Source organism: Pseudomonas baetica, assembly GCF_019733355.1.
Classification (GTDB): domain Bacteria; phylum Pseudomonadota; class Gammaproteobacteria; order Pseudomonadales; family Pseudomonadaceae; genus Aquipseudomonas; species Aquipseudomonas baetica_A.
The window spans coordinates 171,873-224,152 of the sequence record NZ_JAIHLQ010000002.1 but is presented as its reverse complement, the minus strand read 5'-3'; the positions used below and the strand labels follow the sequence as shown (position 1 = coordinate 224,152).

At 57.2% G+C, this 52,280-nt stretch carries 69 protein-coding genes and 1 pseudogene (2 of these 70 cut by a window edge); 24 read left to right on the top strand and 46 right to left on the bottom strand.

Annotated features, from left to right (window positions below; genetic code table 11):
- From K5E40_RS02790 to K5E40_RS02775, 4 genes are all read right to left on the bottom strand, one after another.
- Positions 1-3,082: the 5' portion of a host specificity protein J gene (locus tag K5E40_RS02790; RefSeq protein WP_221729502.1), read on the bottom strand. Its footprint begins 485 nt before the window's first position; the window shows 3,082 of its 3,567 coding nt (coding positions 1-3,082); the start codon lies at positions 3,080-3,082; its stop codon lies off the left edge, out of view.
- A gap of 420 nt (positions 3,083-3,502) precedes the next feature.
- Positions 3,503-4,069 (bottom strand): tail assembly protein, encoded by a 567-nt coding sequence (locus K5E40_RS02785; RefSeq protein ID WP_221729583.1) that lies wholly within the window; start codon positions 4,067-4,069, stop codon positions 3,503-3,505.
- An 89-nt stretch (positions 4,070-4,158) separates the two neighbouring features.
- Complete coding sequence (locus K5E40_RS02780) at positions 4,159-4,503, bottom strand: hypothetical protein (RefSeq protein ID WP_221729501.1); 345 nt, start codon at positions 4,501-4,503, stop codon at positions 4,159-4,161.
- An 11-nt stretch (positions 4,504-4,514) separates the two neighbouring features.
- Positions 4,515-4,799, bottom strand: a complete 285-nt coding sequence (locus tag K5E40_RS02775) for an outer membrane protein assembly factor BamE (protein WP_260455487.1) — start codon at positions 4,797-4,799, stop codon at positions 4,515-4,517.
- A 134-nt stretch (positions 4,800-4,933) separates the two neighbouring features.
- Here K5E40_RS02775 and K5E40_RS02770 point away from each other — a divergent pair, with 134 nt between their 5' ends.
- Together K5E40_RS02770 and K5E40_RS02765 are read left to right on the top strand one after the other, a co-directional pair.
- Positions 4,934-5,218: a hypothetical protein gene (locus K5E40_RS02770; RefSeq protein WP_221729499.1), complete on the top strand. Its 285-nt coding sequence runs from the start codon at positions 4,934-4,936 to the stop codon at positions 5,216-5,218.
- Between the two features lie 83 nt (positions 5,219-5,301).
- Entirely contained in the window at positions 5,302-5,886 is a 585-nt protein-coding gene (locus K5E40_RS02765) for a hypothetical protein (RefSeq protein WP_221729498.1), read from the top strand.
- A gap of 152 nt (positions 5,887-6,038) precedes the next feature.
- Here K5E40_RS02765 and K5E40_RS02760 read toward each other — a convergent pair whose 3' ends face one another.
- The 19 genes from K5E40_RS02760 to K5E40_RS02670 form a co-directional block, all read right to left on the bottom strand.
- Positions 6,039-6,803, bottom strand: coding sequence for a C40 family peptidase (locus tag K5E40_RS02760; protein WP_221729497.1), 765 nt, complete (start codon positions 6,801-6,803; stop codon positions 6,039-6,041).
- Position 6,804: 1 nt separating this feature from the next.
- Entirely contained in the window at positions 6,805-7,554 is a 750-nt protein-coding gene (locus K5E40_RS02755) for a phage minor tail protein L (RefSeq protein WP_221729496.1), read from the bottom strand.
- Positions 7,555-7,563: 9 nt separating this feature from the next.
- Entirely contained in the window at positions 7,564-7,902 is a 339-nt protein-coding gene (locus K5E40_RS02750; protein WP_221729495.1) for a phage tail protein, read from the bottom strand.
- Positions 7,902-11,360 (bottom strand): phage tail tape measure protein, encoded by a 3,459-nt coding sequence (locus tag K5E40_RS02745; protein WP_221729494.1) that lies wholly within the window; start codon positions 11,358-11,360, stop codon positions 7,902-7,904. Before K5E40_RS02745 ends, K5E40_RS02750 begins: the two co-directional genes overlap by 1 nt.
- Before the next feature lie 10 nt (positions 11,361-11,370).
- Positions 11,371-11,664 carry a DUF1799 domain-containing protein gene (locus tag K5E40_RS02740; protein WP_221729493.1) on the bottom strand — a complete coding sequence of 98 codons (294 nt, stop codon included), beginning with the start codon at positions 11,662-11,664 and terminating at the stop codon, positions 11,371-11,373.
- Positions 11,665-11,681: 17 nt separating this feature from the next.
- Positions 11,682-12,071: a phage tail assembly chaperone gene (locus tag K5E40_RS02735; protein ID WP_221729492.1), complete on the bottom strand. Its 390-nt coding sequence runs from the start codon at positions 12,069-12,071 to the stop codon at positions 11,682-11,684.
- Positions 12,072-12,074: 3 nt separating this feature from the next.
- Positions 12,075-12,731: a phage tail protein gene (locus tag K5E40_RS02730; RefSeq protein ID WP_221729491.1), complete on the bottom strand. Its 657-nt coding sequence runs from the start codon at positions 12,729-12,731 to the stop codon at positions 12,075-12,077.
- Between the two features lie 70 nt (positions 12,732-12,801).
- Positions 12,802-13,218 carry a phage tail terminator-like protein gene (locus tag K5E40_RS02725; protein WP_221729490.1) on the bottom strand — a complete coding sequence of 139 codons (417 nt, stop codon included), beginning with the start codon at positions 13,216-13,218 and terminating at the stop codon, positions 12,802-12,804.
- Positions 13,215-13,811 carry a hypothetical protein gene (locus K5E40_RS02720; RefSeq protein ID WP_221729489.1) on the bottom strand — a complete coding sequence of 199 codons (597 nt, stop codon included), beginning with the start codon at positions 13,809-13,811 and terminating at the stop codon, positions 13,215-13,217. Before K5E40_RS02720 ends, K5E40_RS02725 begins: the two co-directional genes overlap by 4 nt.
- Positions 13,808-14,176, bottom strand: coding sequence for a hypothetical protein (locus tag K5E40_RS02715; RefSeq protein ID WP_221729488.1), 369 nt, complete (start codon positions 14,174-14,176; stop codon positions 13,808-13,810). Before K5E40_RS02715 ends, K5E40_RS02720 begins: the two co-directional genes overlap by 4 nt.
- Positions 14,177-14,192: 16 nt before the next feature.
- A complete protein-coding gene (locus tag K5E40_RS02710; RefSeq protein ID WP_221729487.1) occupies positions 14,193-14,696 on the bottom strand; it encodes a DnaT-like ssDNA-binding protein in 504 nt (167 codons plus the stop codon).
- 57 nt (positions 14,697-14,753) lie between these two features.
- The gene (locus K5E40_RS02705) at positions 14,754-15,344 is read right to left on the bottom strand and encodes a hypothetical protein (protein ID WP_221729486.1); all 591 of its coding nucleotides are present in this window, start codon (positions 15,342-15,344) and stop codon (positions 14,754-14,756) included.
- 45 nt (positions 15,345-15,389) lie between these two features.
- A complete protein-coding gene (locus K5E40_RS02700; protein ID WP_221729485.1) occupies positions 15,390-16,352 on the bottom strand; it encodes a major capsid protein in 963 nt (320 codons plus the stop codon).
- A gap of 12 nt (positions 16,353-16,364) precedes the next feature.
- Positions 16,365-17,093 (bottom strand): hypothetical protein, encoded by a 729-nt coding sequence (locus tag K5E40_RS02695; protein ID WP_221729484.1) that lies wholly within the window; start codon positions 17,091-17,093, stop codon positions 16,365-16,367.
- An 82-nt stretch (positions 17,094-17,175) separates the two neighbouring features.
- The gene (locus K5E40_RS02690; RefSeq protein WP_221729483.1) at positions 17,176-18,261 is read right to left on the bottom strand and encodes a minor capsid protein; all 1,086 of its coding nucleotides are present in this window, start codon (positions 18,259-18,261) and stop codon (positions 17,176-17,178) included.
- Positions 18,236-19,651, bottom strand: coding sequence for a DUF4055 domain-containing protein (locus tag K5E40_RS02685; protein WP_221729482.1), 1,416 nt, complete (start codon positions 19,649-19,651; stop codon positions 18,236-18,238). Before K5E40_RS02685 ends, K5E40_RS02690 begins: the two co-directional genes overlap by 26 nt.
- Positions 19,648-20,949 (bottom strand): terminase large subunit domain-containing protein, encoded by a 1,302-nt coding sequence (locus K5E40_RS02680; RefSeq protein WP_221729481.1) that lies wholly within the window; start codon positions 20,947-20,949, stop codon positions 19,648-19,650. Before K5E40_RS02680 ends, K5E40_RS02685 begins: the two co-directional genes overlap by 4 nt.
- Positions 20,936-21,397: a DUF2280 domain-containing protein gene (locus K5E40_RS02675; RefSeq protein ID WP_122706967.1), complete on the bottom strand. Its 462-nt coding sequence runs from the start codon at positions 21,395-21,397 to the stop codon at positions 20,936-20,938. The genes K5E40_RS02680 and K5E40_RS02675 overlap by 14 nt, the downstream gene beginning before the upstream one ends.
- A gap of 31 nt (positions 21,398-21,428) precedes the next feature.
- Positions 21,429-22,052 (bottom strand): putative metallopeptidase, encoded by a 624-nt coding sequence (locus tag K5E40_RS02670; protein WP_221729480.1) that lies wholly within the window; start codon positions 22,050-22,052, stop codon positions 21,429-21,431.
- A gap of 73 nt (positions 22,053-22,125) precedes the next feature.
- On the opposite strand from K5E40_RS02670, the gene K5E40_RS02665 reads away from it, so the two are divergent.
- Positions 22,126-22,473, top strand: a complete 348-nt coding sequence (locus tag K5E40_RS02665) for a hypothetical protein (RefSeq protein WP_221729479.1) — start codon at positions 22,126-22,128, stop codon at positions 22,471-22,473.
- A 12-nt stretch (positions 22,474-22,485) separates the two neighbouring features.
- On the opposite strand, the gene K5E40_RS02660 is transcribed toward K5E40_RS02665, so the two are convergent.
- From K5E40_RS02660 to K5E40_RS02580, 17 genes and pseudogenes are all read right to left on the bottom strand, one after another.
- A complete protein-coding gene (locus K5E40_RS02660) occupies positions 22,486-22,734 on the bottom strand; it encodes a hypothetical protein (protein ID WP_221729478.1) in 249 nt (82 codons plus the stop codon).
- Positions 22,731-22,919, bottom strand: a complete 189-nt coding sequence (locus K5E40_RS02655; protein ID WP_221729477.1) for a hypothetical protein — start codon at positions 22,917-22,919, stop codon at positions 22,731-22,733. Before K5E40_RS02655 ends, K5E40_RS02660 begins: the two co-directional genes overlap by 4 nt.
- A pseudogene (locus K5E40_RS02650) lies at positions 22,916-23,107 on the bottom strand (hypothetical protein). Before K5E40_RS02650 ends, K5E40_RS02655 begins: the two are co-directional and overlap by 4 nt.
- On the bottom strand, positions 23,107-23,337 hold the full coding sequence (locus K5E40_RS02645; RefSeq protein WP_004573849.1) for a hypothetical protein: 231 nt from the start codon (positions 23,335-23,337) through the stop codon (positions 23,107-23,109). The pseudogene K5E40_RS02650 and the gene K5E40_RS02645 overlap by 1 nt, the downstream one beginning before the upstream one ends.
- Positions 23,338-23,396: 59 nt before the next feature.
- Positions 23,397-23,729 (bottom strand): phage holin, lambda family, encoded by a 333-nt coding sequence (locus K5E40_RS02640; RefSeq protein ID WP_085731213.1) that lies wholly within the window; start codon positions 23,727-23,729, stop codon positions 23,397-23,399.
- Positions 23,730-23,784: 55 nt separating this feature from the next.
- The gene (locus tag K5E40_RS02635; protein ID WP_221729476.1) at positions 23,785-24,708 is read right to left on the bottom strand and encodes a DUF1983 domain-containing protein; all 924 of its coding nucleotides are present in this window, start codon (positions 24,706-24,708) and stop codon (positions 23,785-23,787) included.
- Positions 24,709-25,026: 318 nt separating this feature from the next.
- Complete coding sequence (locus tag K5E40_RS02630; RefSeq protein WP_150729362.1) at positions 25,027-25,302, bottom strand: hypothetical protein; 276 nt, start codon at positions 25,300-25,302, stop codon at positions 25,027-25,029.
- A gap of 548 nt (positions 25,303-25,850) precedes the next feature.
- Positions 25,851-26,522 (bottom strand): hypothetical protein, encoded by a 672-nt coding sequence (locus K5E40_RS02625; protein WP_221729475.1) that lies wholly within the window; start codon positions 26,520-26,522, stop codon positions 25,851-25,853.
- Positions 26,519-27,172 carry a recombination protein NinG gene (locus K5E40_RS02620; protein WP_221729474.1) on the bottom strand — a complete coding sequence of 218 codons (654 nt, stop codon included), beginning with the start codon at positions 27,170-27,172 and terminating at the stop codon, positions 26,519-26,521. Before K5E40_RS02620 ends, K5E40_RS02625 begins: the two co-directional genes overlap by 4 nt.
- Entirely contained in the window at positions 27,172-27,570 is a 399-nt protein-coding gene (locus tag K5E40_RS02615) for a recombination protein NinB (protein ID WP_221729473.1), read from the bottom strand. Before K5E40_RS02615 ends, K5E40_RS02620 begins: the two co-directional genes overlap by 1 nt.
- A complete protein-coding gene (locus K5E40_RS02610) occupies positions 27,567-28,076 on the bottom strand; it encodes a hypothetical protein (protein ID WP_221729472.1) in 510 nt (169 codons plus the stop codon). The genes K5E40_RS02615 and K5E40_RS02610 overlap by 4 nt, the downstream gene beginning before the upstream one ends.
- Positions 28,073-28,480, bottom strand: coding sequence for a hypothetical protein (locus tag K5E40_RS02605; protein ID WP_221729471.1), 408 nt, complete (start codon positions 28,478-28,480; stop codon positions 28,073-28,075). Before K5E40_RS02605 ends, K5E40_RS02610 begins: the two co-directional genes overlap by 4 nt.
- Positions 28,467-29,273, bottom strand: a complete 807-nt coding sequence (locus tag K5E40_RS02600; protein WP_221729470.1) for a hypothetical protein — start codon at positions 29,271-29,273, stop codon at positions 28,467-28,469. The genes K5E40_RS02605 and K5E40_RS02600 overlap by 14 nt, the downstream gene beginning before the upstream one ends.
- Complete coding sequence (locus K5E40_RS02595) at positions 29,260-30,243, bottom strand: phage replication protein (protein ID WP_221729469.1); 984 nt, start codon at positions 30,241-30,243, stop codon at positions 29,260-29,262. Before K5E40_RS02595 ends, K5E40_RS02600 begins: the two co-directional genes overlap by 14 nt.
- Before the next feature lies 1 nt (position 30,244).
- A complete protein-coding gene (locus K5E40_RS02590; RefSeq protein WP_221729468.1) occupies positions 30,245-31,099 on the bottom strand; it encodes a BRO family protein in 855 nt (284 codons plus the stop codon).
- 64 nt (positions 31,100-31,163) lie between these two features.
- Positions 31,164-31,766, bottom strand: a complete 603-nt coding sequence (locus K5E40_RS02585) for a hypothetical protein (protein ID WP_221729467.1) — start codon at positions 31,764-31,766, stop codon at positions 31,164-31,166.
- Positions 31,767-31,820: 54 nt separating this feature from the next.
- The gene (locus K5E40_RS02580; RefSeq protein ID WP_098963812.1) at positions 31,821-32,036 is read right to left on the bottom strand and encodes a YdaS family helix-turn-helix protein; all 216 of its coding nucleotides are present in this window, start codon (positions 32,034-32,036) and stop codon (positions 31,821-31,823) included.
- An 87-nt stretch (positions 32,037-32,123) separates the two neighbouring features.
- Between K5E40_RS02580 and K5E40_RS02575 the strand changes: the two genes are divergently transcribed.
- The 4 genes from K5E40_RS02575 (at position 32,124) to K5E40_RS02560 (ending at position 35,824) form a co-directional block, all read left to right on the top strand.
- Positions 32,124-32,855 (top strand): helix-turn-helix transcriptional regulator, encoded by a 732-nt coding sequence (locus K5E40_RS02575; protein WP_221729466.1) that lies wholly within the window; start codon positions 32,124-32,126, stop codon positions 32,853-32,855.
- Between the two features lie 311 nt (positions 32,856-33,166).
- Positions 33,167-33,436: a hypothetical protein gene (locus K5E40_RS02570; protein WP_221729465.1), complete on the top strand. Its 270-nt coding sequence runs from the start codon at positions 33,167-33,169 to the stop codon at positions 33,434-33,436.
- A 531-nt stretch (positions 33,437-33,967) separates the two neighbouring features.
- A complete protein-coding gene (locus K5E40_RS02565; RefSeq protein ID WP_409339122.1) occupies positions 33,968-35,473 on the top strand; it encodes a methyl-accepting chemotaxis protein in 1,506 nt (501 codons plus the stop codon).
- A 72-nt stretch (positions 35,474-35,545) separates the two neighbouring features.
- On the top strand, positions 35,546-35,824 hold the full coding sequence (locus K5E40_RS02560) for a hypothetical protein (protein WP_221729464.1): 279 nt from the start codon (positions 35,546-35,548) through the stop codon (positions 35,822-35,824).
- A 96-nt stretch (positions 35,825-35,920) separates the two neighbouring features.
- On the opposite strand, the gene K5E40_RS02555 is transcribed toward K5E40_RS02560, so the two are convergent.
- Positions 35,921-36,526 (bottom strand): hypothetical protein, encoded by a 606-nt coding sequence (locus K5E40_RS02555; RefSeq protein ID WP_221729463.1) that lies wholly within the window; start codon positions 36,524-36,526, stop codon positions 35,921-35,923.
- 664 nt (positions 36,527-37,190) lie between these two features.
- On the opposite strand from K5E40_RS02555, the gene K5E40_RS02550 reads away from it, so the two are divergent.
- The 8 genes from K5E40_RS02550 to K5E40_RS02515 all read left to right on the top strand — a co-directional run bounded on the left by K5E40_RS02550 (position 37,191) and on the right by K5E40_RS02515 (position 42,403).
- A complete protein-coding gene (locus K5E40_RS02550) occupies positions 37,191-37,391 on the top strand; it encodes a hypothetical protein (protein ID WP_221729462.1) in 201 nt (66 codons plus the stop codon).
- A gap of 528 nt (positions 37,392-37,919) precedes the next feature.
- Positions 37,920-38,324 carry a hypothetical protein gene (locus K5E40_RS02545; RefSeq protein ID WP_221729461.1) on the top strand — a complete coding sequence of 135 codons (405 nt, stop codon included), beginning with the start codon at positions 37,920-37,922 and terminating at the stop codon, positions 38,322-38,324.
- Positions 38,321-38,512, top strand: coding sequence for a hypothetical protein (locus K5E40_RS02540; RefSeq protein ID WP_221729460.1), 192 nt, complete (start codon positions 38,321-38,323; stop codon positions 38,510-38,512). Before K5E40_RS02545 ends, K5E40_RS02540 begins: the two co-directional genes overlap by 4 nt.
- On the top strand, positions 38,509-38,703 hold the full coding sequence (locus tag K5E40_RS02535; protein ID WP_221729459.1) for a hypothetical protein: 195 nt from the start codon (positions 38,509-38,511) through the stop codon (positions 38,701-38,703). Before K5E40_RS02540 ends, K5E40_RS02535 begins: the two co-directional genes overlap by 4 nt.
- Positions 38,704-38,859: 156 nt before the next feature.
- Entirely contained in the window at positions 38,860-39,741 is an 882-nt protein-coding gene (gene recT, locus K5E40_RS02530) for a recombinase RecT (RefSeq protein WP_221729458.1), read from the top strand.
- A gap of 2 nt (positions 39,742-39,743) precedes the next feature.
- Positions 39,744-41,357 (top strand): YqaJ viral recombinase family protein, encoded by a 1,614-nt coding sequence (locus K5E40_RS02525; RefSeq protein WP_221729457.1) that lies wholly within the window; start codon positions 39,744-39,746, stop codon positions 41,355-41,357.
- Between the two features lie 75 nt (positions 41,358-41,432).
- Positions 41,433-41,744: a hypothetical protein gene (locus tag K5E40_RS02520; protein ID WP_221729456.1), complete on the top strand. Its 312-nt coding sequence runs from the start codon at positions 41,433-41,435 to the stop codon at positions 41,742-41,744.
- Positions 41,745-41,878: 134 nt separating this feature from the next.
- Positions 41,879-42,403, top strand: a complete 525-nt coding sequence (locus K5E40_RS02515; RefSeq protein WP_311775935.1) for a hypothetical protein — start codon at positions 41,879-41,881, stop codon at positions 42,401-42,403.
- Between the two features lie 55 nt (positions 42,404-42,458).
- Here K5E40_RS02515 and K5E40_RS02510 read toward each other — a convergent pair whose 3' ends face one another.
- Both K5E40_RS02510 and K5E40_RS02505 read right to left on the bottom strand, forming a co-directional pair.
- Positions 42,459-42,647, bottom strand: a complete 189-nt coding sequence (locus K5E40_RS02510; protein WP_221729455.1) for a hypothetical protein — start codon at positions 42,645-42,647, stop codon at positions 42,459-42,461.
- A 299-nt stretch (positions 42,648-42,946) separates the two neighbouring features.
- Positions 42,947-44,407, bottom strand: a complete 1,461-nt coding sequence (locus K5E40_RS02505) for a hypothetical protein (protein ID WP_221729454.1) — start codon at positions 44,405-44,407, stop codon at positions 42,947-42,949.
- Positions 44,408-44,484: 77 nt separating this feature from the next.
- Here K5E40_RS02505 and K5E40_RS02500 point away from each other — a divergent pair, with 77 nt between their 5' ends.
- Positions 44,485-45,129 carry a hypothetical protein gene (locus K5E40_RS02500; RefSeq protein WP_221729453.1) on the top strand — a complete coding sequence of 215 codons (645 nt, stop codon included), beginning with the start codon at positions 44,485-44,487 and terminating at the stop codon, positions 45,127-45,129.
- Position 45,130: 1 nt separating this feature from the next.
- Here K5E40_RS02500 and K5E40_RS02495 read toward each other — a convergent pair whose 3' ends face one another.
- Together K5E40_RS02495 and K5E40_RS02490 are read right to left on the bottom strand one after the other, a co-directional pair.
- Complete coding sequence (locus tag K5E40_RS02495) at positions 45,131-45,376, bottom strand: hypothetical protein (RefSeq protein WP_221729452.1); 246 nt, start codon at positions 45,374-45,376, stop codon at positions 45,131-45,133.
- A gap of 85 nt (positions 45,377-45,461) precedes the next feature.
- On the bottom strand, positions 45,462-45,704 hold the full coding sequence (locus tag K5E40_RS02490; RefSeq protein WP_221729451.1) for a hypothetical protein: 243 nt from the start codon (positions 45,702-45,704) through the stop codon (positions 45,462-45,464).
- 188 nt (positions 45,705-45,892) lie between these two features.
- Between K5E40_RS02490 and K5E40_RS02485 the strand changes: the two genes are divergently transcribed.
- From K5E40_RS02485 to K5E40_RS02455, 7 genes are read left to right on the top strand one after another with little or no spacing between them, the layout of a single operon-like run.
- On the top strand, positions 45,893-46,495 hold the full coding sequence (locus tag K5E40_RS02485) for a hypothetical protein (protein ID WP_221729450.1): 603 nt from the start codon (positions 45,893-45,895) through the stop codon (positions 46,493-46,495).
- The gene (locus tag K5E40_RS02480; RefSeq protein WP_221729449.1) at positions 46,492-47,244 is read left to right on the top strand and encodes a hypothetical protein; all 753 of its coding nucleotides are present in this window, start codon (positions 46,492-46,494) and stop codon (positions 47,242-47,244) included. The genes K5E40_RS02485 and K5E40_RS02480 overlap by 4 nt, the downstream gene beginning before the upstream one ends.
- 43 nt (positions 47,245-47,287) lie before the next feature.
- Positions 47,288-47,539 carry a hypothetical protein gene (locus K5E40_RS02475; RefSeq protein ID WP_260455485.1) on the top strand — a complete coding sequence of 84 codons (252 nt, stop codon included), beginning with the start codon at positions 47,288-47,290 and terminating at the stop codon, positions 47,537-47,539.
- Positions 47,536-48,261 carry a hypothetical protein gene (locus K5E40_RS02470; RefSeq protein WP_221729448.1) on the top strand — a complete coding sequence of 242 codons (726 nt, stop codon included), beginning with the start codon at positions 47,536-47,538 and terminating at the stop codon, positions 48,259-48,261. Before K5E40_RS02475 ends, K5E40_RS02470 begins: the two co-directional genes overlap by 4 nt.
- Positions 48,262-48,312: 51 nt before the next feature.
- A complete protein-coding gene (locus tag K5E40_RS02465; protein ID WP_221729447.1) occupies positions 48,313-48,810 on the top strand; it encodes a hypothetical protein in 498 nt (165 codons plus the stop codon).
- 44 nt (positions 48,811-48,854) lie between these two features.
- Entirely contained in the window at positions 48,855-49,067 is a 213-nt protein-coding gene (locus tag K5E40_RS02460; RefSeq protein WP_034152736.1) for a hypothetical protein, read from the top strand.
- A complete protein-coding gene (locus K5E40_RS02455) occupies positions 49,067-50,182 on the top strand; it encodes a tyrosine-type recombinase/integrase (RefSeq protein ID WP_221729580.1) in 1,116 nt (371 codons plus the stop codon). Before K5E40_RS02460 ends, K5E40_RS02455 begins: the two co-directional genes overlap by 1 nt.
- Here the strand turns inward: K5E40_RS02455 and K5E40_RS02450 are convergent, their stop codons facing one another.
- Complete coding sequence (locus K5E40_RS02450) at positions 50,183-50,680, bottom strand: hypothetical protein (RefSeq protein WP_221729446.1); 498 nt, start codon at positions 50,678-50,680, stop codon at positions 50,183-50,185.
- A 339-nt stretch (positions 50,681-51,019) separates the two neighbouring features.
- On the opposite strand from K5E40_RS02450, the gene K5E40_RS02445 reads away from it, so the two are divergent.
- On the top strand, positions 51,020-52,280 hold the 5' portion of the coding sequence (locus tag K5E40_RS02445; protein ID WP_032902046.1) for a site-specific integrase. The gene runs 194 nt beyond the window's last position; only the first 1,261 of its 1,455 coding nucleotides appear in the window; the start codon lies at positions 51,020-51,022; its stop codon lies beyond the right edge, outside the window.

The following is a 52,280-nucleotide window of genomic DNA, read 5'->3' as shown; positions in this document are numbered from 1 at the left end:
TGTTGTCTCCGACCGTTGCGGTCAGTTGAGTGATTTTGGTGGCCGTAGCCTCTTCGTTCGTGGCGACCGTCTGTTCCAGCTCGGTCAGGTTTGCAGTGTTCTCACCAACGTCAGCATCAAGCGTTGTTACCCGCTGAGTCAGTGCACTGTTCTGCGTTGCCCGGACCTTCACCTCTTCGGCAAAGCTGGTCGTAGCATTCCAGCCGCGCAGGGCATCCTGAGCGTCACCCTCTCCATCATCGTCGCGGTAGGATGCCCGAAGAGCCTGGAATGCTGTCGCTTGCGCAGTAACTACACCGTCAAGCTCTGTGATGCCCGCGGTGTTGGTCTCCACCTGTTGGGCCAAACCATTGGCTGTCTGCACCGTCTGGCCAACGTCGAGCCAGTAGCTCTCATTCGGCGGTGGCGTTTCAATTGGCACTGGTCCAGTGGCTTGATAGATCCGCTTGCCCACCACTATAAGGTCGTATTCCTCGTAGGTCGCTTCCGGGTCGTAACCCTTCAGTCCGTCGAGCGCATCGATCTGCGCTTGAAGTCCCGGGATCTTGTCGATCTCGTCGAGGATGTCTTGCCCCAACTCGGTACGCCCGATCTCCCCCGCGATCATTTCCAGAATCGCTGCGGCATCTGAGCTCGATTGCCCTTGCACACCGATGCCGATCGGATACCAAGGCCCGATGTTGCCAATCTTGTCGACGATCCGCCCCCAGAAATAAAACGTCACGCCTGCACGCAAGCCGAGCATGGAAAAATCGCTCTGCGGATAAGCCAGGTCGGTCAGTTTGGTCGCGACCTCAAGATCGGTTGTTTGGCTGTACCAGATTTCAGTCCGTTGGCTATCCTCAGCGCCGGCAGGGAAACCCCACTTCAGGTAGATGCCGAACAGCAGCGGCGTGGCAGTCAGGTAGCTGAGCGCCGGCGGCAGACCTTGCTTACCCTTGAGATTGGTCAGGATCGAGTTCCGCCATATCGACGTGATGTCGAACGCACTCACCGCGCGAACCCGGGCCACATAGGCACCGGCGTAGATTCCAACCACGTCGACGTTGGTCATGCCGGTACGCTGTAGCTTGATCCAGTTGCCACTGTCTTTGCGCCATTCGATGTCATAGCCGACAGCACCAGGCACGGCAGGCCAACTGATAGTCATGGTGGCCACGGCCAGCCCTTGGACAATCGCAGAAGTCGATACGACCGTGACGCTCGCCGGCGCCGGAACCACCGTGATCGGAATTACGCTGATCGGACGGTCCTCCAGTCGCGCGCCGGTGTCGATGTAGGCGAACTTGCTCGGCTCGTATTGCAGCGCGCTGATCTCGAAGTCGCCCTCGGTGGTGCGCTTGGTGCGCAGCACGCGATAGAGCGGGATTGCCAAGTCATTGGCATCAAGCGCCCATTGCAACTGCGCGATCGGCGGCTCGCTGTAGTTCGTGGTAACGGTCACCTCTCGGCCGTTGACCTTCTGCACCGTGCGGCCTTCCGCGCGGCCACCGGGCAAGTTGATGATCAACCGGTCACCGGCCTTCGCCTCGGTATCACGGTCAAGCGTGACCACTCGGCCAGACGCTGACGAAATGCGACCGCCAACTTCCCGACCCGCCAGCAGCGAATCCGCCACCGGGATGATGTGCCCCGGCAACGGGATGACGCCTTCCATGCCGGTCTTGAACGATACGGTGCGGTCTTGGTTGTTGCTGAGGATCGCCCACTTACCGCGCCGCTGAGCTTCGGATGCGCGAGTGCAGCCAATAGCGCTCAGTTCGGTCGGGCGGTCGCCGTAGCGGCGCTGCAACTCAAGGTCGGCAAACGGAATGACGTCGGTGTCGTAGTTGTTCGCCGGGTTGTCGTAACTGACCAAGGCTCGGGTGTAGCGCGTCTTCGCCGAGGCGCTGCCATAGGAGAATTTGCCGTCGATGACGTTGGCCCGGGTGAAGACGTAGTCGAAGTCCTGCACGCGCGGCATGTCGGCCTGCATCACCAGTTGGCCCTGCGCCCAGTACGTCATGCCACGGTAAATTGCCGAGATATCGCGCAGCAGCGACCAGGCATCCGCCTTGCCCTGCAGGTTCATGTCACACAGGAAGCGCGGCTCGACGCCATTAAGACCATTCGGCACCAACTGATCGCAGTACTGCGCGATCCGGTAAAGCTCCCACTTGTCGACCATGAAAGGCTTGATGCGCTTGCCCAGGCCAAAACGGTCTTCGGTGCACACCCCGTAGGTGATCCAAGCCGGGTTGTTGGTCCACGCCGACTTCATGCTCCCATCCCACGTACCGGTGTAGGTGCGCTGGATCGGGTCGTAGTTGCTCGGCACCATCCAGCGCCGCGCCTTGCACTTCACGGTTACGGCCGGAATGTTGGTGAACTGCTCGGCGTCGAATTCGATGTAGAGCAGCGCGGTGTTCGGATAACGCAGCTTGGCGTCGATCACTTCGGTGTAACCGGCGACCAGCATCGTGTCGGCGATCTTGTTGCTGTTCTGGTTCGGCGTCACGCGGCGCACGCGGATCTGCCAACCGGTGGTGGCGTCCGGCAAGTCGATTCGGCGCGAGCGCTCGTAGCGCGTGGTGGTCTTGCCGTCGACAGCGTCCACCAGCACCTGCTGATAGGCGCCGCCGTCAGTGGCCACATCGATGGCGTACTCGATGCGGTAGCCACCGACATTCCCTTCGTCGTCAGCGCGCTGCAGGGCTGGCCACGCCAGGCGCATACGTACGGCTGAAAGCTGGGTGTTGGTGATCGAGCGTACCCACGCAGAATCGCTGCGAAGTTCGACGTTCAGTGAGGTCTCGTTCTCGACTGCCGGAATGCCCGGGATGTAGCTCTGATTTACCGAGCCCGGCCGCCAGTCCCACCTCACGTTGGGAAAGTTGTAGTTGCCGCTGGCATCACGGATCGGCGTGTTGTCCAGGTAGATGTCGTATTCGGTCGGGACACTGTCGAACTCGCCCTCGCCCACAGCGATCAGCAATTTCGCCAAGTTGGTCGAGCGCAGGCTGTCGCTGGCTTCGGTCGGCGACTTCGGCTTGCTGCTGCCGCCCTTCTCGCCATGGATATCGATGTGTGCTGCTGCGCCCATGCTTTCCTCCAGGCATAAAAAAACCGCCTCACGGGCGGCCTAATGGCATTTCTATAAAAGTCGTAGTGGTAAAGTTGGCACGCAACGCCCTACAACGATGAGGCGATCGATTCAGTAATCAAGGAAATAAGTGCCGATGAAAAAAACTCCAACTTGGCTACGAACAACCCTTTCGCTTCCGGTCTACGCAATTTCAGTCGTGTTGTGGGTTTTCACCGCATGCACAATCGTTACGTCTGCGATGAAAATGCTCTCCAGTTATGTGACGCCTGCACACCTTGGTGCGGGGGCCGCTGAATTGTTTATCTCTCTGGTCTATGCCGCAGTTGGTGGCGGACTATGGATGCTTGCCAGGTACATTCGGACCTCAAACTTTAGGAAGCAACTGCGGCCTTTCGCCTCCCCCAAGTCATAAACCTCTTACACTTTGTCTTCAGCCAAGATAGAGGCCGAGATGATCATTCCGCCCCACCGGCGCTCGCCGATGCAGATTGGTACCGGGTTGCCGCTGGCTGTGGTGTTTTTGGCGCTGCCGAAGGCGTAAGACGGGGAGTTTTCGGGGGCTGCGCTTTGCTTCAAGCCCGCGGCTTGCGGGCTGAGCATTTGGATGACACCACCGGCTGTCATTGCGAGACCGGCCGAAAAAAGTGATGGGCCGGCACCACCCGCAAAAAAAGACGCGGCAATCAGCACGACGCCGATAATTGTCTGAAGTACACCTGCGCGTTTGCTTCCTGAAATGACTGGAACAATTCGGATTTCCTGAGTGCCCCCAAGTGCGAAATCCTTCTCGCCCACGTTCTTCCGGTTTCGGAAAATCGCGAATCGCATACCGCGCCGATCCAGATCCTTGATAGCCCCTTCAAACCCGTCGATTGTGCATTTCAATGCCTGGAACGCTTCGCCGACTGATTTAGTGCCAAGTTCGCGATAATGCACGCGCCCGAAGAGTCGTGCCAAGGGACCAGATAGCAGAATGGTGGTCATTGACGGTTTCGAAATCGCTGCTGCTTTCACGGGTTTTCTCCTGACGAAAAAAAACCGCCAAATTGGCGGTTCTGATTAAACTGATCCGTTCACAAGCATTCGCGAACAGCTGCCTCAAGCGCTCCGCGGCCCCACATTTTTGACCATGGCATCCGCTGATACAGCGAGACTTTGCTACCTGCGCCATTACTGGAAATCTCAAGAACCTCATCGGTCGTCATGTCGGTAGCGACGACCAACCGATACCCGCTCTCTGTTTCAGACATTGTCGAGGTCGAGCGCTGCTCCTGCCACTTCGGAAACACACACAGAGCGTACTTCTTGGCTGACTTGTTGGTGGAAGCACTGATGCTCGGATCGTTCTTCTTCACATCTCCGGGCGACGAACACCCCGCCAGCAGCGCTACCGCCAGCGCTCCTACGATCAATTTCATGCAGGTCACTCCTATTTAAAGCTGGCAGGGATTGATGGAACTTCGACGACCTTACCGTCGACCATTCTGAATGAGATCACACGACTCGCCCCGGTCATCCCGTTCGCATGACTCCACACCCACATTTGCCCATCAGCTCGGGACACTACAGAGTACGGCAGCCCCATGATCTGGGTCACTTCATCCTCGGTCATCCCGACCTTCACCTTTCTGGCTTCGTCGTACGAAAAATTTGTCCCGGCACAGCCTGAAAGTGCAAACGCCAATACAGCAGCGGCGGCGGCGAACTTGATCATCCTCATGGCACGTCCTCATCCTGAAAGCACGGACTTTATCACCGGAACACCGCTGTACGAATCATCAGTAACACCCCGCCAATCTCCGATAGTAGCCTCATGCCTTCACAGGCAATGACAAGGACAGCGGCGACATGGGAATTAACAAAGATCGCGCGGCGGCGATTAATAGAAAAATGTGCGCACCCGGCGCCGATGATTTCGGAGTCTGCGTTGCTCGCGCAGCCCTGATTGAAGAGCTGGGTTCTACCGGGATGCCAGTCTCAAAAATCATTTCGGCACATCTCCCCCTTAACCGAGATCGACCGGTCACCCAGAAAGATGTGGACTACATCAAGGAATTGGCCGACGAGATAAAAAACAGCGACGAGGACACGCTAGAGAGAATTTCCGTCGTTCAAAGTGCGGTGTTTATTTAGGACGAATAACCCCAGTCCTTTGCCTGCAAGCCCAAGGACTGGGATTGCGCCGATATCGGCGCGTTTATGACCTGGAGGTCAATGTGAGTGACGAGTTTCAGCCGAGAGAGCCCTTTTCTATAGATTGGCCTCGCCAGTACAACGTCGGCCCGTCCGATGCGCACCTGCATGCAATGGGACAGTTCATCGCAAACTACTCCGCAGTGGAGTGGCAGCTTTCCGAACTTTTTGCATTTTTTATGAAGATGTCAGTTACCGACGCTCAAAGGCTTGTAGTGGAAACCAACATGTCCATGGCAGGCATGATCAGGTACGTCCAAGGTCAGATAGCAGATGCCGCAGCGGTCGATAAGAACGCATCCGAGGATTTGCTCGCGACACTAAAGTCTTTCGATGCCGTGGCAAAACTGAGACATAAGATAGTGCATTGGCAATGGGGCTTGAACGAAGGCGAAACTGCATCGTTGACGGATCTCATAAAACCGAGAAGTCCCAAATCATCCAACACATCGCTCAAGCTCAAAGACCTGAGGGATCAGTGCCACAGGCTGATGAGAATCCTCCAAGCGATTACCTTAAATGGTGCAATTATCAAAGGTCATATGACGCGGAAACAGATTCTCGAAATCCGCAAAGATACATCTCCTGAAAAGCTCTTTCGACCGTAGATCTTGATAGTGGCCATTCTCCAGTCTCTTCCAAAACAGCGAGACCTGCTTCAACCATCGCTTTAGAGACTGGAATGTCTTCAGCGCAAATTGCTTTCTGAGCAGCGCTCAACAAGTGAACATCCATAAAAACTCCCAATCCCCCTACCGCATCATGTGGCTGGCTGGACGTCTTTGTGCCTGAGAATCAGGCGCGTGCGATCAAGCCACGGGCCTCCGAACACAATAACCTCCGACGGCCTGCCGTAGAGGTGGTGCAGCAGGAACGGGCCGGGCCCGAAAGTCGCTGCATCCTCGCCGGGCAGTGCCGGATCGGCACCGAGAAATATTCCGGCGTGGTTCGGGTAAACGGTGCGCCCTACTTCCATCACGATCATGTCACCGCGCTGCGGCTGATCGACCCTGTAGAAACCGGCGGCGTCGTAGTTCGCTTCGTACAGGCTGGTGTTGTAATTGCTTTCCCACCAGCCATCGGCACGCTTGAAGGCTTCGAACTCCAGCCCCCACTCGCGCTTGTACCAATCAGCGCAGACCTGCCAGCAGTCCCAAGCACCGTGAACGAATGGCCGCTTGAGCAAAGGCACGTCGCCGGACGGCATGACGGTACGCAGATCGCCCTCGGGCCAACTCAGGATGTGCCACGGCAACGCGGTGGCCTCGCACATGGCGAGGTCGCGCGGTGACGGCCTGCTGGTTGCGTCCGGATGCGAATGAACCACGCCGATCACCTCGCCGATGTCCTCGGCTGCCGCGTACTCCTCCGGATCGATGCGGAACTCTTCATTCGGTTCGGTGGAGATATTTCGGCACGGGAAGTACTGCTGCTTACGGCCCACGGCCAGCAGCAGCCCGCAGCACTCTTTTGGGTAATCGGCTGCCGCGTGCGCCTGGATCGCGCTCAAGATGTGTTTGCGCATATCAGCTCCGTGCGATCAGAGAAACGGCCGGGAAGCCACCGAAAGGCAGCGGATTACCCTCGCCGAAGCGCGGGATGCAGCCCTTACCCAACGTGGCGTCACACTCGTCCAGTTCAGGGTTGTCAGTGGGCACGCCGTCCTTCGTGACGTACCCGCCGGTGTAACCGCAATTCGGCCCGCGATATCCCCCGGTAAGGCACCAGTGACAGAGGGTCGTGGCCTGCCGACCGATGGACTCGTTGCCGACATCGCCCGGGCTGGCAAGCTCCCAGCTGACGCTTTCCCCGTCCTCGTTCGTTTTCTGGTCGATGTACCAGACCTCAATCGTCTCTTGGGTTGGGTCTGCCGTTGGGTTGCCGGCCGGGAAGTTGGCAGCATCGAGGTAAGTGCCCAGCGTGTGCCGCATCGTCAACTTGAACTCGAGCAAGTCTTCGAAAGCCAGACAGAGCGCCGTGATACGTCCGTTGACGTTACCGACCGACAGCGTGGGCCGAACCGCTGTGCCGTCTCCATTCGCCTCGATGCCTTCGATCTGCATCGGCCAGGCGCTGTACTCGTTGCCCTGCCAGTAGATGGCCTTCGCCGGCAATTGATCGGCATTGTCGCCGGCGGCGATCAGCTCGGCCGCCGTGTGCGGAATCGCGTGCCCGTGGAAGCGCAGAACGTCCGCGCCATAGTCCGTGCCGTCTAATTCAAAGAGCAGCACTTCGCTGCCAGGTTCAAGCACCTGGATGTCGCTGATCAGCGGCATGATTGCCCCTTATGGTTGGAATGCCCGCTCAAACGTGGCGGTGAGCTTGAAGACCCCGCCGCCCATTGGTGTGGGAGCGGGATTTTTACAGGTGAATAGCCCGAGCTCGCCGAGCGGCGTTGTCCAGAGGAACGCCTTTGCCCCGGCGTGCCGATCGAGAAACGCCATGATCTGCATCACCTTGGCCTTCTGACCGACGCAGGTAACTGGGTAAGAGTCCTCTTTGTTGTTCGGGCCGTCGCCGACGTTCTGCGCGTAGCCGTTGCCGAACTTCGAGGTGCGCACCCGATAAGTGATATCGGGTGTTTCTCCGCGCTCGGTTGGCCAAGTGAATTTCTCGATGGCCATCAACCCCTCCCATTTGTCAGGCGCCAGATCGAACCGCCTGGCTGTAGCGCTCGGGCAATTGCGGTTTCCGCTTCAGTTTTTGCAGCCTGCTGGATACCTTTACCGAGCTGGTTCGATACCTCTTGCGAAACCCCGCCGCCCTCGCTGCCGGACGTCTGCACCGAGACAGCCACAGGGAAGTTGTAGGTGTTGCCGCCACCGGTACCGGATATTGCGGCCAGCGCCGGCCCACCACCGGAAGTCAGTGGCGTTACGCTGCCGCCATTCGCGCCAGTCATGAGGTAAGACCTGCCGCCCTGATTGAAAAGCTCGGGCCCCTTTTCGTTCACTTCGTAGAAAGTGTTCGGATCGACACCTCCACCAACAGCACGACCACCACCGAAAGACACGGATGCAGAACTGGCATCAAACTGACTACCAAAACTCTGCGCTCCAGACTCCGCCGCGCCAGCCGTTGCAGCACCTGTAGCGCCGCTTCCACCAGTGAAATAACTCGTCGCTGCACCCACTACACTGCTCAGCAGCGCTGAACTGGCCTGCCGAGTGGCAATGCGCGCCATATCCGCCAGAATCGATTTGGTGAAGTCGGCGAACGAAAGCTTCCCAGTCATGGCGAAGTTGACGATCGCGTCTTCCATTGAGCTGAAGGCGTTGGTGAACAGGCTTTTGGTGTGCCCGGCGACGTCTCGCGCTGATTCCAGGTAGCTTTGCCACGCCGACGATGCGCCTAAGCTCCAATCACCCTGAGCTGCCGTCATCTCGTCGTAATTGGCTTGAACCGTATCGTGCAGATCCTGTTGAGTGGTTTTAAGCGCTGCCAGCTTCCGGGTGTACTCGTCGAGGCTCATGCCGCGCGAGCCGTCGCCATATTGGTTGGCCAGATCGAGCTTCTGCTGGTTGAAACGGTCGTCGATGGCGTTCTGCTGATCTGTCAGCCCGCGCTGCCGATCACCCTGGCCAAGCCCTGCCGCAGCTCTCTCCCCCTGCTGACGCAACGTTTCGACTTGCTGCTGCAATGCGTTGGTGTAGGTCTGAACCGCCTGCTCCTGCTTCCTGAGCCGACCTTGTTCATTCTTCGCCAGCACATCCAGTTCGCTGTCCGCCGCCTTCTGCGCCTTGATCATGTCAGTGCGCGCGTCGTCGATCTTCTGGTCGAGTTGAATGCGCTGCTCGGCGGAGGTGCTGGCCTTGGCCTTCGCCGCTTCAAGCGCCGCAATCTCGGCCTCATAAGCGGACGTGACCTCATCCCGCTCGTTGCCGATCAGCGCCTCGCGCTTCAATAGATATTCCTGCTGCGAGATCAGTCCGGCCTTCTGCGCGGCATCCAGTTGTTTCTGGGTGTTTGCGTATTCGGCCTGGATTTCCTTGAGGGCATTCTGTGCGGCGTTGTAACCGGTGAGGTCGACAGCGCTGGCAGACGGCCCCTTCTGATCCTTGTTCTTGTCCTTGATATTCTGAAGCGTTTTCGCGACGAAATCGGCCTGGACTTTGGGGTCGTCAGGGTTGGCCTTTCTAAGCACCTCAACATCACGCAAATAGGCTTTCGTAAGCTTGTCGCGTTTCTCTGCGTTGGTCAGATTCGAGTCGCTGATCTGCTTGAGTCGCTGCTCGGCTTCGATACCCTCTTTCTGGGTTCGAACTTCATCTTCTTGAACCTTTACCCGCTGCTCGCTGGTGTAAACCATGAGCTGGAGTTGATAAAGCTCCTGTTTCGAATCCGCCAGTTTCTTTGCTGCGTCAGTGTCGTAAGGCGCAGCATTCACGGCGCTCTGTGCGTAAGCAACACTTTGCTTGAGTTCGGCGATACGTTTTGCCGGCCCTTCGTCACGCCCGATGTTCTTGAGCGCATCGAGCGACTTCTTGGCTTCATCAGTGATGCCCTTCCAGGCCTTTTCGATGGTCCCAAGGTTTTCGGTGATCTCGTTCGATCGACTTTTGACCGTATCGGCGTAACTGTCGGTCAGCAGCTTCGCGGCACCGATGGTGTCGCCCTGCTCCTTCAACGCGACAATCTGCGAGTAAACGGAAGCAGTCAGGAAGTGATACTGATCGTTCAGCTCTTTCGCCGCAGCGACCGGGTCTTTGGCGATTTTGACGAACTCGGCAATAGTCGCCTCAACCGACGTTCCGGTGGCATCCTCCATGGCTGCCGCTGCATCAGCGATATCCTTGAAACTTCCGCTGGCAATCACGCCAGACGAAGCTAGCAGCGTGAGCGATGCAGCGGCTTCACCAGTGGTGCCATTGGTGGCACTTACCTGCTGGGCCAGATCTGCCAGTTGCCCGGCAGTCGTTCCAGCAGCATTGCCGGTAAGAATCAGAGCCTTGTTGTATTCGTCAGCCTCTTTGCTGCCCTGGCTGTATCCGTAAATCAACGACCCGACGGCGGCGGCTGCCGCAACTACCGCGAGCGCCATCCCTGCGGCTCCCAACGTTACGCCGCTCATTGCTGGACGGATTGCGCCTACCGCGCGCTGCGCGTTCTCAGCCGCTTCAGCCGCTGTGTTGGAGCTTTCAGCAAGATCGGACAGACTCTCCCCTGCTTCGCCCGCATTCTCGGCGACCCCCTTCGCATTTATGGCGATATCGGCGAGCGATTCGCTCAATACCGCAGCACCGGCGCCGCCAGTGAAAAGCGAGCGGAATTTATCCTTCAGCGCCTCAAGAGTGGCACCTACACCACCGAACGAATCCTTGATCTGCCCGCCTTGCTGGATGAGCACCAACAAAGGGTTTTGCCCGCCGGCCAGGCTGGTGAAAATGTCCGTGAATTGCGCAGGCAATTGGCGCAGAGCCGCTTCGGTCTGCTTCGAACTGACGCCAGTCTTTTTCAGGCCGTCATCAAAGTCACCAAGCTTCTGCCGTGAGGCATCGATGCGGGTCGAATACTCGCGAAAGGTGTCCGCGTCGATCAGGCCGGCCGCCTTGTACTTCTGAAGTTGTGCCTGCTGCTGATCCAGCTTATCGAGAGCCGCGATGGCGGGATTGATTTTGCCTAGGAGCGCTTGCAGCCCTTCTGCTTGCACTCCCGTGGCAGCCGCTGCTTTCTTGGCCGCTTCCGCCTGCTTATCAGTCGACCCAACCAACGCGTCGGAATCAGCTTTCAATCTGCGGGCGAGTGCAGCAAGACTAGCTGCCGACGAACCAGTCGCATCCATCGCAGTCGAGCTTGTGCCTACGCTGGTAGTAAGGCGCTGGTAATACTCGCTCGAATCCAGAGAGGCCTTGGCCATCGCCGTCAGACGCTTCATAGCGTCGTCGGTGGACTCGGACAGTTTGCCTTCGGCCGTGGCCAGACCAGTGGACGCGGCAGCCGCTTTATCGAAACCAGCCGCCACACCATCTGCTGCTTTCTCAGCCTTCGCGCCGGCCTGCGCCAGGCGCTCCAGATCAGTAGCCGCCTGGACGGCCTCACCTGAATCTACGGCAAGGCCTAATTGCGCAATTGTGCCCGACATGAGTGCTCCATTACTTCGATTCGCTCATGACGAGCAGGGCCTCGACCTCCATTGCCTGAAGGTCTGGGAAAATCTCTCTGAGTTGTTTTCTGGATGTGCCGACGAAGTCGGAGACGTCTCGAAGAGCTGTGTAATCAAGGCCGGTAGCCCCGCCCATGCCGGTGCGCCATTGAGTAGTCATGGCGTTGAAGAGCACGAAGGCCGGCCAGTTTTCAGCCAGCACTTCGCACTCTTCTTCAGGGATGTCAGAGAGCGACAACCCGAACGCCGCCAAGTCCGCTTCAGATGGACTCGGCTGGTACATCAGGCGGGCGACCTTCGTCAGTTTCCCAATCGAACTGCTGAGAACGCTTTTTGGTAAGCGTCAACAATCGCGTCACCGGCACCGGCCGAGGTTTCAACAAGCGCGCGGATCGAGTCGGCGCTCAGCTTGTCTTCAAAGCCCCAGCCCGTGACCAGTTGGGTCACCTGCTCAATCTGCCGTTCGACGTGAGAGTCGGTGATCTCGATCAGAGTGAGGTCGTCACCCTTGGCCTTGAAACGCTCCTGATCTTCCTTCGCGCTTTCCTGCCAGCCAGCGAAGAGCTTTGCGAGCTCCTTGCGATCGCGATACTTGAACTCAAACGGCACTTTGATCGTGGTGCCACCGACGCGAGGAATATCGACGTCGGCTTTGAAGGTAGGATTTTGGGCAATCTTAAACTTGGCCATGGGCTATACCGCCGCCGCGTAACGAGCCGGGCGACCAGTCAATGCGACACTGATAACGCGAGTCATCAGGTTGTTACGCGACATGGTCGGAGTCGACGTGATCGACACGTAGCCGTTGTAAACGATGCTGCTGCCGCCCGGCAGGTTCAGGCGTAGAACACGCGGCTGCTTATCATCGTCAGCAGCTTCGCAGACATCGACATAGGGCTTGGAAGGATCGTCTGCGACCGTGATGGAAAGCGTGATCGGGTTCTTGGTGGTCGGCATCTGCCGATCATCATCGTCAGCCAGGAAGCCGTAAGTCAGGAACTGCTGATCGCCACCGGTGGAGTTCAGTTCGGTGATCTGCGAGATCTCGGTGAACGAGGTCACTTCGCGCGCAGAGCCGACGCCTGAACCTGCTGGGTATTGCTGCACGTTGGTGGTGTTCACGCCGCCCAGTGCGAAGGTGCCGCTTGCGATGTCCGCAACCCGAACGGCTCGGCCGTCGAGGCGCGTCCATCCGGAGTTGACTGCGATGATGTCGCCTTCGGCCAGGCCGTGCGCCAAAGCTTCGGCCACTGCCGGGTTTGCGTTGCTAAGTGTGGTGAACGGGATTGCAGTGCCGTAGGCGGAAGCAATTTCGAAAGTTGCGCCGTTGGGCATTTGAATGCCAGCCATTGGTGTTTCCTCTTCTCAGAAATGACAAAACCCGCTCAATGGCGGGTTCTGGGTTTGCCCAATGGGCGGATTAGTTGGTGTCGGCGCGGTACTGAAACGACACGGGCACAGTGAACGTCGTGTCGTCAGGAATGCCAGGGCCGGGGTCGACCGGCGTCATGGTCACCACTGTCAGCGCGCCCTTTGTGTTCCGCTCGTACAGCGGGAACAAGGCGGCGATCTGGTCAGCCAGCGCACCGGCCGCGCCACGGTACTTGCCGGATGGAATGACGATGCTGACCTGAAACACGCCGGTGTACAGCTTGTGGTCGCCGGCAAGCGTGTTGCTTGCGGTGTCGGCTGGCAGAGTGAATGCTCGCAGGTAAGTGACGCCGTTGACGGGCGTGTAAGCCTCGTTCTCCACGACGACCTTCAGCGGTACCGGCAATGCTTTAGCCCAGTTGATCAGCCTGGCTTCGAATATCGAAGCGATGAGGTTATGGCTCATACCTGGTTGTTCCTGATGGCCTCCAGCACGATCTGCTGGAAGCGGGCCACGGTAACGCGGACCATCCCGCTCGGTGCCTGGGTCGAATGCCCAAACTCCAGCGGGATGGCGTATCCAAGGCTGTTGGTGATGTAGCAGGTGTCACCCGCCTTGAACTCGATCGCGCCGGCAACGATCCGCGCCGTTGATTTGGCCCCGTTCGGGTCGACTTCTTCGGTCGTGGTGCTATCCGGCGAACCAATGTTGAACATCCAGTTGCCCCGGAACCGACCGCCGACGTAGCCACTCGGCGCGCTGATATCCATGCCGTCGTGAAGCTTTCGCCCGGGCTTGAGCCGGCCGGCCTTCGTCAAATTGGCCGGATCATTCCGCAGTCCGCTGTTGTGATCCTCGACAGCCTTGTTGTACTGACTCGCGACGGCGTTCTGCGCCCAGATCTCGGGGTTTCCTACCGGTGACATGCGAATGAGGCTGTTGCCAACCTCGATGATGATCTCGCGAAGGCTGGCGTCGATGGCCTCCTTGGCCTGCGCCGCGAACTCGGCGAGACTCAAAGCGAAACTGCCGGACTGGCCGGCGCCCGCGCGGCTCACGACCGCACCTGCAATTCGTAGAGGATTGGTGTGCCGGCCGGGTTGATCTCTTTCAGAGGCGGGACAATTGACCAGGTGCGGCCTTGGACGATGACCTTGTTCAGCAACTCAGGCACCCACTCCAGCCCCTGCGCGGCGATCTTCAGCTTCTTGTCGCCCTGCTTGATGAGGCTGTTGTTCTGGAATTCTTGGCCGGTGAAGTCGAGCAGGATGCCTTGGGCGGTTTGCTCTTTCGTGGTGTCGGGCGGTGCGGTGCCGGCATCCGGATCGTACTCGCCGACGGTGGTTGCCCGGATGATCACGGGCTGGCCGAACTCTGTGATCATCTCCAGAGCCATCACGGCCATTTCGTCGTAGAAGGCCATGGTGGCTCCGTTTCAGCTATGCGCGCACTGCGAACAGCCCGCGCTTCTGTAGGTAGTCAGCAAACTGGGTTGCACTCGGCCGGTCTGGCGCCGCAGGCAATAGTCGGCCACTGGTGTTCGGGATAGTCGCGTATTCGCGAGTTACAGCGCCCTCGACTCGCTCAAGCGTTACCGCGCCTTTGCGCTTCTCGATCGGGTCGACGTCGTCAGTGTGGATCTCGGCGGCCAAAGCCATCTGGCCGTACTGGATCCGCGCCGGCAGATAGTTGTCGGGCTTGATTTCGTAATCCAGTTCGACGGCACGGCGCGGCCAGGACAAGGCTTGCTCGCTGTTGGACTTCCGCCCTTTCCACGTCATGCCATCCATTGCCAGCGCGGCCCGGCGCAACAGGGCTTCCTGTGCTGGCACTTCCGCCGGGATGGTCACGCCGAACTTCACCGCGTACATGGCCAGGTCTTCGGCGGATGCGTAGCTTTCGGCGTCAGGCTTTCCGGTACCGTCCTCGATGATGAGAGTCATGAATCAGCTCGCTGTGGTGTTCTGGATCGGGCGCCGCGTTGCCGGGCACCCGGATTATTACGCCTGCTGCAAATCGGCAACCGCCTTTTCCAGCGATTCTACCGAAGCATTCGCCCGATACGTCACGTTGGCAGCGTCGAGTAGCGCTTTGAGGCTTGCGATCTTCTCGGCATTGTCGGCCGGTTCCACTGCTGCCTTGAGGCGTTCGACTTCAGCGCGGAGAGATTCAACCTCGCCCGCCAAGTTGTCACGCTCACCCGTAAGGGTTTCGAAACCCTCATGAATGGCTTTCAGCGCACCGAACAGGCGGATCGGCAATTCGCCGGCACCCGGGTGTTCCAGCTCCGATTGCCCCTCGGCGGCTTCGATTAGTCGCAGTATGCCGTCGCGCTCGGCGCGCAGCGTAGCGTTGTCTCGCTCCAGGCTGGCAATGACCGCACCGCCACCCAAATCAACCGGCTCGCTGATCAAAGGCTTCGTCACCGAGACTTCGACGCCAAGCGCCTCATAAGCCTCGACCACCTTCGGCCAGTCGCCAATCACAACTGCATGCGTCACACCCGCTTCAGGCCGATCGAAGTGGGCTGGATTGCGGTACCGCTTTTCCGGATCGAAGTCCGAATTTTGAGTGGAGTAAACCAGTTCCATAAAAATCTCCGTAGCGGCCATCGCTGACCGCTGTCAGGGCAAGTATCAGCCGCCGACTGGTGGCGTGGTGGTCAGGGTGATCAGCACGCCAGCAGTCACCTTGTTGCTGTTGGAATGCTTGACCCAGTTCGCAGCCGAACCCACAGCAGCAAGCGTAGGGTTCGCGCCGCCAGCGGCTTCCTTCCAGCTGTAGCCGAGAACATCGATGTTGACGGTGCCTTCAGCGCGGTAGCCGATACCCAGGTTCTCTTCGTCGTTCACCGCGTACGAACGGAAGCCGGGCGCTTGAGATTCAGTGATCACCACAGCGTTTGGCAGAAGGCCGAAGATCACATCTGCAGGCGCGGTGTCAGTGACCAACACCGGTTTACCGAGAGTGCCTGGCAGGCCGCCGTAGATGACGACACCCGCCTCTTCGTAGACCTTGTTCGCGATCGCCTCATCGACGATGTCGAAGTAAGCGCTGGAGTGCATGACCCACAGCGCGATGCGGCCGAACTTGTCGCCGAACTTGCGCATGCCGCGGGTCAGGGTCTTCTTGCCGTCGGTCTCGATGTTGGCCGAAACCACCATGTCAGCATTGGAACTGATAGAGGCGCGCAGCGCAGCAGTGGCGTACTGGATGAAACCTTCCAGAGTGGCGTCAGCAACGTCGGCGCCGATGATCTGGGAGAACTCGTCGACCGGGCGCCCGCGGCGCTTGAACGCCTCTTCGGTGGTCTGGTATGGGCCGTACTTCCACGGCGCTTTGACGCCAACGGCCTCACCGGCGCCGATCTTCTTCGCGGTCACTTTGCCGGTGGAGTTGACGTCGCGATGCTCCAGCGAGCCGCCGATCTTGTAGAACGAGCGCTTGCGGAAGTCGCCTTCGATCAGCTCGTTGTCGAGCACGATCGCACCATTGGACGATGCGTTGAACACATCGAGGTTGTCCTGGACACGCTCCAGGTATGCGGTTTGCGCCTCATCGTTGTAGATGATCAGGTCGCTGTTCACAGTCGTTGCCATGGGTGAATCCCCTTACTTGGGCAATTGTAGGTATGCGGTTTGGCCGTGCTTGCGCTGGTAGTCGCGTTTTTGCTCGGCAGTCATTTCGGAGCGCTTGAATGCAGCCTGGCCGCTACCCCCGCCCGGGGCTTGTGTCCCTGAGGCCCTTGGCCACAGATGAGATGCGCTTTCGCGCAGGGATTCCGCCCATTCGAGCGGTGTCAGAGGGGTCTTGCCGTCTTTGCCGAGGATGACCTGACCGGATTCATCAACGGCGACCGCTTCGCCCTCTTCGTTCAACGAGAACACGCCCTTGGCGCGCAGGATGATGTCGTCGGTTGCTTCCGGCAGTGCGCCGGCTTTAAGCGCTGCACCGCGTACCGAATCGCCCAGGACTTTGCCCTGGAACTTGACGGCAAATGCTTCGGCTTTTTCTGCGCGGGCAGTGATGGCTTTCAATTGCTTGTCGGTATCGGCTCGCAAACGCTCGGTGCGGCGATTGAATACCTCGTCGACCTTGCCCTCTGTCAGGAGCTTGGTTTCTTCGTCCTGGCCTGCCCGGCTGAGCAAGCCTTTGACGGCGTCGATATCGATGCCTTCAAACTGGGTTTCGAACTGGGTCAGCTTGCCGGTGGTGTCTTTCAGCTTGCCCAACAACTCCGTATTTTTGGTTTTCAAACCAGAAACGGATGCTTCAACGGCAGTCGCGATAGCGGCCTTGATTGCCGGGTTTTCCAGGTCGATTTCGTTTTCTTCTGCCACGTTGATGCACCCCTTGGGTATGTTTTTCCCGCTTTGCAGGCAATAAAAAACCGCCCGAAGGCGGCTGATTGAATTTGTTCGGTTAGATACCAGCACGCTCGAATGCCAGCGGCTCGAGCCCTTTCATTTCCGCCAGCGTCAGCGGCGCGAAGTTGCGATCAAGCTGCAGTTCGGCAAAGCGCTCGACGCTTAGTCCCCCTTCACGAAACAGCCTTGCCCTCAACGGGCCGATAGCCACGTCTTGGAACGAAGCCGGCTGCTGCTGAAGCCAGTGGTAATAGTCCAGACTCGCGCTGACCTGGCCTGCACCCTCGGCCCCGACTGAAGCCCGCGTAGCACCCTTGGCGAACATCTCGCTGAGCTTGGTCAGCAGAATGAACGTGGTGCGACAGTTCGGATGAAACGGCGGCCGAGGGCCGGAATCAACCGGAAACCGTCGCTTATCCATCGACCGACACTGCTGGCTGGTCTTGCTGTCCAGCGTGGCAACCATCTCGACTTCGGACACGATGTCCGTATTGGCCTTGGCCACCTCCATGCGCGCCTGAGACGACACATGTTGAATCGCGGTGTGCACCACCGTGCTGGCATTGCGGTTGGTGGTAGCGAGAATGCCGTCCTTGTATCCGGCCGACTTAGTGCCGCGGATGTTGCGGATGATCTGGAAGTTCGTATGCCCTTCGAAGAAACCCTGCCGGATCGTGCCGGTTACGCGCTCGCGCTCGGCAGTGGTCCAACCCTTGATGAACGACTTCAGCAGCTTACCGCCGCCAGTGCCGCGCACGCTGAGTGGATTCGTCAGCACCGCCGCCCTGATGGCCGCAGCCGTCGGCGCTGAAACATCAAACGACACGCCGACCGGCGCGGACTTGGCCAAGTTCGTAGCCTCAAACTCGGCTTCGTAGTTGGCGATGTCGATCAGGTCGAGGCTCAGTTGCTCGCTATACCGGTCGAAGATGCCCAGCAGCAGGCTATCCACTTCCTTCAGCAGCGCCTCAAGCCGTTTGACGTTGTACTCGGTCAGGTCCGATTGAGTGAGCCGGTCGCGGATCGAGCGATCAATCTCCTTGAGGAAAGGGGCAAACTTGCCGACCTCCCCTGCCTTCAGCTTTTCGAGGAAGACTGCGTGCCGGATCGTGGCATCAAGGATTGCTTGGTTTGCCGCCATTTGGTGTTACCTCGTCATCCAGGCCCAAGCCGTCGCTCTGCTCTTGAAGCTCGCCATCAATCTGCTGGTCAGTGCGCTCCGGGGCAATCAAGCCCAGCTTGCGCAAATAGGACCGCAGGTCAGCTTTCGCGAATCCGCCGTTCTGCCACAAGCCAACCAAGGCCGTGATCATTTGCGGATCAGCCGTCAGCTCGACGAACTCCTGATTGATTTGGTACGCGACCTTGTCGGTGATGCCCATGTAAAGGCCGCACCACATGAGCGCTCGGGTGTAGGCCTCGCTGACGTTTGCCACGCAGCCGGCCAACACCGATGTCGACGCAGACTGATCGCCGCGGGACTCGGTAGCCGTTTTGGCCGCCAGTGACGCAACGACCATTCGGGCGCCCAGCTCGATCATCATTTGGTTCTTGTCGGCCATGGCCTCCTTCACCAGAGTGTTCGGCAGTGGTTGCGCGTAGCCGAACTGGCCGCCGACGGGCAGCATCATCGGCGCCCGGGAACCGACGTAAACACCATTCTTCTCCATCCAGTCGCGCCACTGCTCATCCAAGCCAGAGATCCACGGTTGAGCCTGGCCGCACCAGAAGACACTGTCTTCGTAATCAGCGCTGTTGCGGTAATGTCCCAGGTTGATCATTGCGATGTCGTACAGCGGCGACTCATCGATAGTTGGATCGTTGTTCTGCGCGCCTATGAAGGTAAACGGGATTTCCTTGAGGCGTCCGGTAATGCCTTCCGGCGCGAATGTTTCGGTCACTTCAAGAGGTCCGCCACCTCTCGGACCAGAGCGGCGCCAAACTCGGCAGACGAATCCTTCATCCTCAAGCGCAAGTTCGCGGAACTGCTCGACAGCTTTGAACCCGAAACCGTCCTCGATCTCGAGCATCTCCCGCAAAACGACCAGCGTTAACACGTTGTGCCCGTCCACCATGCCGGTGCGCCAGTTGATGATGTCCTCAGCGCAGTACGACAGGATCACCGAATGACCACCGACACCCGCATCCTGGTGGTAATCAACGTACAGGCCGTGACGACCCGCCTCAAGAACCTTTTCCAGCGTGCCTTGCGAGTGCTGGTAGATGCTCACCCCGGATCCGTTGGCGTTGTCCTGCAAGTACTCCAGCTTCTTCGGCGCAGTGAGCGTTGGGTCTTTGTGGAAGGCCAAACCCAGCAAACCGTTGCGCGTGTGCCCAGTGGCGTTTTTGAACACGGCTCGCTCGCGGTAAGCCTTGTTGCGGTCAGCGTTCTCCGGCGACTTGTCGTGAGCGTTGATGTACGGCAGCCGCGACACCACGCGGTGCTGGCCGGCGCAGACATCGCGCACAGTCGCCCAACGGTCCAGCACTTCGATGTAGTCCGCACGCTTGAAGGAGACGTCGTTGCTCATCGGGCGAATCCCATTTTGATAGCGGTGACCGGCTTGATAATCGGGTACTCGCGGTGAATGAAGTAACCGCCGCCGTCGTTGGCGTGGTCGTTGCCTTGGCTCTTATCTGGCTCGCCATTGGGCGCCCAGATCTGCTGCTCCAGCCCATCGGCGTATGTCGGACAAGTGAACGGGTTGATCAGGTAACGCCGCTCGCCTTGCGCGTTGCAGAACATGGCGTTCATGGCATTGATCCGATCCTTCACCGGCGGGTTGGCCGCCGGCGCGATGACCGTGAACCCCGCCTGTTTGAGCATGGCGATATCGGTGAGGCTGGCATTGACCGACTTGCGCGAATCGCCGGAGGCGTCCGGGTAGATCCGGATCTCGCAGGTCTTTTTGTAGTCGTTGCCGGTGTGTTCCCAGTACCGCTCTTTGATCCGACGGATCATGTCCGGTGTGTCATAGCCATCCATCAACTCGTCCACGGCGCGCGGCAGGCCCTGATCACGTTTGACATGGGTGATCGCCGCCATCTTGCCGACGTTGAAGTCCATGCCGATGAACAGCGGCTCGCCGGGCTGGACCGTGTCGAAGCACTGGTTCAGCTTGCGGTCGTAGGCGTGGTAGATCGACCCGGACGTCAGGTTGACGAACTGGCCGTTCAGGTAAGCGCGGATCAGTTGCTCGGGGTACGACTCCATCAACGAGGCGATGTAGTCGTCAGGCAGGTTCAGCTCGTTGTCGAAGGTGCTGGCCTGGATCAGGCCATACATTTCCTTCAGCGCTGGCTTGTCGCGTAACTGCTTTACGAACTGGAGGAAGACGAACTTGAAGCCTTCAGGCGTCGTTGTCACGTCTACGCCGTTTTTCAACCCGGGCAGGTTATAACGCATCCGGGCAATGATCTTTCGCCAGGCCTGCTGCGCCTTGATCGACGTCAGCACGTCCAGCTCGTCGACCAGAGCGTGACCAATCTTGAAGCCGACGATGGTCTGCGGCTTCTCCATCGACCGGCAAATCACAGTACCGCGATACTGCCGGCCGCTGTAAATGTGAACCTCATGATTCGCTTGGTTGATCTTGGTCTTCAGCCCCCAATCGTAGGCCACCTCCTCCATCGTTGGATAGAAAATGTCTCGAATCTGCGGGTAAGTCGGTGCGAAGTAACCAGCGTTGACGCCGGGCCACTCCATGAAATGCTTGCTCAGTGCTGAGCATCCGACCCAGGTCTTTCCGGAGCCGAATCCAGCAACGAATGCGCGAAACTTGTGGGGTAGCAGGAGGAACTGCGATTGCGGAACGTTAAGGCTCGGCATTCGGCTTCCTCGCATCCACTACGTCAACCTGAATGCGCGTCGGAATCGCAGGCTCATCGTCTGGCTCGTCCTTCCGATTGCGATTGACGTAGACATCACCCACTTCCTTTGCGGCCTGCTCGAGGATCTGCATGGCCAGGCCGATGTTCTTCATCGTCTCGGCGCGCTCAACAAACCGGTTCATTGCGCGGAGCCGAAACGCTCGGTTGGCGATCGGGATCTCGGCGGTTTCTTCGCGAAAACGCTTTCGGGCATCTTCAAACATCGTCACCCAGCGCTTGGCCAGGCCTTTCCCTGATGTCTTTGTCGGGTCGTGTGTCTCCACCTGTTGGCGGGTCACCGATATCCCGTATTCCTTTTGGACGGCTTCAACAACCTGTGAAGGCGTGTCGAAGCACGCCAAGGCCTGAACGATAAAGGCCTTCACGTCGTTTTGAAGGGCTGCCATAGATTTTCATCCGTCCAGAGCCTGTCCAGAATCAGGCCGACTTGAGCAGACAGGTTCCGCAGGCCCTCGATATGTTCATTTTCCCTACCTCAGCAGGATTGTTTGCAGCGTCCACCAGCTCTTGAACTGCCGGGCTCGCTCCGTAGCGGCGAACCACACCGACGAACTCTTCAACGTCGTGTCCGCGCATCTCAAGCTTGGGTAATCCGTCCTGGGTGAACGCTGGCTGACCGTACTTATCGGTCGCTTGGGCGATGTGATACAGCTCGTGCTCGACCAGTGCGCAAAAGTCAGCGTCGGAGCAGTCGGCGCAGTAGTCGGCAGCCAACGTGATGATGTAGGCCGGAACATCGCCAAACCAATCCAGCATCTGCTGTTCCATCCGGGCTTTCTGCCAACCGCCGGCGCGGAACGCTACCTGCTCGGCCTGCCCCACAACCGTCCGCCCCTTCTTCGTAAAGGCAGCAGACGCCCACATCACGCGAATGTCCGCATCGATCAGATGGGCGTGCTCTTCGTTGTGGATGCTTCCGGTTTCGGCAAGGATCTCGGCTTGCAGCCACTCCCACACCTCAGGCGCAGGGATCAGGCGCATGCCGAAATCGGACAGGTCGGACAGCTCAAGCAGTGACGCTGGAGGGAGCGGCCTTTCCATTGGTCACCTTGAGCTTGAGATAGTGGCGCGTTGCCGGTATTGGTGAGAATCATCCATTGAAGGACCCATCGCCATGGAACCAAGATTCAAAGTACTCGACACTTTCGACCTGCCGTCAGGCGCTACTCACTATCGGATATATGACAGCAAAGATCGTGGCAACTCGAATAAGTATGGGGCTTACAAGAATAAGGCTGAAGCAGATGCCATCTGCTCCAAGCTAAATGCACAAAGGTTTCAAGTAGTCCCACCTCAGGAGATCAAGCTTGTGCCTGGCTTTGTTGTTTCGGATGCAGACTACGTACCCGCTTTTGTCGCGATCAATTACCACATCATCGACAGCATAACGGGAGACTACACTGGCGACCATTTTGAAACTGAGCCTGAGGCCGTCGCTCGTGCAGCAGAACTGAACGCCTAATCCCTTATCAAGTCATTCCGGATTGAGCAGAACCTCAATCAGCTTCTGCTCACCCAGGCGCATGGCGCCCAGACACTGCAGGTCGTCGCACTTAGGGCCTAGCCCGAACACCGTCACTTCGCCTTTCGGCCCCATGAGCGTCAGCGCGCCTACAGTGCATTCGGGATGCACGCCGGCATCGAGGTCATCTGCGATCTTGCGCAGCGTCTTGGCAGCATCGCGCCAGCCCTCACGCTTGAACTCAACGAGCTTTGCGGTCATGCAGTCACCTTCTGAAACCACTCTTCAATGATCCGGCGCAAAACCGGCTCGGTCAGGATGGCCGATGGGTTGTCACCGGCGATCACAGATCGCACCAGGTCACAAGGCAGCACGTGGACGCCGTCATCAGCCGTCACCGTCAGGTGCGGGCGCTGGTCAGCGATGTCGTGAATGTCTGCGGTCATGCCTTCACCATGTTATGGGTCTGTGCGTGGGCGTGCCCGTGAAGCTCGGCGACGATCAGGCCCTGTGGAAGTCAGGCAACCTTGGCAGCGTCGATGGCCTTGGCGATCGCGCTATCCAGCTCAATCAGCGCCTTGTTGATGTCCTGGCTCAGCAGTAGCGCGTGGCGCAGGCGAGTTACGTTGGTCATCAGCTGAAAGGGTCGGCGGGTTTAGCGATCGAGCGAACGAACCACATGAAGCCCTGCTGGAGATTGGTCTTGGCCAACGCCAGCAATCGGGGGTCAACACCTTCAATCTGGCCGATCTGCTTGAACAGCTCGCCGGCGTCAGCTTCCAGAGCCTTGATCGAGTTCATGCCGTCGATTTCAGACTGGGTCAGGTCGCGGTAGCCAGTGATCTTCTTGTGCTGGTTATCCATGTCGCTCTCCTCGTCGCGTGTCGCGACACAATTTGCTGATTCGCGAAACGTGTCGCGACTTACTCCGCCTTGCGGGTGGGAAGCTTAAAGTCAGTCACCCGGTCCGCAATGTTGCGGATCTTTTCTACGCCTAAGAAGCCAACCCAGCCCCCCGCGAATGTAGCCATGCTCTGTGGCAGGCCGAAAAAGTCCAGGCCGCTGATGATGGTCAGTGTCAGGCCGCCGCAGATGGCGCCTTCCACCAGCATCTGGCGACGGGTGCCGCCACCGTAGGTGATCCTCAAGACGGCCATAGCGCAGGACAGCGCAGCCGCATAGAGGATCGGCGAATGCTGGCTCAACCACGCAAGCGCTATCGCCCATGTGTCTGGTTTGTCTGGCATGTTTGGCATCTCTGTTCCTCCCCAGTTAGGGAGCGAAGGAATTGGTTGTTGTCCCGTCCTGGGATCAGTTGGCGTGCGGCCGGCGGAAGCGGTTCGATTCGAGATTGGTCAGGCGGTGATCAATTGATGCGAGGCGGCGATCCAGTGCAAAACAATCGGCATCGTCGGCACCCCGCTTAGCTAAGTTGTCCAGTTTGATTTTCTCGATCTCCGATTTCAGCTCACGGCTCAAAGTGGTGTCGCTGATGATGCCGGCCAACAGTTCAATTACGGCTACGGCACCTTTAGCCTGTGCCCGCTCAAACTCGGACGACTCCTTGATGGCGAAGCGGTCAGCACTGACCAGGAACTGCGAACCGAGGCCGATCCCGGCCGCGACGTATTGTCCGCCGGCGGTGACCCGCATCTTCACCGACCAATTACTGACGATTTTGGCGCGGGCGATCGTGCTTTCCTTGATGAACGCCTCGTTCAGGTAGGTCGTACCGTCGACAACGACGAAAGGCTTCGCAGGCTGATCAGCATTGCCATGCTCAGGCTCTGTTGTGTTGAGGTTGCCAAGCCGGTACCGAAGAATTCCGTTATGGAAAACGGAAGTGACGCCGCCTTCGTATTTAATCTGAGTGCCAGCGCTCTTCGCCTTCTCAAGGCGGTCGACCAACTCCTCTTCGGTTTCGAGGCGCGAGTAGCTCAGGAAAAGGCGCGGGCTGAACGAGCCATCGCCGTAGCTCGCATCGAACTCCTCAAACTCTGCAGCGTGCCGGTATTCCTCCGGCACCTTTTGCAACTCGGCCTCCATGAACTGAACCAGGTTGGCGGCATTCTTGGGCAGGTCGTACTTGCTGTAGCTAGCGACCTCTACCGACACCATCTGGCGCTCGGGAGCTTTGCTCGCGCTACCGAAGGTGCAGGAGTTGATTTCGAACTCGCCGGTTTGCTTGTTTAGCTTCCAGCCGGAGACACCCGGCACATAGTCGTTGCTTTGCATCGGATGCTCCTCAAACGAAAAAGCCCCTGCGAATGCAGAGGCCCTGAATAGGTGCGCTCGTCTTTCCGAGCTGTCGGCCAAAGGCCTTCTCAACGTCGACGCCCCTTTGCATCGATCTCGCTGATCCAGTCTCGCGCCACCCCGACAGCATGGTGAGGTAAGGGTGCGCGGGCTGCCGGCGTTGATTCCGTACGTCGCACTATCCGGCTATCGACGTCCAGGCCTTCCCGAGGGCTGTCCTGGCTACAGATAAATTTGAGGCATAAAAAAGCCCCGCACAGTGGAGGGGCTTCGAACACTCTGGCGAGCGAAAACGAATTAGAAAGCTTGCTGAGTGCCTGCGATGAAAACGACATAGCCAGCATGAATGTTCTGGGAATCGCCATTCTTGATCACAACATAAGCCAAATCGTCAGCCGAGTCAGGATCTTCATGCATGTTACGCCACGCCTCTTTCAGATCCCGCCAGTCTGCGATTGTGACGCGCTGCTTTTCAAAAATAGCCAGCATTTCCCAGCGGTCGATCCTCACAACTCCCTCATGCCACAGCTGGTCGAGCTTGTGACGGAGCTGATGCTTATGCGCCTGATTCATTCAAATATCCTCACCATTAATCGTTAAATTGCGATCAGTGGCGAGAGAATCCCATGCACGCATAATTCGCGCAATATATTTTTAATATTTTTTATATCAAATCAATTAATATTGAGAGAAAAGAGGCTTGCGCTGTCCGCAAAAAAACCCGGCGCGGTGGCCGGGTTTCGGTATTGGTCGTGCCAGACAAGCGACACGGTTTTACGCGTTGAGCATCCTCGGCGTTACCGAGGTGCTCGAATGGTCAAAGCAGGCAGGTTGTTGACGTAGAAGGCCGTTGATGCGTTTGCGAGGAAATTTACCAACGTTTTCTTAATGAGTGTCTTCATACGCCCTTCTCCTTCTTGTCCAGGTTGTTGTGATGCGTTTGGTGTATCGATGCGAGCCTGCAGGAACCAAAAAAACAATACCACTGCCAGCCCTCCAAACATCAACAACCCGCCAGCTCCGAAGCCGCAGCTTCCTGCCCGGGCCGCCACTCCTCGATACGCGCAGGAATGACAGGATGGGTGAATAATCGGCGAACCGGCAGGCCCTGTCAAGGCCCTCTATGCAGCATCTTGATCATCGAAGAAAACACCCTCCTTGGTCAGGATCTCGCCAGCTTCGAGAAGCGCCTCGTTGACCAGTTTATCCAGTCCCTTGAAGATCTTCCGGCGCCAGTCTCGGCGCGTGCGCTCCGGCGTGCCATCCAAGTCCCAGGTGTTCATGTCGTAGTTATGGGCCGGCAAGATGATGACCCCTTCGCATGGAGCCTCTTGGCGCTGCTTCAGCTTGGCATTGATGGCCTTCTGGGATTTCGCCACAGCCGCTTTCCTCCAGGCCGGCGCGTCATCATCAACCTCGAGCTCAACCTTCCCGGCCGGCGCGCGCTCGGCGCCGCCAAGTTGCGGATATGCCCAGGCTGTCACCGCCTTGGTCAGAAATAGGCGTGGCGCCGGTGAAGATACATGAGAAACGATCCGACCAATGGCCCCCACTTTCGAGGCCATATGCGTCGAATAGCAGGCGTTCAGGGCCACCCAGTGCTTCGGCTCAAGGCAAGAGTGCAAACGACCAAACACCCAGCAATCCGTGAGGAATGCCGCTTCCTTGCCAACGATCTCGCCTTTGAGCTTATTGGCTTGAACCTTTGGTGTGTAGTCGCAACCCCCAGCGCTGTTGATCGTCTCGGACGCGAGCGCACGGATTACTGCGGAAATAACGTCTCGATAAATCATGCGGCTTCCCCTTTTTTTAGCTCTCTTGTCTTCGCCCGGTATTCAGCGGTGATCGCCTTGAGTTCTTCTACGGTGTGCTTGCGTGGTTCGTGATCAGCTTCAAGCGCTTCGACTTCCGCATGGCCGATACGGGTGATCAGTCCAGCGCGGAAGCTTTCAGAAACCGTCAGGCCCTTTCGGGCGTACTTGGACGATCCGGCATTGCAGCTTTTGCACTGCAACCAGATATTGTTCGGCATCAGCCTCAGCTCGGGACGGGCGCCCTTGCCGAGAAAGTGGCCGGCGTCAAACGCGCCGCCAGTTTTCCAGCCTTGAGCCGCAAGAATCGATTCCTGCGATTCGCCGCAGCTGATGCAGCCGCTGCCAATGCTCAGCTCGTACATGCGTCGGTAGTCGCGTACGGCCTTCTCGGCATCCTTGAGGTGATCCGTCCTGGTCTTCAGCTTCTCCTTACGGATCTCGATCACGCGGCGGTTCCGCTGATCGATGGCCTTCTTCGCTTTCTGTTCATTCCGGGGCGCGTCCTTCAGCGCGCAGGCTGGACTGCACACGGCCTGCCCCAAGCGCTGAGGGACGAATGAGGCCCCGCAGGAGGCAACACGGCATTTCTTCGGCTTGGGCGCCTTCTTTTCCTTGATGGCTATGCGCATCAGTAGCGCCCTCCCCACTTGTCCTGCTCCGTCCAGCGCACGTCATGCTCGGCGCCGAAGGCATGCATCAGCTCAAACAGATCGCTGAACCACTTCTGCGACTGCTTGCGGGTCGATACGGCCATCACGACAAAGCCACCGTCGAGGCCAGGCTCGGCGCGCTGCTTCTCCAGCGAGGCACTGAAAAGGCACTTCCAGTCTTCACTGGTCAGCTTCTTGCCGTGCCAGATCACCTGCTCGGATACGTCCTTGAGCATTGCCCACATCTTCCGGTTGCAGACGTCCGGGCGCTTCTCGTCCTTGATGACCACGATCTTGGGTTTGGTGAAGTCGGTGGCGTGCAGGACACCCATGAGGCGGCTGATGTCGCGCTGGCTGCGGATTGCGAACTCATTCATGGCTGCACCGCCTTGCCCATGGCGGCGCGAGCCTCTGTAACGCATGCCATATCGCGTTCGTAGGATCGGCGCGTTACAGGGTGCATGTCTTCAACTGGCTGGCCGTGATAGCACTGGACAACTTGTCCTTCCAACTCATCTGCGCATGACTCAAGAGCAAGGCGCAGCGCCCCGTTCTCGACCTTGAGGAGATCACGCTCGCCCATGATTTCGCCGATAGCCCAACTCAGGCCAAGCTTGGCGTCTTTCACCTCTCGCAGATCTGCCCGCAGTCGATCATTCTCGGCGATCAGGCCCAAGACCGTCGCAGGATTGGCGGCGAGCACCAGATCCGCGTAATCCTTGTTCTGCGCCATGAATTCGGGGAATGACCGGTTCTGATGCACGTCAAAGACAATCCCGTTGTCGTTGCGGATGTACAACGCGCCGTGGCTGCGCATGAAGCGAAGCGGCTGATGCTGCTGGCGCGCCTCGGCAATGGCTTTCAAATCGCGAAAGTCATTCATTCGGCGAACTCCTTGAGCAGTTGGCGTGCGCCCATAACGGCACCCTTGTCGCCGGATGTGCGGCTGATGTCCTTGAGCCATTCGAGCATTCGGCTGTTCTGCGCTTTCAGGTCGATGACCGTGCCGAGCAATGCGTCGCCGTCATCGTCCATATCTGCCTTGAGGGCTTCGCCAATCGCGCCAAGGTCGCAAACGGCCGCCAGAAGCATGCGTTTGTGTGATTCCAGATCCTTCCGAAGCGATTCGTTGTCGGCCAGCAGCTCCAGCGCCACCTCCTCCACGGTCTTCTCGCCGAGGAACTCCTGCAGCGCCTCAGTGTTTCGTTTCCAGTCAACGCAGTCCGCGCTCCACGAAGCAGCCTCGGCCCAGAGCAGCTTTTGCAACTTATGTTTATCGATAGTCACTGCTCGCTTCCTTTCCTTGCAACGATGCGACCTGTGCGCGGAATCGGCGCCGGCGCAGGTAGGTATCGACTCGCGCAGCTTGAGCTTTTTTCAGCCTCTGGCGGGTCTGCTGTTTTTGATTGTCCTGAACGATCGAACGCACTTCTGCCAATCTTTCACGGACCCTTGGAGACGCCTCGACCGCATTACCTGTGAGCAATCCGGCAATTGCCTGGCCGTCGGAAGTAACTGGCGCTATACGCAGATCTGTCAGGTACTGGGCACCAGCCTGTTGGGTAATTAGCTGCATACGAACTGCCGATTCAATCGCAGTAACCCTCCGTACCGGGTCATGACCGAGCGATACGCTCCAATTAGTCGGAACCGCTTGCGCGCGAGCCTGGGCTACCAGGCGCTCGTAAGCACTGATGAACGCCATGCGAGCCCCTACCTTGTCTCCGACTCGAAGGATCGGCGCTGCGGCGGTCATGGCTTGCTGGATCTCGGTGGTCAACACGACAGTTTCGCTCTCATCATGTCCGGACAGGGCAATCGACCATGCTTCGTCCTTACCCGGGCGTCCGTCGGAGGACTGAACCCGCTGCAGAATGTCAGCCATGGCTAGCTTTCCTTTCACCTCGAAACGGCAAGCCTTCAGCGCGGCCTTCACGGCGGGCACCGAGTAAGCGCAAAGATCCTCGGCCATCATCGCCGCGGTGCCTGGGTTCATTTCCTGACCCATGGCCTCGGCGGTGGCGCAGATCGCTGCAGCAAGCCCGGCAACCTGCTGATCGTTCATTTCAAAGGTATTCATTGCGCTCTCCCGCTTGGCGCTTGGCCAAGACCATTTGCGCGGCCTGTTCGGCGGCGGAGACGTTGGCTTCGGTGCGCTCCATCTGGCGGGCAGTCGTTCCGTTGATGCGCTGACCGGTCACCCACTGGGTGTGGTAGCTCTCGGCGTTGGCCAGCAGTTCGTTGAGGCTGTGGCACTTGCGCAGCACGGCGGCATCGGCGGTTTTCAGGAAGTGTGCAGCGACGTGGTGAGCGACATCGGCACCGAGGCGGTCAACCAGTTGCCCGAGCTGACCACCAACCTTGGCGTTCCACACAGGCCAGGTGCTGTAGCGCTTGCGGTAGGCCATGGCGTAGTTCGCCCAGACCTTGAAGGTTTTGCAGGACTGGTCTTTGGGGCCCGGCATATCAGCGGGAATCTCAACACGTGGCGCATCGGCGCAATCAACCACCAGGACCAGATTGCGGGCCGGCTTGTCCGGGCTGCCTTGCAAGTCCTGACTGGTATCCTGATTGGTACCCTGATTGGTACCCTGATGATTGGTATCCTGATTTGTCGGAGATTTTTCCGACCCTTGCTCGGATTTTTCTCCGACCTTGCTCGGATTTTTTTCCGATGTAGATCGGATTTTTTTCCGACCTTCGTTCTTCGGAGGGGTCGGATATTTTTCCGACCCATCCAGCTTCTGGTTCCACTCGATCGCCTTCTCGGTCAGACGGAAAAGAGTGATGTTCGCGGTACTGGAAAGCTCAATCAATCCGGCTTCTTCCAGAGCCTTCAGCATGCGATAAGCAGTGTCTGGCTTGTCAGTGAGCAGCGGCAGCTCCTCAGTGATCTTGGCCTTGCTCAGCGCGAAGAAGATCCCGTCGTCAGTCTTGATTGGCTTTGTCCAGCTCGGGCAGCCGTAGACGAAGGCGAACAGCAGGGCCTGCTGAGAATTCAGCCCCCACTCCAACGCCTTCACCTGATTGATCGTGACGGTGAATTGCATATCAGGCCTTCCCGACCAGTTTGGCCAGCTCAAGGAAGCGATCCACATACCAGTGAGGCTGTGTCTCGCGCGGGCATTGAGGGCTGGTGAGATTTTTGCCGAACTCCAGGCCCTTATCAGTCACAGACCAGAAGTCGACCATTATCTGCTTGGAGTTCTTGCGCTGAAACTGCTTGAGGAGGCCCTTCGCCGCGAGCGCGCGATTGAAGGCCGCAGCCGTGCTGGCGATGCCGAAATCCTTGATCAGCGCGGTGGCGGCCTTGGTTGGCATCGAAGATCCGCCAGTCGCATCAGGTGCGGCATCCACGGCATATCCGGGTAAGAACTTGGCGTCGAGACCGTTGTTGGCGGCGATCTGGGCCAGCATCATCATCTTGCTCGATGGTGCTGGCTTCAGCAGGCGATCGAAGCATTCGAGGATCGCTAGCTCACCGACGATCTTCGAGTTGTTCGGCGCCGGCGGCGAATACTGCCCAGTCTTACGGATGCTCGGCAGCACTTGGCCAACAACCCACTCTTCGAACTGCTCAGCAGCCGGAAGCTTCGACTTCATCACCAGTCGGTAGAGGTCGCGCTCAGGGATGATCTGCGCCGCGCGAACCTGACCTCCCATTTCGGTATGGCAGGTGCTGACGGCCTTACAGTGGGCGTTGATGGCTTTGGAGGTATTGGCGTAGCCCAGGGCTTCGGCGACATCCTTGGCGATGAACAGCGGCTCACCGCTTCCGTCGTTGATCACGCGGACCAGAAGTCCGTGAAAGCTAAATAGGGTTGGAGTACGCGACACATTTTCGGAATCGCGAAAACGTGTCGCGACACTTTTGGGGGTATTGCTTGAATTGGGTTGGCTCTGCATAATCGGGCCTCTCTAGTTTTGCAAATTAGCCAGGCCACGAACCTGGCTTTTTTGTGTCTGTGATTTAGTGAATCTTCGAAGCGACAAGCGCCGCTCGATCCGCCATCGCGACAGCGTGCGCAGCAAGAGAGCGGCAGAAGGATTCGAAAGATTCGGCGTAGACATGGTCTTTCTGGTCAAACACGCCATCGGCGAAGACTCTCCCGCCAAGGCCGGCGACATGCCCGAAGCTCGTCGAGATACCGGCGAACACCTGCAACGCGTCGTCAACACCTGAGCCGATCTGTTTAACGGCCAGCAGGCCGTAACGACTCGACAACTCAATCAGGGCGCGGTCACGCCATGGCTGGTCCAGAGCAGCAACCCACGACTCTTCAATCCACGAAGGGATCTCGATGCGGTCGCCACTGTCATCAAGCCAGCGCTCCAAGCGCTTACTCCAAGCCTTGTAGGCCCGGCCATAAGCCTGCATGTCTGCGGTTTTGGTCATGTCTTGCAGATCTGGAAACCCCTTCTCCTTGCAGCGCGCGGGCGCACGGTCAAAGAGTTGGTGGTTGAGCTGCTCCGCAAAGCCGTCCTGGCTCATGCTCGTTCTGGCAATCATGTCGCGAGCGATCGCCACCAAGACCGCATCTCGTGTTTCGTGTCGCAAGTTCGACGTTTCCATGGGGGCTGCTCTCTTCTAATCTGGCTTCAACGGACTGGCGGACAGGGACGTCGCTTAGGCGGCCATCTCGGCCCAAGGAAACGACGGACACAGCTTTTCTTTTTTGAAAGCACCTTCGGTCAGCGCCTCCGCTCGCTTGGCAATAACCGGAGACATGCCGTGCTTCCCCCGAACCCAACCGGAAACGGTGCTTTGATCAACCTTGAGCTTTTCGGCGGTGGCCTCCTGGGTGCCGAAGTAGTCAACGAGGCCCTTGTAAATAGCGTTCATGATGCCCCTCCATACGGGAATACCCATATAATAGTTTATGGGAATACCGATTTGCAAGGTTATGGGAGCCCCCGTAATACTCCACGGATGGAATTCAAAGACCGACTCAAAGCAGCCCGCCGCCACGCCAAGCTCAATCAGACCGAGCTTGCGGAGCGCGCCGGCCTCACTCAGACCTCTATCTCAGATTTAGAGAGAGGGAAATCGAAGGCTACAGCCTTCGCAGCTCAGATCGCCTCTGTATGTGGTGTGTCACCAATGTGGTTGGCTGAAGGTGCTGGTGACATGCTCAAGGGTGTTCCCGATCATCAAGCGGAGCGAGTTCAGCCCAGCGTAAAACTTGAAACCATCGAGACCTGGGACGACGAAACTCCGCTCGACGACGATGAGGTTTATGTCCCCTTCCTTCACGAAGTCGAGCTGGCAGCCGGATCTGGCAGGTTTGCGATTGAGGAGAGCGCAAACTCACGCCTACGTTTCAACAAGAAAGATCTGCGACACAACGGCGTTCAATTCAGCAATGCGAAATGCGTAAAGGTCGGCGGCAACAGCATGGTGCCGGTGCTGCGCGACGGCGCCACGGTTGGCGTAAACGTGGGGAAAAACTCCCTGAGCGATATCGTCGACGGCGAGATGTACGCTATCAACCACAACGGTCAGCTTCGTGTGAAACAGGTCTACCGTATTCCGATCGGACTTCGCCTGCGCAGCTTCAACCGTGATGAACATCCAGACGAGGACTACACGTTCCAGCAGATTCAGGAGCAGCAGATCTCTATTCTGGGACATGTGTTTTGGTGGGCAATGTATTCGCGGTAGGCGTGATTTTTCATTTGGCAGAATGCCCAAATGGACACATCGCAGCTTGACGTGATCTGCAACCTTCTCAAGCAAAAAAAATAGCCCGGCCAAATGCCGGGCTTTTTTTTGCCTTGACCTTGATCCTTCTAGGCGTCGATCTACACTTACTCGCACCGGCAGTAGCTCGTAACGGTGTTTTCTTAGGCCTAGTCTCGCAGATACAAGGCCCGTGAAAACTTTTCAGGATTGGATTCCGGAAACCATCGAATAAACGGGGCGTACTCCGAAAAGCCAAATGAGTAGGAATTTTAAATAGGGAGATTTAATTCATGACAGCCCAAGAACATCTTGTAGGTGGATGGACCCCTTATCACAAACTGACTCCAAAGGATCAGGAGGTCTTCAAAGAAGCATTGGAGGGCTTCGTAGGTGTTGGTTACACACCTGAAGAAGTTTCTACCCAAGTCGTAAATGGCACCAACTACCGTTACAAGTCAAAAGCTACGCTTCCAGGCTCTCCAGGCAGCTGGCAGGCGATAGTGGAAATTTACGCTCCTATCAACGGCAAGCCACACATCACTCAAATTCACAGAATCTAACACCGCAGTAAACTTCGGGTCCCCACATTCGTGGGGCCCGAAGTCTGATTAGGTCCCGTCCGCCAACCCTCCCCTTGCGTTAACAAACATCGCGTTGGCATCTCGAACGAGTTGTCTAGATTCCGTGCCCGCCCCCCCTCCTCCAGCATGTCCGCCAGCTTAAGGAGATCATCGTAATATTGCTCAGCGTCCATCCGGATTTCGGACTCTTCAAATAATTTGCCCCCGGCGGCCAACGCCTTCCGTTTCCGGTCGTCACTCATGACGGATTACCTGGTGAGTTGCCAATTTCACCTACGCGGACTTTTCCCGATCAAAATCAAAAGCATATCTAAGCGATCAACTTGGATCCAAAAAAAACACCAACAAAATAAATACAACTCATTGTTATTAAAAGATTTTTTTATAAAAAACACTCATCTTATTCAAGCTTTGGCCGATGACTTCCTAAGCGACCAGGGAGTCATCGGAATGAGAAATAATCAGCCCGTAACACAGCGTGAGATTTCACTCGCACCACAGCAGAAGCTCATCTCGACGACAGATGCTCGAGGAGTCATTACGTACTGCAATGACGCCTTTGTAGAGATCAGCGGCTTTGACAAAGTCGATCTTATTGGTGCGCCGCAAAATATCGTCCGTCATCCTGACGTTCCCCCCGCCGTCTTCACCCACATGTGGGCTGCCCTTAAGCAAGGCAGGCCATGGATGGGCATCGTTAAGAACCGCTCCAGAAATGGAGATCATTACTGGGTCAACGCCTACGTCACTCCAATATTTGAAGGCAGCCAGGTGGTGGGCTTTGAATCAGTCCGAGTCAAACCAACTACTGATCAGATACGCCGCGCAGAATCCCTATATAAGCGCATCAGTCAGGGAAAGTCGGCAATCCCTCTTCATGACCGCTGGCTACCCGCTCTATCGAATTGCCTGCCGTATGTAGCCATCGGCTTGGCAGGCTGCTCATTCGGTTTATTCTTCAGTGCACCTATAGCTACAGTCTTGGCTATAGGCATAGCAGTGCCGATCGGCTTGCTCTCTTCGCGCTGGCAGACTCGAGGAACTCTGCGCCTATTGCAGATGGCCGAACCCTCTACCTCAGACTCATTGATCGCTCAAATGTACAGCGATGCAAGCGGGCCAGAAGCCCGTTTAGAGGCAGCCTTCATCAGTCAGACTTCGCGCCTTAAAACTTGTCTGACACGCCTGCAAGACACGGCCGAGCAACTCAGTGCGCTGGCGGAGCAGTCCGACGTGCTTGCCGCTGACAGCTCGAAAGGCCTGGATCGCCAGCGTGTAGAAACAGAGCAGGTATCTGCCGCGGTCAATCAGATGGCTGCAACCACCCAGGAAGTTGCAAGCCACGTCCAGAGGACGGCTGATGCCACCCAACAAGCCAACCAGCTGACCAGCCGAGGTCGTGATGTGGCTCGAGATACCCGTGAGGCTATCGAACGGCTCTCTGCTGTTGTTGGCGAAACAAGTCTGACGGTCGCACAGTTGGCCAAGGACAGTAGCGAAATAGGCACAGTCGTCGACGTAATCAAAGGTATCGCGGATCAAACCAACCTATTGGCACTAAATGCGGCAATCGAGGCTGCGCGCGCTGGCGACATGGGCCGAGGTTTCGCGGTTGTAGCTGATGAGGTTCGCCAATTAGCACAGCGCACTTCGCAATCGACTACTCAGATCCATGATCTGATAACCAAGCTACAGACTTCGTCCAACAACGCGGTACAGACAATGGAAAGAGGTCACCGCCAAGCCCAAGAAGGCGTTTCTTGGGTACTTGAGGCAGACAAAGCCTTGGTGGGTATCAGCGAGGCGGTTTCCAACATCACGGACATGACCACGCAGATTGCTGCTGCCACGGAAGAGCAAAGCGCCGTGGCCGAGGAAATCAGTCGCAACATCACAACGATCGCCCACTTAGCCGACCAAACTTCCGGGCAAGCACACGAATCGGCAAACCTAAACAAGGAATTGACCAAGACAGCGTCTACGCAGTATTCGTTGGTTGAGCGCTTTAACCGATAGCTGAACAATTTCCGCGAGAAGCCCGCCAAGTGCGGGCTTTTTTCGCCCGTGAATATGGGAAGAAGTAATTTTATGGGAATACCCATTGACACCAAATATGGGTTTACCTATATTGAATCCATCGCAGCGACACACAGCCACTGCGAAGGGCCTCAAAGCCCGCAGCTCTTTAGCTTCACCGCTTCACCTTGCCGGATCACCACCGGCCCAGATTCGAAGGCAGCGATGAACCGGCCTCAACGGTTCAGAGGGTTGGCAACTGACCCGGGCGTGCAGCGTAAAACGTCGAAAGCAGTTATCCAGCGGGAGAACAAGCCGAAAGGCCCGCGGCTGGAGGAACAACTTGAATGAGCCGGTGACCGACGCCAGTAGCGGGTAACCGGCAGCTCCAGAAATTTTCACGTCAGCGCCTGCATCGGGCGCTTTCGGAAGCCTACTGGACAGTAGTTATCGACGCTTGCCCATGCCTGGCGCTCCACCACTAACGATGTGGACCCATCCAACGGGCTTAGATCGATCCGGAGCGGTAGGGAGATAGGTTTCGTTAATATCTTTCGTACATGCAGGGCAAAGACTTGGGGGGCGTTCCCAGTCCACGTGAACTGAGAATTTGCTACCACACCGCCAACATATCTTCCGAAGCCATTTTGACTCAGGCTCGGTTGTAGAGCGCTTCGTTCGCTTTGCTGGGGAAACTGTCTTGGGCTTATTGACTGCCTTGCTGGCCTTTTTCGCCTCTTTAGTCGCCGCTTTCGCGGCCTTGCGGCTCAGCTTCGTGTCCTTCTGCTTGGCGACTTCTTGAAGCTCAATAATTTTGTTGAGCAGAGCGAATTCGGATCGAAGCTCTCGGGTTACATCGTCGAGTTCATGATTAGCCTTGTATGACTGATCGAAAAGAACATCTATGTCGACCTCGGCAGCCTTGCGCGAGGCTAGATCAGAAAAGAACTTCTCTGACTCCTCGCTGAAGCCTTGCCCCGGCACATGCACCGCTGGCTTGCTCTCGCTGGACTTCTTTTTGAGCTTCAGCCGCTGCGGCTTATCGGCGTCCATATGAAACCCCACTCCGTGGCCATATCGCAGAGTAGCAACTAGCCAGCAAAGTGCGCCAGCCCACTGCGACGGCGACGAGGTGTTGACCGAACTGAGTGAATGACCTGGTAAGCGGGTGCGGAGAAAAACAGATTTCACTGGCTGGCCTTGGCGACAGGGCCAGACGGGAAATCAACCAGGTGCAGAGCGATGTGCCACGAGACTAAGCGATGCAGCACCTGCAAGGTGGATAAAAGCCTTGCTGAGTTCCACCGAAATAAGGCGCGAAAAGGCGGTGTCGCCTCCGAGTGCAAATCATGCTGGAGACAGGGAAGGACAGATCTAGGAAGACAGCAGAAGGTCGAGCGGAAAGAAAGGCTTGAGTCATTCAGAGAGCTTGAATATCGGCTCTGCCGGGTTTGCAGCGCGCAGAAATCCAAGACCGAATTTCTTACCCTGGCTGGAAATGAGCGCGACCATAGAAGCACCTGCAATACCTGCATGAATTCAAAGCGCAGGCCTAGATCGACCAAGACAAAATCTCGACTTCGAGCGGGCCTATCCTCCTCGTATGTTCGCGGCCTTCTATCTAGAGGGGCTGCTAGTGCAGCAGATATCCCGGAATCGTTGGTGGCAGTTAAAGCCCTTCAAATCCAGATAATTCGATTGGCAAAGGACATAGAAAATGAAAAACGCTGAAGCACTGCGGAAAAATCTGGCCGATGTTTTTCGCCAACTACAAGCCGGTGAAATCAACGCCAAAGACGCCTCCGAGTTGGCAAACCTAGGCGGAAAGATGATCAACAGTGCCAAGGTTCAGGTTGAGTATTACGCGCTTCGCAAAGAGGCGCCGAAAATTGCTTGGCTTGAGCAGGACGCCGAATAGAACAACCAGCGCCACGACAGCCCTGTCGTTAACTGCCCGATCCTCTCTATGAGAGCGCATCGGGGTGTGATCTGAGGCCAAGCCTCGGGCGGCGGATGTGCCAACAGGTAGTCTTCAGGGCTGCCCCATCTGCTTAATGCCGGTTGAGCCCCGGCCAGATCACACCCCGATGCGGACGAAATCGCGGCCTATAACCGCCCACCTGCATCACCGCAACACGCAGATGAATGCCCGGGCTGACGGGCAAGTGTAAGACCTGAGGGATCGCGGGAATCGTGGCCGGTAGAGTGAGTAAGCGCCCAGATGGCCGCGGCGAGTCCAAGAATAGGCGGCTGAAACCTTCGCCCCGGTGAAACTCCGGTGTCACTAAGGCCGCTAATAGTCATGCCGGGATCAGCTCCGGCCATCTGCACCCACTTCCCCGACCAATCCCGAATGCACTCCCCTCCGCGCCCAACGGCAACCAGCGGAGCGGATGAGTGCATCCGAGTTTTGTTGGATCAACACCCCGCCACTCTGGAGACGACCATGTCAGCTCTACGCAAGCCCATCCCGGAAGACGACTTTCTCGACACGGAGGCAGGTCAGGAATGGTTAACCGAGTCGGTCGACGATCTGCTTTCTCGGCACCACGTCGAAGCGCCGAACCCAGTTGGACGAAGCAAGGTACTGATCAACGCAGACCACCTGCCGGCGGCACTGGCGGATCACATGGCTGCGAATCCAGATCCAGATCGCTGCATCGAGAAGATCCTGATCGAGTTGGTCAGGCGCGGCGACGGCGGGATCTTGCACGCCTGGGCCGTCGAAGCCGTCGGTGGTGATCCGCAGATCGTTCGAACGCTCGCCGGCGACCTGGTCGCGGTGCACGCCAACGAATACCGAGATGCCAAGCGCGAAAGCGATCGCGTAGAGCAGGAGTGCGGGTTTTGAGCCCTCACATCCTGATCGATCAAGCCCTTGATGGTGTGTCGGCACCCGCCGGCGAAGACGACATTAGCCTGCTGGTTCAGGGACTGATCACCCGCCTCTTCACCGACGGCGCAATCACCATCGATGAGTTCAACCACTACTGCAAACGCCTGAGTGACACCTGTCAGCGGCGCAAGGAGGACGCATGAGTAAGGCACCAGTTAAATCGCTGATCGACGAGCAGCTGGAGGACATCGAACACAAGATCGCCATGCTCGGCTTCGGCCTTCCCTTTAATGAGGTGATCGGCCGCAAGCGCGAGGATCTGGTCGCCAGTCTCCCGCAGCGCCTGGCGCCTTCCATGAAGGGTAAGCGCATCGCCGTGAGAGTTCGGCCGTGACCGGTCGCCAATGGGCGCGTCGCCTGATCATCTGGCGCGGCGCCTTCTCTTCCCTCGGCGTTTTCACCTTCCTGATGCTGCTCAGCGCCCTCGCTGACCGAATCACCCAATAAACAATGCATTCAATCGCTGCGCACCGCGCGGCAAGGAACAGTAATGTCCGCTCAAAGCGTGGCGCCGGTGGCGCACGACCGAAACCTCCACGTCCTTCCGCACGCAGCAACCAGCACCAGCGCTCTGGTACTGGACGGTGACAGCTTAGACAAGATGATGCGCCTGGCCGAAGTAATGGCCACCGGCCGCGCCACTCTGCCGAAGCACTTCAACGGCAATGCAGCGGATTGTTTGGCGGTCGTAATGCAATCGATGCAGTGGAAAATGAACCCGTTCGCCGTCGCGCAGAAAACGCACCTGGTTAACGGTGTGCTGGGCTACGAAGCGCAACTGGTCAACGCGGTGATCACTACCTGCGCACCGGTGCTGGATCGCCTGCACTACGAGTGGTACGGCGCCTGGGAAAAGGTGATCGGCAAATTCACCATCAAGAATGGCGACAAAGGCGAGTACCGCGTCCCGGGCTGGAAGCTTGAGGATGAGCAGGGCCTAGGCGTGAAAGTCTGGGCAACCTTCCGCGGCGAAGACGAGCCGCGCGTCCTTGAGTTGCTGCTGGCCCAGGCTCGCACCCGCAACAGCACACTCTGGGCTGACGATCCCCGCCAGCAACTGGCATACCTCGCTACCAAGCGCTGGTCGCGCCTCTATTGCCCTGACGTGATCCTCGGCGTGTACAGCCCAGATGAGCTCGAAGAATCCGCACCAACTATTCGTGACGTATCACCGGCGCGTGGCGCGGCACCAGCTGAACTTCCGCCCTACCCCGACGAGAAGCTCGCGGAAAACCTGCCCAAATGGCAAACCGCGGTCGACGCCGGACGTTCCGCCCCTGATCACCTGATCGCAACCGTCAGCAGCAAATTCACCCTGAGCGAAGAGCAGATCGCCAAGATCAAAGCGCTCGCGCCAATTGAAGGAGACTAAGAATGAAAATCCACAATGTCGCTCAAGGCTCCGAAGCCTGGCACGCGCTCCGCGCCAACTACTTCACTGCGTCAGAAGCACCGGCAATGATGGGCGCGTCGAAACAGATGAAGCGCACCGAACTGCTGCACGCAAAAAAGACAGGCCTCGATCGAGACGTGTCGTGGTGGGTGCAGAAAAACCTCTTCGACAAAGGGCACGAAGCCGAGGCGCTCGCTCGACCGATTCTCGAAGGGCGAATTGGCGAGGACCTGTTTCCCGTGGTCGGCACCGAAGGTGATCTGCTCGCATCCCTCGATGGCTGCACAATCCTCGGCGACGTGCTGTTCGAACACAAAATGTGGAACGAGCAGCTCGCCGCCGACGTTCGCACCGGCATGCTGGATCCGCACTATTACTGGCAGCTCGAACAGCAGCTGTTGGTGAGCGGCGCCGAGAAGGTGATCTTCGTCTGCTCCGACGGCACCGAAGAAAACTTCGTTTCGATGGAGTACACGCCGGTACCGGGTCGGGCTGCGACACTCGTCGCCGGCTGGAAACAGCTCCAGGCCGATCTGCTGGACTTCACTCCCGCAGAGGTGGTGCCGGAAGCCGTAGGTAAAACGCCGGAATCCTTGCCAGCGCTGCGCATCGAAGTGACCGGCATGGTCACCGCCAGCAACCTGGAGCAATTCAAAGCCCACTCGCTGGCCGTCTTCAACTCGATTAATACCGAACTGGAAACGGATCAGCACTTCGCCGATGCAGAAAAAACGGTCAAGTGGTGCAGCGATGTAGAGGAGCGCTTAGAAGCTGCTAAGCAGCACGCCCTGAGCCAAACCGAAAGCATCGACGCACTGTTCAAGACGATCGATGACATCGCGGCGGAGGCACGGCGCAAGCGCTTAGAACTGAACAGTTTGGTGAAAGCTCGCAAGCTCAGCATCCGTGAAGACATCGTCATGGATGCAGCCAAGGCGCTGCAGGTCCACATCGACCAGATCAACGCTTCACTGGCCGGCAAAGCGCGGATGCCTGCGGTACCAGCGGATTTCGCCGGAGCCATCAAAGGCAAGAAGACGATCAGCAGCCTGCGCGACTCTGCCGACTCCGAACTGGCGCGAGCGAAGATCGCTGCAAGCCAAATCGGCGACAGCATCCGGAGCAACTTGGCCAGCCTGGACGAGCTGGCCGCCGAATACATGTTCCTCTTCAACGATATCCAGCAGTTGGTGATGAAGGCGAACGACGACCTGGTCGCGCTGATCAAGGTGCGGATATCCGAACACCAGAAGGTCGAAGCGCAGCGTGAACAGATCCGTCAGGAGGAGCTGAAGCGAATCGCGGAAGAGGCGAAAGCCAAGGCACCAGTTGAGCCTGCACCAGTCACCAGTCCGGCACCGGTGAAAGCCGCTGCGCCGGCTCAGTCTGCGTCGAAGCCGGCGACCACAACCGCGGTGCTGGTGAGCCTTCAAGCTGAGGTGTTCGATCTGGAAGCGCTGATCCATGCCGTCGCAGGCGGTCATGCTCCAATCTCGATTCTGACCGTGGACTGGGAGAAGCTCGACGCAATGGTCTCGGCCCAAGGCGACAACTTCAGAATGGCCGGCGTGAGGCTGGTGAAGGTAGCAGCGTGAGACGTTTTCGCACCCAACAACACAAACGACAGACCTGGTTGGACTTGCCGGTCAGCGGAATTGAAGAGGTAGGCCATGGCCAAGAGCAACGCGGAACGCTCAGAGAAAGCCGCGGCGAAGAGGAAGAGCCGCGGCGAAGAGGAGATTCGGCTGCACTGCCTGCCCGGTACGCGCCAAGCCCTTGCTGAGCTGATGGCCTGGAGCGGAATCGAGGAACCGGGTGAGGCGATCACGCTGATGATTCACCACCTGCACAGCCTTGGCCCGGGCGGCGCCCTTCCCATGCTCACCCCGCCGCGACACGAATACGTCATTCCAGAAAACGTGTCGCGGAAATTGAAACTCGCCCACGACCGCGAAGCCCTTCGCATCAACCACGACGAATAACCCCTACCCATGCTGCGCATCCGGTCACGGAGGGCGGCGCCTGACTGGAGACAATCCATGGACAAGAACACGAAGATCCTGATCCCGGAGACCCTGGTGAGTGGACCCAGCGCCAGCGTAACGGCAACCTCAACGTGTGGAACGGGACGGATCATCACCGATTTCACCGTACCACCACTGACCTGCCTGAAGTCAGCCTGCGGCCCCCGGAAAATGGCCTGTACGCCGAACGTATCGATGGAGCTTGGTATTGGGTGTCTGGCTGCGCCAAGTGCAACGGAACCGGTGAGCAGTACAGTTATTCGGTGTGCGACAAGCACAACGTTTGCCGCCTGTGCGGCACTCACCGCTCTAAGCTCACGGAAACACCATGGGGCCATCCTGACGGCTTTACCTGCAAACCCTGTCAGGACGCCGAAGACGCAGTTGCGAAAGCCGAGGCGCTGGCCAAGGTTGCCGAGACCGACTATGACGAGTGGGACTATCGTCTCCAAGACGAATGCAAGTGCCCGCATTGCGCAACCGTGATCCACATCGAGTCGGAAGATTACGGTGACAAGAACATGGCCTGTGACACCTGCGGCGGCGAGTTCGAGCTGGTCACCGAGTACACCGTGCAGTTCACCACCACCGTGATCGGCGAACGCATCACCGCCTGATCCGGCTCCATGCCGGGCCGAACACAAATACCGCAACAATCGGGAATACGCCAGCTCAGACGAAGCTCGGCGGATCAACCAGCCGGTGCCTAGACTCCATGTAGCTGGCCAGGTCGATCACCTCCCGAAGGAACACGACCACCTCCAGCTTCACTGCGTCGTCCGGCAGCCCTATCCGTTTCAGCATTGCTCGGGCGTCTTCTTCAATCGCAGCCAGTGCATCGATATCGCTTTGCAGTCTCATGTCGGCCTCCTGCCAATGTGAGTTCAGAGATACATACCCCACTTCTACGAATCACGCCAGCCGGCGAGGATCAGCGTGTCAGAGATTACGGGCGCCTAGAATGGCACTCCATTAGGAGCGGAAGCAAGAAACAACCTTGACGTGACCAGTCGTGTATGATAAAGCTATATTTCCTAAATAGGCATGCAGAAGGACAACTGCAATGAAAGAAATGTAATCGATGAATATTAAAATAGTGCTAAATAAAAGCCACTTTTGAAAGTGGCTTTTTTTATTAATAGATTTAAGGATCGACAAAACTAGCTTTTATCATCAAATCCGGAATCAGCATCCATAATTAGCTCCGCTTCAAGCGCACTATCTTTTTCTTTTTCTTTTTGTTCTTCTTCTGCCGCCTGCTGCTCTGCTACAACTTGAGCATCACTAACAATCTCCGAAAGCTTAGAAAGATACTTATATCCAAAAACTTCTTCATAACCTTCTAAAAATTCGGGAGTTTCTCGAAAATCTTTGAATAATGGCCAATCGTGATACGCCTCTTCGACCACTATCTCTCCAGCTTTGCCAATCTTCAGCATATATTCTTTAGCTGATATATAATCTTCCACGAGCACAGCACGTGCTAGACGGAAGTCGTAAATAACTGCGGACCAATCTTTTTTTTCCAGGATTTTTTTAGCAGCAGCTGCGCCATTCATCTGTCGGACAGCTATTGCATGATTCAATGTAAACATTCGATCCATTAAATCCTCAGAAATTTTCGGCATTTTCTGAGCAAAACGACACAACGCAGCTGCCTTATGGTACTGCCCCAGATGAAGGTAGTCATATATCAAGGAGTTCAATTCTGAGTCAGCTTGCCTACGTTCATCCGGCAGCATTTTACGCCAGATTGTATGACCCAACATTACTCCCACCTCCATAACAAGGTGGCAGGTTTGATAAAAATATTTTGCGCCGATCTCCAACTGACTTCCTACAACATCTTCTTTAGCAGGCTTATATCCCGCCTCTATACAAACTTTAAGATACTGTTGACTGATCACTCCGTCGCAGTGCGTAAACAGATTTCGACGCTGCGACGCTTCAATAAACGCGGGCCATGAGTCAAACTTTGTTAACGTTTCAAAACCAAATCTCCTTTCAAACTCCTTAAACTGCTCTCCATAGCTCTTTCTTCGGACAGTTTCGATTTCCTTCTCTAGAACGGCTGACTTAAACTCGTCAAGCGACGGATACTCTAATACATCACAAACACTGAATTGGGCCCCCACCCCCTTAAAAAGGTCTGAGCGAATAGAATAAACACCTTCCATCAGCTCACCAACAAACTTATCAAAACACGTGAACAACCCAATAAACAAACTTCTTTCCAAAGTTACTATTGTCGCATCATTACTTAATCTTTTTGCAAGTCTAAGCATTGTTCTTAGATTACGCGCAGCAACCAACTTCTCTTCAGCTGAGCAATCGCTATCTAGAACCTCCTGAGCTGACAAAAAGGTGCTTTGCAGTTCTTTTGCACGTCTTATATAAGCTTTTCTCGCTTGCGGGATACAGTTTTTAGCAGACTCTTCGATATCATGGACCTTATGAACAAACCTGCTCAAAGCACTAGCAATAAGATGCAAAGGGGGCCCCTCAATCTCAACCTCAATTCCGCCCTCGACCTCTTCAACTTCTGAAGCCACTTCAGAGCCGCTGATTACGTGCTCCGCTTCATTATTATTAATAGGGTTCTCTTGAGCCAAATCGTTCATTTCCAATCCTTTGACAAAGTCTTAATTAATACTGGACTGGCTGATCATGTCACAGTGCCATAAAAGCAGGTACCCCTATGTCAAAAGAAAACAAAACGGCCGAGCCGCTGCAGGTTGAGCGCTCGACTGTCACGAAGCTGGTGATCACCGGCGCATCACGGCTTGATCCGATCACCGTTTTCCTCGAAGACTTCGGGCGCCGTAACTGCCCGACCGAGTCTGATCCGAACTACCAGACCGCCCAAGGCAAGATCACGATCAACTGCTGGGACAACAGCTGGAACGCCTATTGGGGCGGCATGGGCCCGCGCACTGTCGCTGAGTTCGTTGCCGATTGTGACTGGAGCTACGTCTTGAACTGCCTTGATCGCGGTATTAGCAGCACGCGTTTCAGCGGGAACGCGCTCCATGCCTTCGCGAAAAAGTGCATCGTCCAGCGCCGCCGGCAACAGACCGGCCGACACGACTGGGAACTGGATGAGCTGAGCAAGGATGAGGCTCGTAAGCTCTGGCAAGACATCGATGACCTGCGTAGCGTCGAGTCACCGAACGAATGCTGGCATCACAGCAAGTTGCTGACCGAGCTTTTCGGTGATGAGTGGCACCACCCCGTCGGCGATAAGGCTGTCGAAGAAAACCACGAATTCGATTACCTGCGCCGAGTGGTTGAAGCAATACAGGCTGCGCTGCGCCAACAACCGCGGGAGCAGCTAGCAGCTTGAATCAAGGCAATTGACTGTCGACCCATCTCTCAGCAGTGGCAAGCGCCTCCGCCAGCGCGCTTTGATAGTCATCCCACGGGCCAGAGAGATCAGCAACAGTGTTGGCAAAACCTGATACTTCGCTGGCCTCAATGACATGAGCACCCACGGGGGCTTCGTCGTTCGGCTTGTCCCAGTCGAATTTGATGATCACTTCATGCCCTCGATATTCGTGGGCGATTGGCCTATCCAGGCTGTTGTGGGACATGTCCTCTTCCTATAGACACCCGTTGGCAGGACAGTGATTTTCGACGATATGGGCCGCTTCGCCTATTGAGGCAAAAAGCCATCCCTCACTCTACAGTCGGGTTCTCGCGATCAAGTGGGCGCCCATCAAGGACCGGCATCGGATCGATTTGAACGCCAGCGACGACGTTCACCCAAGCCGAATAGGCGGCACTCTGCCGCGCAAGAGCTTCATCCCAGCGGTTGCCTGAGAGTTCGTCTGCCACTACCAACATCATCAGCTTCGTTGCGGCGTCGAGTTCAACGAGGAGAGCGTGTGATTGAAATCTGAAGTCGTCGTTTGAAGCCATGATAGTTCTCGAAAGCATGGGCGCGGCGGTTTGGGCTGGTTATGAAGCGCGATTCTCCTACCTGAAGTTTGGCACATCCATATACAAATATCAGATGCCTGTATAAGTATTTCCGCGGCGATCGCCTATCGATTATCGCTACTCCCTCCCCCTTCAAAGTCAGCCGCTATAGCGGCAAGGACGAAGTCATGCCTGCACAAAAGCCAATCATCATGTTCGATGCTCCGGAAGCGGCCAGCCTCCAAACGGTAACCGGCTGGGTTTCCGCTGGCGGTCGATTTTTCGGCGACGACGAGAACCTCGCCCGCTACTGCGGCGCAACTCACCGACGCTGCGACATCAACCCTGAACACCCTATTTATGAGGTGAACAGTTCCTGCAATGAGTGCCGACACGTCCGGCGCCAAGCAAAATTCGCGGCGATGCCAGTCAAGGACTGGGCCGGCGAGCCTCTGGTTATCTTCGATGGCGACCGCTACTTCTTCGATGAGGACAGCCTGCGCGACTACCTGATCGACAGCGATATCGAACTGGCTGACGTTCAACTCTGCATCTGTGAGCCGAATTATCCCCGTGAAATCGAACCGGAAGACCATTTCTGCGATGACCTGCCGGAAGACGGCGAGATCCGCGACGATCAGTTGCTTGCTGCGTTCGAACTGCTGAACGAGATGATCCGCAAGTCTGAACCCCTGTCGTGGTCGGAAGGGGAATTCGCAGTAAGGCTCCCGCAATCGCTCATTGATGAAGTCGCCACCGCGAGAGCGGAAGCATGCGAGGTGACGCCATGAGCCAGGTCAAGGAGCGGCCGATCCTGTTTTCGGCGCCGATGTTGCGCGCCATTCTGGATGGCCGGAAAACGGTCACGCGTCGAGCGCTCAATGCCCAAGCGCTGAAGAACATCGGCTACGGCGTTCAGCTCGGCGAATGCCATGAGTTACCAAGTGAAGGCCCGCTTCACCCGAACAGCGTCGGGTACTACACCAGTTTCTGCCCCTTCGGGTTTCCCGGCGATCGGCTGTGGGTGCGCGAGACTTGGTACTGCGACCACTTCGAAGTCCAGAAAGGTCCGTACCTACAGCCCGCCGACATGCATGACCTTGATCAGTCGCGAGAGGACGGCGAACTGGTGTACGCCGCCGACGGACTGGCGCCCTATGAGCAGGAGCAGCCGACGTGGAAGCCAAGCATTCACATGCCGCGCTGGGCATGCCGCATCCTGCTGGAGATCACCGACGTCCGCGTCGAGCGCTTACAGGACATCAGCGAGGAGCAGGCACTGGCCGAAGGCTGCTTCTTCACCGACCACGGCAAAGCCTGCTTTCACAGCGGCAAAGGTGTCCGAGACGCCGCGCATTGCGAACTGCCGGAATCCACTCACCAGCAGCGCAATGGCTGGATGTGGGACAAAACGACCAGTCACGAACAGTGCCTCGGTTCGGCGCGCAACGCCTTCGGTAACCTCTGGCAAACGACCGGAGGCGACTGGGGCGCCAACCCGTGGGTCTGGGTCGTCGAGTTCAAGAGGGTTCAGCCATGATCTTCGCCCCGCTCTACATGGCCTACCTGATCTACAGGGGGCCATGGCGATGAACATCTACCGACACACCTTCGCAGCAGTCTGCCCGGCCGACGGCGAAACGATCATCTACCAGTTAGAATTGCGATCGCCATCGATGATCCACGTTGAGCACATCAAAACGGCGACGGCACTGATCAAGCAGGGCTGGCATGAGCAAATCGCCGACAGCCTTTCCGAAACGCTTAGCGGCGATCAGACCATCATCGCCACGCACCAGGGCGTGGAAATCGAAACGGTGAGGCTCAGCGGATGATTCATTACCACGGCACGCCTGTCGGCGGTAAGCGCGAGGATGCCGCTAAGTTCCTGGCCGGGCGGCACGCGCTGGTGCCGTTCCCACGCAAGGACGATCTCGGCATCGTCGCCGATGTATGCAAATCGTTTGTTTTTGATAACGGCGCATTCACAGTGTGGAAGAAAGGAGGCCAGGTAGACGTCGACGGCTACATACGCTGGGTCGAAGACTGGCACCGGCACCCTGGATTCACTTGGGCGCTCATTCCGGACGTCATTGATGGGGATGAAGAGGCAAACGACGACCTTGTTCGTCAGTGGCCGGAGGATCTTCGCGGCGTTCCGGTATGGCACTTACACGAATCGCTTGAGCGGTTGCAGCGGCTGGCGAGATGTTGGCGAACGGTCGCCCTCGGCAGTTCTGGGCAATGGGCGGCGCCGGGTACAGGATCATGGTGGAAGCGGATGGGCGCCGCCATGGACGCGATCTGCGATGACCAAGGGCGGCCAGTTTGCCGCCTTCATGGTCTGCGCATGCTTGACCCTGCGATTTTCCAGCACCTGCCCTTCGCTTCAGCTGACTCCACGAACGCGGCGGTCAACGGTGGCAGCATCAGCCGTTTCGGTATGTACGCCCCGCCCACCGCCGGCCAGCGAGCCAACGTCATCGCCGATCGCATTGAGTCGCACAACAGTTCGCCGATTTGGCAGCGCGAAACCCAGACCGAACTCGCGTTGTAACCCCTCCCCCAACTCAACAGCCTGCCGGTGTACGGCGGGCGAGGAATTCGTATGGCCGATCAAAAACACCACCTGCGCGAAGCCGCTATCGAAGCCATCTCCGATATCGCCCAGCACCTGCCGCTCGACTGCCAGATGTTCGTCATCGTCTGCCGGCCCGGCAAGGCCGACTTCGACCTGGCACTGCCATCGCCGGAGGCGAACTTCAATAACGCGCTCGACGCACTGCGCCGCCTAGGCCTGAGCATCGACGGCGACAACGCCTACAAGCGCGATCTGCTCGACGCAGTTGTCGGTGCCCTTGCACTCGGCGCGCAGAACAGCAACCCGCCACCGGCCAGTCACTGGGGCCAGCGCTTCTGGGATATCGCCCGGGAGGAGCGCGGACTGCACGAAGAGCTGGTCGCCGCGCTGAAACTCAACCGCGAGAACCTGCGCGCCTGCCAAGCGACCATCAACCTGTGCGGCGGCTTCGACCCTGCCTACGTGAACGATGCCCAGGCAGCAATGAAAATTGCCGACGAAGTTCTGGCAAAGGCCGTCGCATAACCCATCACCACCTTCTGCCGCCAAGCGCGGCATGGAGCATCACAATGAGAAAAGAGCTGATCAAGATCAGTGAGTTTCAGCGTCGGCGCTGGGGCGAGAACGGCACGCCTCCGTGCCCCCAAGCGATCCGCAACTACATCCGCAATGGCAAGGTGCCCGGCGAGCAGATCGGCAAACTCTGGTACGTTGATTGGACGGCGTTCAGCAGGTCAGACGGCAATGACCTGGTCGCGATGGTATTGAAAGGAGCTGCATGATGGTCCCACGGCCGCGCAACAAGGCGAACAAGAGCCTCCCGCAGAACCTGTACTTCGATTCGCGGCGCTCGACCTATCGCTACCGCCGGCCTACCGACGGTAAGTGGTTCCAATTCGGCGCCGACCGAATCAAAGCGATTGATGCTGCGAAGCAGTTGAACTTGGAATTTATGCGGGGCGCCGACCTGATCGGCGCGGTGATGGGCAGCACATCCGAATCTTTCGCCGGTTTCTTGGATACCTACGAGCGCGACGTGCTGCCTCCACGGGAGCTGGCGAAAGGAACACTGGGCTTGTACGCCGTGCACTTCCGCCGCTTCCGAAAACAATTCGAAGGCAAAGCGGTCGACCAGATCACGATCCGCATGATCGCGGAGATGCTGGACGCCCTGACGCCTCGCACTGCCAACCAGTGCCGCGCCCTGCTGATCGACATCTTCAACCACGCAGCGGCCAAGGGCCTGTGCCCGGACAACCCGGCGGGCAGCACCATCAACCGAATTGAAAAGAAGCAACGCAAGCGGCACACGGTCGAAGGCCTGAAAGCCGTCCGGGAGAAGTCGCCGTTCTGGCTGCAGAACGCGATTGACCTCGCACTGATCACTGCGCAGCGTCGGACGGACATATTGAATATGAGATTCGATGGTGTTCGGGAAGGCTTTTTGTATGTGGTGCAGCAGAAGACGGCCAAAGCCAGCGACGCGGCGTGGATCCGGTTCAAAGTGACCGAAGAACTCCAGGCGGTGATCAGCCGGTGTCGGGATGACATCGTTTCGCCCTACCTGATTCACCGTCGGCCAGACCGAAAAAAGCAGAAGCAGGCGCAGACGAAGGACCACTGGACGCAGGTCGAAGAGCGATATTTGACGCGAGCCTTCAAGGAGGCCCGGGAAGTGGCGGGCTGTTACAAGGGATGGAAGGAAGAGGAAATGCCAGGCTTCCACGAAGTGCGGGCGCTGTCGTTGCACCTGTACCAGAAAGCCGGAAAGGACGGTCAGAAGATCGCCGGCCACGCCAGCGAAACCATGACCAAAAACTACCAGAAGGACCACGCCGAGATCGTCTGGTCGGAGGCAATTCCAGACCTTGATATCAGCGACATCGCCGGGGGATGACTATTTCCTAGGGATTTTCCGAAAGTCTTCGCCATTGTGGTGGGTGACACCAACCTGAAGTATCAGGCTAAATGCCCCAAGGATGTACGTTAGGCATCCCACGAATTCCAATGAAGCTGTATCCCCTTCCCCCCTTGCCGTTACAGCTTCAATTATCGCCACTTTGTGTCCATCGAGTTTCGTTGAGTCCGGATCCAAAGCATGAGCCATCATGTTGCGGATACGGTTGAGCCTCTCGCACAGCGACCACAACTCAACCATCCCGCCGAGTTTTATGTCAGCTGGGTATAAAGCTCGGGATAGATCCAAAATTTGGGCGAACGTAAATCGCGAGTCTTTCAAAAACTGAGGCTGGGGAACCATCTCTGAGCAAAAATCGCGGAGCATTTCTTCAAGCATTAGGTGGCATTTCAAAATGAGTGTTATGTCATCCATTTGGGACGTGAAGTGCTTTTCGAAACGCTGATCGTGCTTCTTGCTGAACTCTATGTTGACCATAAATCCACCCTAGAGAAGCCAATTTTAACTGGATTTTGCGCAAGTTTTGCGCGGGTTTTGCGCAGGCACAAAAAAGCCGATCCATCTGATCGGCTTAAGTGTCTGATTTTATTCAGAAAATATGGTCGGGACGGAGTGATTCGAACACTCTACCCCTAGCACCCCATTCAGTTATGCATTATGCATCCCTGGTTCGCGCTGCGCCCCTATAGAATCCTCAAACCCAGTAAAACAAGGCCTTTGAGCGCTTCACTCTTCCAACGACCTCTATCCTGATCTACCCTTAGCTGACGAATTAGTGGGAGTAAATGTGGGAGTAAACTTATCAGGAGGTTGATTATGGCCAAGCTCACTGCCAAGGAATTGGAAGCACTGACCGAGCAGGATGTCGGCATCATCATACGCGACGAAGGCAGCCTCGCGGGCAGGGTTTCACTCCGCAAAAAAGGTATCGCCATCCCCTTTTACTTCCAGTTTCGCTGGGAAAGGATTTACACCCGCTTCTCGTGTGGTACCTGGCCAAACAAGTCGTTGACCGAAATCCGCAAGGAGCGCAACGAAGCACGAGACCTTGTAGCAAAAGGGATCAATCCTAATGAGAACAAGCGCGCAGGGAAGGTCAGACTGAAAGCGGAGCTGGCTGCACAACTCGCAGAAGCCGATCAGCAAAAATCTATGGAGCTAACGCTGCTAGACCTAGCGGGAGAATGGCTTCGCGATGGTGTGGCACGAAAGGATGGTAATGCCGAGCTACGGAGAAAATTCGCGAAAGATCTTTACCCCGCCGTTGGCTCAAAAGTCATCAGTACAGTCAGTGAGCATGACCTGCGGGGTCTGGTGCGTTCCGTCATGGCTCGCGGCGCTACTCGCCAAGCCATCAGTCTTTTTTCGGATATCGTTCAGATGTTTGGATGGGCCCAGAAACGACAGCCATGGCGAACACTGCTGATCGACGGAAATCCAGCAGACTTGGTCGAAATCGATAAGCTTGTACCCAGTGACTACCAAGAGGAACGTACTCGGACCCTCTCCTCCACCGAACTTCAAGAATTACACCAACGCTTTCAGAAAATGACTACCGACTATGCAGCGCTACCTGCCGGCGAGAAGTACGGTGGAATTCGCCCCCTGAAACCAGAGTCCCAACTTGCGCTTTGGATCTGTTTGGGAACGTTATGCCGGATCGGTGAACTGCTTCAGGCCGAATGGAAGAATGTCGATCTGGAGAACCATACCTGGTTCATCCCGAGCGGGAACGTCAAAGGCAGCCGGCGCAAAAAACAAGACCATTATGTTTTCCTCTCACCCTTTGCCCTGCACTTCTTTCAGGAACTCAAGACCATGACGGGCGATACTCAATGGTGCTTTCCGAACAAGCAGGATGATGGGCATGTGGACGTGAAAGTGGTGAGTAAGCAGGTGGGTGACCGCCAGGCCCGATTCAAAAACCGCAAAGCCCTCTCCAGACGTCGCCATGACGATACACTGGTGCTTGCCGACGGCCAGAATGGCGACTGGACACCGCATGACCTACGCCGCACAGGCGCGACCATGATGCAGGCCTTGGGGGTCAGCCTGGACGTCATTGATCGATGTCAGA

What these genes read in the sequence shown, in the direction of transcription:
- K5E40_RS02785 (WP_221729583.1), bottom strand. Translation starts at nt 4,069, where the DNA reads ATGACCACCATTCTGCTATCTGGTCCCTTGGCACGACTCTTCGGGCGC.
- K5E40_RS02780 (WP_221729501.1), bottom strand. Translation starts at nt 4,503, where the DNA reads ATGAAATTGATCGTAGGAGCGCTGGCGGTAGCGCTGCTGGCGGGGTGT.
- K5E40_RS02775 (WP_260455487.1), bottom strand. Translation starts at nt 4,799, where the DNA reads ATGATCAAGTTCGCCGCCGCCGCTGCTGTATTGGCGTTTGCACTTTCA.
- K5E40_RS02770 (WP_221729499.1), top strand. Translation starts at nt 4,934, where the DNA reads ATGGGAATTAACAAAGATCGCGCGGCGGCGATTAATAGAAAAATGTGC.
- K5E40_RS02760 (WP_221729497.1), bottom strand. Translation starts at nt 6,803, where the DNA reads ATGCGCAAACACATCTTGAGCGCGATCCAGGCGCACGCGGCAGCCGAT.
- K5E40_RS02755 (WP_221729496.1), bottom strand. Translation starts at nt 7,554, where the DNA reads ATGCCGCTGATCAGCGACATCCAGGTGCTTGAACCTGGCAGCGAAGTG.
- K5E40_RS02750 (WP_221729495.1), bottom strand. Translation starts at nt 7,902, where the DNA reads ATGGCCATCGAGAAATTCACTTGGCCAACCGAGCGCGGAGAAACACCC.
- K5E40_RS02745 (WP_221729494.1), bottom strand. Translation starts at nt 11,360, where the DNA reads ATGTCGGGCACAATTGCGCAATTAGGCCTTGCCGTAGATTCAGGTGAG.
- K5E40_RS02740 (WP_221729493.1), bottom strand. Translation starts at nt 11,664, where the DNA reads ATGTACCAGCCGAGTCCATCTGAAGCGGACTTGGCGGCGTTCGGGTTG.
- K5E40_RS02735 (WP_221729492.1), bottom strand. Translation starts at nt 12,071, where the DNA reads ATGGCCAAGTTTAAGATTGCCCAAAATCCTACCTTCAAAGCCGACGTC.
- K5E40_RS02730 (WP_221729491.1), bottom strand. Translation starts at nt 12,731, where the DNA reads ATGGCTGGCATTCAAATGCCCAACGGCGCAACTTTCGAAATTGCTTCC.
- K5E40_RS02725 (WP_221729490.1), bottom strand. Translation starts at nt 13,218, where the DNA reads ATGAGCCATAACCTCATCGCTTCGATATTCGAAGCCAGGCTGATCAAC.
- K5E40_RS02715 (WP_221729488.1), bottom strand. Translation starts at nt 14,176, where the DNA reads ATGGCCTTCTACGACGAAATGGCCGTGATGGCTCTGGAGATGATCACA.
- K5E40_RS02710 (WP_221729487.1), bottom strand. Translation starts at nt 14,696, where the DNA reads ATGACTCTCATCATCGAGGACGGTACCGGAAAGCCTGACGCCGAAAGC.
- K5E40_RS02705 (WP_221729486.1), bottom strand. Translation starts at nt 15,344, where the DNA reads ATGGAACTGGTTTACTCCACTCAAAATTCGGACTTCGATCCGGAAAAG.
- K5E40_RS02700 (WP_221729485.1), bottom strand. Translation starts at nt 16,352, where the DNA reads ATGGCAACGACTGTGAACAGCGACCTGATCATCTACAACGATGAGGCG.
- K5E40_RS02690 (WP_221729483.1), bottom strand. Translation starts at nt 18,261, where the DNA reads ATGGCGGCAAACCAAGCAATCCTTGATGCCACGATCCGGCACGCAGTC.
- K5E40_RS02685 (WP_221729482.1), bottom strand. Translation starts at nt 19,651, where the DNA reads ATGAGCAACGACGTCTCCTTCAAGCGTGCGGACTACATCGAAGTGCTG.
- K5E40_RS02680 (WP_221729481.1), bottom strand. Translation starts at nt 20,949, where the DNA reads ATGCCGAGCCTTAACGTTCCGCAATCGCAGTTCCTCCTGCTACCCCAC.
- K5E40_RS02675 (WP_122706967.1), bottom strand. Translation starts at nt 21,397, where the DNA reads ATGGCAGCCCTTCAAAACGACGTGAAGGCCTTTATCGTTCAGGCCTTG.
- K5E40_RS02670 (WP_221729480.1), bottom strand. Translation starts at nt 22,052, where the DNA reads ATGGAAAGGCCGCTCCCTCCAGCGTCACTGCTTGAGCTGTCCGACCTG.
- K5E40_RS02665 (WP_221729479.1), top strand. Translation starts at nt 22,126, where the DNA reads ATGGAACCAAGATTCAAAGTACTCGACACTTTCGACCTGCCGTCAGGC.
- K5E40_RS02660 (WP_221729478.1), bottom strand. Translation starts at nt 22,734, where the DNA reads ATGACCGCAAAGCTCGTTGAGTTCAAGCGTGAGGGCTGGCGCGATGCT.
- K5E40_RS02655 (WP_221729477.1), bottom strand. Translation starts at nt 22,919, where the DNA reads ATGACCGCAGACATTCACGACATCGCTGACCAGCGCCCGCACCTGACG.
- K5E40_RS02645 (WP_004573849.1), bottom strand. Translation starts at nt 23,337, where the DNA reads ATGGATAACCAGCACAAGAAGATCACTGGCTACCGCGACCTGACCCAG.
- K5E40_RS02640 (WP_085731213.1), bottom strand. Translation starts at nt 23,729, where the DNA reads ATGCCAAACATGCCAGACAAACCAGACACATGGGCGATAGCGCTTGCG.
- K5E40_RS02635 (WP_221729476.1), bottom strand. Translation starts at nt 24,708, where the DNA reads ATGCAAAGCAACGACTATGTGCCGGGTGTCTCCGGCTGGAAGCTAAAC.
- K5E40_RS02630 (WP_150729362.1), bottom strand. Translation starts at nt 25,302, where the DNA reads ATGAATCAGGCGCATAAGCATCAGCTCCGTCACAAGCTCGACCAGCTG.
- K5E40_RS02625 (WP_221729475.1), bottom strand. Translation starts at nt 26,522, where the DNA reads ATGATTTATCGAGACGTTATTTCCGCAGTAATCCGTGCGCTCGCGTCC.
- K5E40_RS02620 (WP_221729474.1), bottom strand. Translation starts at nt 27,172, where the DNA reads ATGCGCATAGCCATCAAGGAAAAGAAGGCGCCCAAGCCGAAGAAATGC.
- K5E40_RS02615 (WP_221729473.1), bottom strand. Translation starts at nt 27,570, where the DNA reads ATGAATGAGTTCGCAATCCGCAGCCAGCGCGACATCAGCCGCCTCATG.
- K5E40_RS02610 (WP_221729472.1), bottom strand. Translation starts at nt 28,076, where the DNA reads ATGAATGACTTTCGCGATTTGAAAGCCATTGCCGAGGCGCGCCAGCAG.
- K5E40_RS02600 (WP_221729470.1), bottom strand. Translation starts at nt 29,273, where the DNA reads ATGAATACCTTTGAAATGAACGATCAGCAGGTTGCCGGGCTTGCTGCA.
- K5E40_RS02595 (WP_221729469.1), bottom strand. Translation starts at nt 30,243, where the DNA reads ATGCAATTCACCGTCACGATCAATCAGGTGAAGGCGTTGGAGTGGGGG.
- K5E40_RS02590 (WP_221729468.1), bottom strand. Translation starts at nt 31,099, where the DNA reads ATGCAGAGCCAACCCAATTCAAGCAATACCCCCAAAAGTGTCGCGACA.
- K5E40_RS02585 (WP_221729467.1), bottom strand. Translation starts at nt 31,766, where the DNA reads ATGGAAACGTCGAACTTGCGACACGAAACACGAGATGCGGTCTTGGTG.
- K5E40_RS02580 (WP_098963812.1), bottom strand. Translation starts at nt 32,036, where the DNA reads ATGAACGCTATTTACAAGGGCCTCGTTGACTACTTCGGCACCCAGGAG.
- K5E40_RS02575 (WP_221729466.1), top strand. Translation starts at nt 32,124, where the DNA reads ATGGAATTCAAAGACCGACTCAAAGCAGCCCGCCGCCACGCCAAGCTC.
- K5E40_RS02570 (WP_221729465.1), top strand. Translation starts at nt 33,167, where the DNA reads ATGACAGCCCAAGAACATCTTGTAGGTGGATGGACCCCTTATCACAAA.
- K5E40_RS02560 (WP_221729464.1), top strand. Translation starts at nt 35,546, where the DNA reads ATGGGAATACCCATTGACACCAAATATGGGTTTACCTATATTGAATCC.
- K5E40_RS02555 (WP_221729463.1), bottom strand. Translation starts at nt 36,526, where the DNA reads ATGGACGCCGATAAGCCGCAGCGGCTGAAGCTCAAAAAGAAGTCCAGC.
- K5E40_RS02550 (WP_221729462.1), top strand. Translation starts at nt 37,191, where the DNA reads ATGAAAAACGCTGAAGCACTGCGGAAAAATCTGGCCGATGTTTTTCGC.
- K5E40_RS02545 (WP_221729461.1), top strand. Translation starts at nt 37,920, where the DNA reads ATGTCAGCTCTACGCAAGCCCATCCCGGAAGACGACTTTCTCGACACG.
- K5E40_RS02535 (WP_221729459.1), top strand. Translation starts at nt 38,509, where the DNA reads ATGAGTAAGGCACCAGTTAAATCGCTGATCGACGAGCAGCTGGAGGAC.
- recT (WP_221729458.1), top strand. Translation starts at nt 38,860, where the DNA reads ATGTCCGCTCAAAGCGTGGCGCCGGTGGCGCACGACCGAAACCTCCAC.
- K5E40_RS02525 (WP_221729457.1), top strand. Translation starts at nt 39,744, where the DNA reads ATGAAAATCCACAATGTCGCTCAAGGCTCCGAAGCCTGGCACGCGCTC.
- K5E40_RS02520 (WP_221729456.1), top strand. Translation starts at nt 41,433, where the DNA reads ATGGCCAAGAGCAACGCGGAACGCTCAGAGAAAGCCGCGGCGAAGAGG.
- K5E40_RS02510 (WP_221729455.1), bottom strand. Translation starts at nt 42,647, where the DNA reads ATGAGACTGCAAAGCGATATCGATGCACTGGCTGCGATTGAAGAAGAC.
- K5E40_RS02505 (WP_221729454.1), bottom strand. Translation starts at nt 44,407, where the DNA reads ATGAACGATTTGGCTCAAGAGAACCCTATTAATAATAATGAAGCGGAG.
- K5E40_RS02500 (WP_221729453.1), top strand. Translation starts at nt 44,485, where the DNA reads ATGTCAAAAGAAAACAAAACGGCCGAGCCGCTGCAGGTTGAGCGCTCG.
- K5E40_RS02495 (WP_221729452.1), bottom strand. Translation starts at nt 45,376, where the DNA reads ATGTCCCACAACAGCCTGGATAGGCCAATCGCCCACGAATATCGAGGG.
- K5E40_RS02490 (WP_221729451.1), bottom strand. Translation starts at nt 45,704, where the DNA reads ATGGCTTCAAACGACGACTTCAGATTTCAATCACACGCTCTCCTCGTT.
- K5E40_RS02485 (WP_221729450.1), top strand. Translation starts at nt 45,893, where the DNA reads ATGCCTGCACAAAAGCCAATCATCATGTTCGATGCTCCGGAAGCGGCC.
- K5E40_RS02480 (WP_221729449.1), top strand. Translation starts at nt 46,492, where the DNA reads ATGAGCCAGGTCAAGGAGCGGCCGATCCTGTTTTCGGCGCCGATGTTG.
- K5E40_RS02475 (WP_260455485.1), top strand. Translation starts at nt 47,288, where the DNA reads ATGGCGATGAACATCTACCGACACACCTTCGCAGCAGTCTGCCCGGCC.
- K5E40_RS02470 (WP_221729448.1), top strand. Translation starts at nt 47,536, where the DNA reads ATGATTCATTACCACGGCACGCCTGTCGGCGGTAAGCGCGAGGATGCC.
- K5E40_RS02465 (WP_221729447.1), top strand. Translation starts at nt 48,313, where the DNA reads ATGGCCGATCAAAAACACCACCTGCGCGAAGCCGCTATCGAAGCCATC.
- K5E40_RS02460 (WP_034152736.1), top strand. Translation starts at nt 48,855, where the DNA reads ATGAGAAAAGAGCTGATCAAGATCAGTGAGTTTCAGCGTCGGCGCTGG.
- K5E40_RS02455 (WP_221729580.1), top strand. Translation starts at nt 49,067, where the DNA reads ATGGTCCCACGGCCGCGCAACAAGGCGAACAAGAGCCTCCCGCAGAAC.
- K5E40_RS02450 (WP_221729446.1), bottom strand. Translation starts at nt 50,680, where the DNA reads ATGGTCAACATAGAGTTCAGCAAGAAGCACGATCAGCGTTTCGAAAAG.